The sequence below is a fragment of the Pelagibacterium montanilacus genome, assembly GCF_003992665.1.
GTDB classification, from domain to species: Bacteria; Pseudomonadota; Alphaproteobacteria; order Rhizobiales; family Devosiaceae; genus Pelagibacterium; species Pelagibacterium montanilacus.
This window is the reverse complement of record NZ_RZMX01000047.1, coordinates 1-50,549: the sequence shown is the minus strand read 5'-3', so window position 1 is coordinate 50,549 and position 50,549 is coordinate 1. Positions and strand designations below refer to the sequence as shown.

Annotated in this window: 52 protein-coding genes, 1 pseudogene and 1 other annotated feature; of the genes and pseudogenes, 31 read left to right on the top strand and 22 right to left on the bottom strand. The window is 64.8% G+C overall.

The window, feature by feature from the left end:
• Window positions 1-1,106: helix-turn-helix transcriptional regulator (locus EO136_RS13470; protein WP_164730601.1), on the bottom strand; the 1,106-nt coding region annotated here is incomplete at its 3' end.
• Window positions 1,107-1,416: 310 nt separating this feature from the next.
• Between EO136_RS13470 and EO136_RS13465 the strand changes: the two genes are divergently transcribed.
• From EO136_RS13465 to EO136_RS13450, 4 genes are all read left to right on the top strand, one after another.
• On the top strand, window positions 1,417-2,343 hold the full coding sequence (locus EO136_RS13465) for a transferrin-binding protein-like solute binding protein (protein WP_127144930.1): 927 nt from the start codon (window positions 1,417-1,419) through the stop codon (window positions 2,341-2,343).
• Window positions 2,344-2,345: 2 nt separating this feature from the next.
• Complete coding sequence (locus EO136_RS13460; protein ID WP_127144929.1) at window positions 2,346-3,680, top strand: surface lipoprotein assembly modifier; 1,335 nt, start codon at window positions 2,346-2,348, stop codon at window positions 3,678-3,680.
• A 198-nt stretch (window positions 3,681-3,878) separates the two neighbouring features.
• Entirely contained in the window at window positions 3,879-4,313 is a 435-nt protein-coding gene (locus EO136_RS13455; protein WP_127144928.1) for an FKBP-type peptidyl-prolyl cis-trans isomerase, read from the top strand.
• A gap of 299 nt (window positions 4,314-4,612) precedes the next feature.
• Window positions 4,613-5,818, top strand: a complete 1,206-nt coding sequence (locus tag EO136_RS13450) for a GNAT family N-acetyltransferase (RefSeq protein ID WP_164730600.1) — start codon at window positions 4,613-4,615, stop codon at window positions 5,816-5,818.
• A 28-nt stretch (window positions 5,819-5,846) separates the two neighbouring features.
• On the opposite strand, the gene EO136_RS13445 is transcribed toward EO136_RS13450, so the two are convergent.
• Together EO136_RS13445 and EO136_RS13440 are read right to left on the bottom strand one after the other, a co-directional pair.
• A complete protein-coding gene (locus EO136_RS13445) occupies window positions 5,847-6,113 on the bottom strand; it encodes a hypothetical protein (RefSeq protein WP_127144926.1) in 267 nt (88 codons plus the stop codon).
• A gap of 199 nt (window positions 6,114-6,312) precedes the next feature.
• The gene (locus tag EO136_RS13440; protein WP_127144925.1) at window positions 6,313-7,938 is read right to left on the bottom strand and encodes a lysine--tRNA ligase; all 1,626 of its coding nucleotides are present in this window, start codon (window positions 7,936-7,938) and stop codon (window positions 6,313-6,315) included.
• Window positions 7,939-8,101: 163 nt separating this feature from the next.
• On the opposite strand from EO136_RS13440, the gene EO136_RS13435 reads away from it, so the two are divergent.
• A complete protein-coding gene (locus tag EO136_RS13435) occupies window positions 8,102-8,506 on the top strand; it encodes a tellurite resistance TerB family protein (protein WP_127144924.1) in 405 nt (134 codons plus the stop codon).
• A gap of 15 nt (window positions 8,507-8,521) precedes the next feature.
• Here EO136_RS13435 and EO136_RS13430 read toward each other — a convergent pair whose 3' ends face one another.
• Window positions 8,522-9,340, bottom strand: a complete 819-nt coding sequence (locus EO136_RS13430) for a transporter substrate-binding domain-containing protein (RefSeq protein ID WP_127144923.1) — start codon at window positions 9,338-9,340, stop codon at window positions 8,522-8,524.
• A 119-nt stretch (window positions 9,341-9,459) separates the two neighbouring features.
• Here EO136_RS13430 and EO136_RS13425 point away from each other — a divergent pair, with 119 nt between their 5' ends.
• The 4 genes from EO136_RS13425 to EO136_RS13410 all read left to right on the top strand — a co-directional run bounded on the left by EO136_RS13425 (window position 9,460) and on the right by EO136_RS13410 (window position 11,671).
• Window positions 9,460-10,302, top strand: a complete 843-nt coding sequence (locus tag EO136_RS13425; protein WP_127144922.1) for a hypothetical protein — start codon at window positions 9,460-9,462, stop codon at window positions 10,300-10,302.
• Window positions 10,303-10,317: 15 nt separating this feature from the next.
• Complete coding sequence (locus EO136_RS13420) at window positions 10,318-10,755, top strand: hypothetical protein (RefSeq protein WP_127144921.1); 438 nt, start codon at window positions 10,318-10,320, stop codon at window positions 10,753-10,755.
• A 179-nt stretch (window positions 10,756-10,934) separates the two neighbouring features.
• Window positions 10,935-11,126: a hypothetical protein gene (locus EO136_RS13415; RefSeq protein ID WP_127144920.1), complete on the top strand. Its 192-nt coding sequence runs from the start codon at window positions 10,935-10,937 to the stop codon at window positions 11,124-11,126.
• A 5-nt stretch (window positions 11,127-11,131) separates the two neighbouring features.
• On the top strand, window positions 11,132-11,671 hold the full coding sequence (locus tag EO136_RS13410; RefSeq protein ID WP_164730599.1) for a GNAT family N-acetyltransferase: 540 nt from the start codon (window positions 11,132-11,134) through the stop codon (window positions 11,669-11,671).
• Between the two features lie 9 nt (window positions 11,672-11,680).
• Here EO136_RS13410 and EO136_RS13405 read toward each other — a convergent pair whose 3' ends face one another.
• Complete coding sequence (locus EO136_RS13405; protein WP_127144918.1) at window positions 11,681-12,637, bottom strand: IS1595 family transposase; 957 nt, start codon at window positions 12,635-12,637, stop codon at window positions 11,681-11,683.
• 104 nt (window positions 12,638-12,741) lie between these two features.
• Between EO136_RS13405 and EO136_RS13400 the strand changes: the two genes are divergently transcribed.
• From EO136_RS13400 to EO136_RS13390, 3 genes are read left to right on the top strand one after another with little or no spacing between them, the layout of a single operon-like run.
• Window positions 12,742-12,969 carry a DUF6471 domain-containing protein gene (locus tag EO136_RS13400; protein WP_127144917.1) on the top strand — a complete coding sequence of 76 codons (228 nt, stop codon included), beginning with the start codon at window positions 12,742-12,744 and terminating at the stop codon, window positions 12,967-12,969.
• Window positions 12,970-13,028: 59 nt separating this feature from the next.
• Window positions 13,029-13,472, top strand: coding sequence for a Panacea domain-containing protein (locus EO136_RS13395; RefSeq protein ID WP_127144916.1), 444 nt, complete (start codon window positions 13,029-13,031; stop codon window positions 13,470-13,472).
• Window positions 13,453-13,791: a hypothetical protein gene (locus tag EO136_RS13390; RefSeq protein WP_127144915.1), complete on the top strand. Its 339-nt coding sequence runs from the start codon at window positions 13,453-13,455 to the stop codon at window positions 13,789-13,791. The genes EO136_RS13395 and EO136_RS13390 overlap by 20 nt, the downstream gene beginning before the upstream one ends.
• A 4-nt stretch (window positions 13,792-13,795) precedes the next feature.
• On the opposite strand, the gene EO136_RS13385 is transcribed toward EO136_RS13390, so the two are convergent.
• On the bottom strand, window positions 13,796-14,635 hold the full coding sequence (locus EO136_RS13385) for a hypothetical protein (RefSeq protein ID WP_127144914.1): 840 nt from the start codon (window positions 14,633-14,635) through the stop codon (window positions 13,796-13,798).
• 86 nt (window positions 14,636-14,721) lie between these two features.
• Between EO136_RS13385 and EO136_RS13380 the strand changes: the two are divergent.
• Window positions 14,722-15,834: pseudogene (locus EO136_RS13380) on the top strand (glycosyltransferase family 2 protein); the annotation flags it as partial.
• On the opposite strand, the gene EO136_RS13375 reads toward EO136_RS13380, so the two are convergent.
• Complete coding sequence (locus tag EO136_RS13375) at window positions 15,765-16,406, bottom strand: S24 family peptidase (protein ID WP_127144912.1); 642 nt, start codon at window positions 16,404-16,406, stop codon at window positions 15,765-15,767. The pseudogene EO136_RS13380 and the gene EO136_RS13375 overlap by 70 nt on opposite strands.
• Before the next feature lie 145 nt (window positions 16,407-16,551).
• Here EO136_RS13375 and EO136_RS13370 point away from each other — a divergent pair, with 145 nt between their 5' ends.
• Window positions 16,552-16,899, top strand: a complete 348-nt coding sequence (locus EO136_RS13370) for a DUF952 domain-containing protein (RefSeq protein ID WP_127144911.1) — start codon at window positions 16,552-16,554, stop codon at window positions 16,897-16,899.
• On the top strand, window positions 16,896-17,993 hold the full coding sequence (locus EO136_RS13365; RefSeq protein ID WP_127144910.1) for a quinone-dependent dihydroorotate dehydrogenase: 1,098 nt from the start codon (window positions 16,896-16,898) through the stop codon (window positions 17,991-17,993). Before EO136_RS13370 ends, EO136_RS13365 begins: the two co-directional genes overlap by 4 nt.
• Here the strand turns inward: EO136_RS13365 and EO136_RS13360 are convergent.
• Genes EO136_RS13360 through EO136_RS13350 form a run of 3 tightly spaced genes read right to left on the bottom strand, consistent with a single transcriptional unit; the run spans window position 17,983 to window position 20,434 of the window.
• Window positions 17,983-19,323: an MATE family efflux transporter gene (locus EO136_RS13360; RefSeq protein ID WP_164730598.1), complete on the bottom strand. Its 1,341-nt coding sequence runs from the start codon at window positions 19,321-19,323 to the stop codon at window positions 17,983-17,985. The genes EO136_RS13365 and EO136_RS13360 overlap by 11 nt on opposite strands.
• Before the next feature lie 9 nt (window positions 19,324-19,332).
• Window positions 19,333-20,100: an SDR family NAD(P)-dependent oxidoreductase gene (locus EO136_RS13355; RefSeq protein WP_127144908.1), complete on the bottom strand. Its 768-nt coding sequence runs from the start codon at window positions 20,098-20,100 to the stop codon at window positions 19,333-19,335.
• A gap of 28 nt (window positions 20,101-20,128) precedes the next feature.
• Window positions 20,129-20,434 carry a DUF6460 domain-containing protein gene (locus EO136_RS13350; RefSeq protein ID WP_246018376.1) on the bottom strand — a complete coding sequence of 102 codons (306 nt, stop codon included), beginning with the start codon at window positions 20,432-20,434 and terminating at the stop codon, window positions 20,129-20,131.
• A gap of 63 nt (window positions 20,435-20,497) precedes the next feature.
• Between EO136_RS13350 and EO136_RS13345 the strand changes: the two genes are divergently transcribed.
• Together EO136_RS13345 and pdeM are read left to right on the top strand one after the other, a co-directional pair.
• Window positions 20,498-23,023 carry a ligase-associated DNA damage response DEXH box helicase gene (locus EO136_RS13345; protein ID WP_127144907.1) on the top strand — a complete coding sequence of 842 codons (2,526 nt, stop codon included), beginning with the start codon at window positions 20,498-20,500 and terminating at the stop codon, window positions 23,021-23,023.
• Window positions 23,020-23,724, top strand: a complete 705-nt coding sequence (pdeM, locus tag EO136_RS13340; protein ID WP_127144906.1) for a ligase-associated DNA damage response endonuclease PdeM — start codon at window positions 23,020-23,022, stop codon at window positions 23,722-23,724. Before EO136_RS13345 ends, pdeM begins: the two co-directional genes overlap by 4 nt.
• On the opposite strand, the gene EO136_RS13335 is transcribed toward pdeM, so the two are convergent.
• The 4 genes from EO136_RS13335 to EO136_RS13320 all read right to left on the bottom strand — a co-directional run bounded on the left by EO136_RS13335 (window position 23,714) and on the right by EO136_RS13320 (window position 29,406).
• Window positions 23,714-24,169 carry a DUF3429 domain-containing protein gene (locus tag EO136_RS13335; RefSeq protein WP_164730597.1) on the bottom strand — a complete coding sequence of 152 codons (456 nt, stop codon included), beginning with the start codon at window positions 24,167-24,169 and terminating at the stop codon, window positions 23,714-23,716. The two genes, pdeM and EO136_RS13335, sit on opposite strands and share 11 nt — an antisense overlap.
• Window positions 24,170-24,179: 10 nt before the next feature.
• On the bottom strand, window positions 24,180-24,944 hold the full coding sequence (locus EO136_RS13330; RefSeq protein WP_127144904.1) for a TIGR02186 family protein: 765 nt from the start codon (window positions 24,942-24,944) through the stop codon (window positions 24,180-24,182).
• Window positions 24,944-25,876: a sulfite exporter TauE/SafE family protein gene (locus EO136_RS13325; RefSeq protein WP_127144903.1), complete on the bottom strand. Its 933-nt coding sequence runs from the start codon at window positions 25,874-25,876 to the stop codon at window positions 24,944-24,946. The genes EO136_RS13330 and EO136_RS13325 overlap by 1 nt, the downstream gene beginning before the upstream one ends.
• 95 nt (window positions 25,877-25,971) lie before the next feature.
• Window positions 25,972-29,406, bottom strand: coding sequence for a peptidoglycan-binding protein (locus EO136_RS13320; protein WP_127144902.1), 3,435 nt, complete (start codon window positions 29,404-29,406; stop codon window positions 25,972-25,974).
• A 224-nt stretch (window positions 29,407-29,630) separates the two neighbouring features.
• Between EO136_RS13320 and EO136_RS13315 the strand changes: the two genes are divergently transcribed.
• Window positions 29,631-30,077 carry a MerR family transcriptional regulator gene (locus tag EO136_RS13315; protein WP_127144901.1) on the top strand — a complete coding sequence of 149 codons (447 nt, stop codon included), beginning with the start codon at window positions 29,631-29,633 and terminating at the stop codon, window positions 30,075-30,077.
• 75 nt (window positions 30,078-30,152) lie between these two features.
• Complete coding sequence (locus EO136_RS13310; protein ID WP_127144900.1) at window positions 30,153-30,809, top strand: response regulator; 657 nt, start codon at window positions 30,153-30,155, stop codon at window positions 30,807-30,809.
• A gap of 28 nt (window positions 30,810-30,837) precedes the next feature.
• Here the strand turns inward: EO136_RS13310 and EO136_RS13305 are convergent, their stop codons facing one another.
• Window positions 30,838-32,451 (bottom strand): ATP-binding response regulator, encoded by a 1,614-nt coding sequence (locus EO136_RS13305; RefSeq protein ID WP_127144899.1) that lies wholly within the window; start codon window positions 32,449-32,451, stop codon window positions 30,838-30,840.
• A gap of 145 nt (window positions 32,452-32,596) precedes the next feature.
• Here EO136_RS13305 and mscL point away from each other — a divergent pair, with 145 nt between their 5' ends.
• Both mscL and EO136_RS13295 read left to right on the top strand, forming a co-directional pair.
• Entirely contained in the window at window positions 32,597-33,037 is a 441-nt protein-coding gene (gene mscL / locus EO136_RS13300; protein WP_127144898.1) for a large conductance mechanosensitive channel protein MscL, read from the top strand.
• Between the two features lie 435 nt (window positions 33,038-33,472).
• Complete coding sequence (locus EO136_RS13295; RefSeq protein WP_127144897.1) at window positions 33,473-34,108, top strand: response regulator transcription factor; 636 nt, start codon at window positions 33,473-33,475, stop codon at window positions 34,106-34,108.
• Window positions 34,109-34,245: 137 nt separating this feature from the next.
• Here EO136_RS13295 and EO136_RS13290 read toward each other — a convergent pair whose 3' ends face one another.
• The 4 genes from EO136_RS13290 to hemA form a co-directional block, all read right to left on the bottom strand.
• Window positions 34,246-34,548, bottom strand: a complete 303-nt coding sequence (locus tag EO136_RS13290; RefSeq protein WP_127144896.1) for a hypothetical protein — start codon at window positions 34,546-34,548, stop codon at window positions 34,246-34,248.
• 103 nt (window positions 34,549-34,651) lie between these two features.
• Entirely contained in the window at window positions 34,652-35,023 is a 372-nt protein-coding gene (locus EO136_RS13285; protein WP_127144895.1) for a hypothetical protein, read from the bottom strand.
• Window positions 35,020-35,841: a class D beta-lactamase gene (locus EO136_RS13280; RefSeq protein ID WP_127144894.1), complete on the bottom strand. Its 822-nt coding sequence runs from the start codon at window positions 35,839-35,841 to the stop codon at window positions 35,020-35,022. Before EO136_RS13280 ends, EO136_RS13285 begins: the two co-directional genes overlap by 4 nt.
• Window positions 35,842-35,865: 24 nt before the next feature.
• The gene (hemA, locus tag EO136_RS13275; RefSeq protein WP_127144893.1) at window positions 35,866-37,146 is read right to left on the bottom strand and encodes a 5-aminolevulinate synthase; all 1,281 of its coding nucleotides are present in this window, start codon (window positions 37,144-37,146) and stop codon (window positions 35,866-35,868) included.
• A gap of 472 nt (window positions 37,147-37,618) precedes the next feature.
• On the opposite strand from hemA, the gene EO136_RS13270 reads away from it, so the two are divergent.
• The 9 genes from EO136_RS13270 to EO136_RS13230 all read left to right on the top strand — a co-directional run bounded on the left by EO136_RS13270 (window position 37,619) and on the right by EO136_RS13230 (window position 46,537).
• Window positions 37,619-38,287, top strand: a complete 669-nt coding sequence (locus EO136_RS13270; RefSeq protein ID WP_127144892.1) for a YiaD family glycine zipper/OmpA-like lipoprotein — start codon at window positions 37,619-37,621, stop codon at window positions 38,285-38,287.
• Window positions 38,288-38,538: 251 nt separating this feature from the next.
• Entirely contained in the window at window positions 38,539-39,729 is a 1,191-nt protein-coding gene (locus EO136_RS13265; RefSeq protein WP_127144891.1) for a carbohydrate kinase family protein, read from the top strand.
• Window positions 39,730-39,764: 35 nt separating this feature from the next.
• On the top strand, window positions 39,765-40,517 hold the full coding sequence (locus tag EO136_RS13260; RefSeq protein WP_127144890.1) for an ATP-binding cassette domain-containing protein: 753 nt from the start codon (window positions 39,765-39,767) through the stop codon (window positions 40,515-40,517).
• Between the two features lie 56 nt (window positions 40,518-40,573).
• Window positions 40,574-41,560, top strand: coding sequence for an autoinducer 2 ABC transporter substrate-binding protein (locus EO136_RS13255; RefSeq protein WP_164730596.1), 987 nt, complete (start codon window positions 40,574-40,576; stop codon window positions 41,558-41,560).
• Window positions 41,561-41,634: 74 nt separating this feature from the next.
• On the top strand, window positions 41,635-42,615 hold the full coding sequence (locus EO136_RS13250) for an ABC transporter permease (protein WP_164730595.1): 981 nt from the start codon (window positions 41,635-41,637) through the stop codon (window positions 42,613-42,615).
• Window positions 42,612-43,595: an ABC transporter permease gene (locus EO136_RS13245; protein ID WP_127144887.1), complete on the top strand. Its 984-nt coding sequence runs from the start codon at window positions 42,612-42,614 to the stop codon at window positions 43,593-43,595. The genes EO136_RS13250 and EO136_RS13245 overlap by 4 nt, the downstream gene beginning before the upstream one ends.
• A gap of 5 nt (window positions 43,596-43,600) precedes the next feature.
• Window positions 43,601-44,551 carry a carbohydrate kinase family protein gene (locus EO136_RS13240; protein ID WP_127144886.1) on the top strand — a complete coding sequence of 317 codons (951 nt, stop codon included), beginning with the start codon at window positions 43,601-43,603 and terminating at the stop codon, window positions 44,549-44,551.
• Window positions 44,544-45,524: an eIF2B alpha/beta/delta subunit family protein gene (locus tag EO136_RS13235; RefSeq protein WP_127144885.1), complete on the top strand. Its 981-nt coding sequence runs from the start codon at window positions 44,544-44,546 to the stop codon at window positions 45,522-45,524. Before EO136_RS13240 ends, EO136_RS13235 begins: the two co-directional genes overlap by 8 nt.
• Window positions 45,521-46,537, top strand: a complete 1,017-nt coding sequence (locus tag EO136_RS13230; RefSeq protein WP_127144884.1) for an SIS domain-containing protein — start codon at window positions 45,521-45,523, stop codon at window positions 46,535-46,537. The genes EO136_RS13235 and EO136_RS13230 overlap by 4 nt, the downstream gene beginning before the upstream one ends.
• A 29-nt stretch (window positions 46,538-46,566) precedes the next feature.
• Here the strand turns inward: EO136_RS13230 and EO136_RS13225 are convergent, their stop codons facing one another.
• The 3 genes from EO136_RS13225 to EO136_RS13215 form a co-directional block, all read right to left on the bottom strand.
• Window positions 46,567-47,223 carry a polyamine aminopropyltransferase gene (locus EO136_RS13225; protein ID WP_127144883.1) on the bottom strand — a complete coding sequence of 219 codons (657 nt, stop codon included), beginning with the start codon at window positions 47,221-47,223 and terminating at the stop codon, window positions 46,567-46,569.
• Between the two features lie 82 nt (window positions 47,224-47,305).
• Complete coding sequence (locus EO136_RS13220; RefSeq protein WP_127144882.1) at window positions 47,306-48,622, bottom strand: MFS transporter; 1,317 nt, start codon at window positions 48,620-48,622, stop codon at window positions 47,306-47,308.
• Between the two features lie 8 nt (window positions 48,623-48,630).
• On the bottom strand, window positions 48,631-48,909 hold the full coding sequence (locus tag EO136_RS13215; protein ID WP_127144881.1) for a metal-sensing transcriptional repressor: 279 nt from the start codon (window positions 48,907-48,909) through the stop codon (window positions 48,631-48,633).
• A gap of 121 nt (window positions 48,910-49,030) precedes the next feature.
• Window positions 49,031-49,087, top strand: a sequence feature (sul1 is cis-regulatory element that is thought to sense ions involved in sulfur or methionine metabolism; They are found in Alphaproteobacteria).
• Window positions 49,088-49,152: 65 nt separating this feature from the next.
• Between EO136_RS13215 and EO136_RS13210 the strand changes: the two genes are divergently transcribed.
• A partial coding sequence (locus EO136_RS13210) for a SulP family inorganic anion transporter (RefSeq protein ID WP_164730594.1) occupies window positions 49,153-50,549 on the top strand: 1,397 nt, incomplete at its 3' end.

The following is a 50,549-nucleotide window of genomic DNA, read 5'->3' as shown; positions in this document are numbered from 1 at the left end:
GGTTGCGACCGGTAGCGCCGGGCGACGGTGTGCAGAAGCGAGATCAACTCGCTCTGGCGGTGGGTGCCGGTCTTGTAGAACAGGGCCTTGAGCTGGGTGCGCACGGTCTCGCTCGAGACCCCGTGCCGCTCTGCCGATTCCGTAAGGGTCATGCCCGAGGCCAGATCGAGGCCCAGTTGAGCCTCGCGCGGGCTCAGGCCGAATATTGCCGCGAGCACATCGCGGGCCGGCAGCGGCCTGTCGTCGAGATCGATGACCAGCACGATCAGCCGGGCGAACAGAAGCGGGCGATCGAACTCGCCGGGCACGGGCAGCATATCGACGAGCAGGGGCCGCTTGCCCTTGCGCGGAATGCGGAGCGGTGCGCCCGACTGCGGGCCTTCGGCCAGAGCCCGGGCAATCAGTTCGGTGAGAGCGGTTTGGATCTGTGGCCGGGTGGCGACCAGCCGGCGATCGAGCACCGAGAGGCCAGATCCCATAAGCGCCTCGGCGCGCCCGGTCATCTCGATCACCCGGCCGCCTCCATCGAGAAAGATCGCCGCCTCTCCCAGGGCCTCCAGCGTTTCGAAGCTGACCCGCCCGTGCGAGGAGCCGAGCCGCTCCGCGATGGTGACCGCGCGCGAAAGATGGGGCGCCAGGTGCCCGAACAGCGCCCGGTCATCCTCAGAAAACATCACCCCGCTCTCCCCCCGGAAAACCGACAACACGAAGGTCCTGTCGGCGGTGTCGAAGGTGATGCCGGCCCACCATTTCAGATCGTAGTGCCTGCAAAGATCATTCTGCATGGGAAGGCGTTCATGCTCGCCGGGCACGACGATGTCCTGCTCGAGGACGATGTTCTGGCCCTGATCGGTCAGGCCCCATCCCCGATCGGCACGGTAGTCGCGCATGTACCAGCCCTCGGCGACGAACCTGCTGGCGAACTCGTGCAGGTCGGCCGAAAACGGCAGGTGGATCGTATCCTCTGCGGCGACCCTTGGCACCGTGATGCCGGCCCGTGCACCGATGGAGGCGCAGAAGGTTTCGAGCGCGCTCTCCCAGCGGCTGCGGTCGTACCCGGCCATGTAAATGGCGTCGAGCGCGGACTGGACCTTGTCTGGAAGCATGCGCCCCTCCCCCTGCAATGCCGTTTCCCGGTCTTTGTCCCGAGACTGGCCATGCCAATATGGCCCGGGATAGTCGATGCGACAATCAAAATGGTAAATCTTCTATTTAACTGGGGAGGAAACCGTGATCGTGAAAATGGAGAGAAGGAGGAAGTTCGGTGAAGACTCAGGAAATCGGTTCACCCGTTCGGGTGATTGTTTTCGAGACTTCCTGACGTCTTGATGTTTACGGGCGCCCCTCCGGGCAAGGTTCGGCGAAGGCCGGTGAGTCGGGGCATGGCCACAGGGATCAAATGAAAGAGGGCAAGAGATGATGGGATTTGGACAGGCGCGCGCGCGATTGCTGGCGGGTGCGGGATTGGCGGCGCTGATGCTGTCGGGCTGCGCCACCACGGGCACGGGAAGCGGCGGGGGAGACGAGGAGCCTCCCGTCGCGCAGGCCGGCGGACTGGCAGCGACGGGGACGTCGGATGGCTCGAACGTGGAGTTCGTGGCCGGGGCCGGGAGTTCTGCGACGATATCTCTGGATGACGAGAATGACACCGTGACCATGGCTTTCTCTGATGGCGGTCTCGATGGCCGGACGATCATCTTTGAAGGTATTGACGGGAACAACGGCAAGGTCACCGCCGGACTCGACGGTCAAACCGGTCTGCAGGGCGATGAGAACTTTGGAACCGTGACGGCGCTGTTCGATGAGGCAAATGCATCCTTCGCCGGGGTCGTGGAACTGTACCGTGAGGAAGAGGGCGACATTTTCCCCGGCGATGCAGGCACAGCGATCGATGTCTACGCGCTCTATGGGGCCAGTCCTGTTTACACAGGCGAGCATACGGTCCCGCAGGATGACCAAGCGACATACGCAGGCTCCTTCCAGGGTTACGGCACCAACGGGACAGAGACCGGCAGTACGCCCGCCAGCATAGAAATCGTCGCCGACTTTGGTTCTGGCGGCGTGACCGGCAGCCTCACAAATATCGAGACCTATTACTGGGATGCTCAGGAGCAGGGAATTGTGAAGGGGCAGAATATAGACGATGTCGCGTTCGAAGGCACGATGAGCCAAGACAAACGGACATACGCCGGCACCAACGTGACCATTGGTGGTGAGGGTTCGGGGAGCTTTGAGGGTGCGTTCTACGGGTTGGATGCCGCGGAAACCGCGGGGGCATTGTTTGCCACCGATGGCACCAGCTCGGTTATCGGTGGCTTCCAGGCCGACAGGAACGATCCCTGACCGTGGCCACGCAGGAAGTCGACCGTACGATCAACAGGCGGGGGCGCTTGCGCTCCCGTCTCGTTGCGGCGGTGATCGGGCTCTGGGCGCTGGTCATGGCCGGAGCCCTGCCCGTCCGGGCGCAGTCCGAATTCGATGCCATACTGGCCCACATCAATGCGGGTCAGTATGGCGCCGCCCAGGCGGTTGCAGAAGAGGTCGCGGGCAACGAGACCGCCCGGGCGACCAATCTCGCGATGATCGCGGCGTTGATCGACAAGCGCGAGCGGCGGTTTGATCTGGCCGCGCGGCGCATGTCGGCCCTGCTCGACCTCTATCCGCACCATGTGCGCATCCGCCACGAATTGGCTCATACGCTTTTCCTGGCCGGCGACGACGAGCGCGCCCATCATCATTTCGAGATTCTCAAGGCCACGGTCCAGTCCGAGCGCCTGCGCGCGGTCTATGACCGCTTCATCGACGCGATCAGGGCCCGCCGGCCCTGGACGTTCGATGCTTCGTTCGGGCTCGCCCCGAGCAGCAACATCAACAACGGCACGCCTGGCGAGACCGTCATCATTGCCGGCATCCCGTTCCAGACCGAGAACAGCGCGCAGAGCGGGCTCGGGCTATCCTATGGGGTCTCGGGCACCTACAGGCACGATCTTGCGCCTCGTCTCGTTGCCAATCTGGGCGTGTCCCTGTCCGGCCAGAGCTACATCCAGTCCCATTACGATCAGCTCAACCTGCGCGGTCACGCCGAAATCGCCCGCGAGATCGCCGACTGGACCTTTGCCGTGGGGCTGGCCGGCGAGCGGGCCTTTTCGGGATGGGAAGGCTATTCCACCGGCGTGGGGCCCTATGTTTCGGCCAGCCAGCGCATGGGCCCGGGGGGTGCGTGGAGCGCCAGGGCATCGTGGATGGATCGTCGTCACGACACCGCCATAGCCTATGACGGCTGGGAGGCTCGGGCGTCGGTCGATTATCGCAGGATTCTGGACGCGCGCGTGTCGGTCTCGGTGGGCGCTTCGGTGGATCTGGTGCGCACCACGCGCGATTTCACCTCGTATGCGAGCATCAGCCCCAGGATATCGGCGGATTATCTCGTTTCCCCCGATCTGGTGCTCCATGGCCGGGCGAGCTATGAGCGCCGCGCCTATGATGGCAATTTCCCCCTCATGGGCACGCCGCGCGAGGACCACACTTTCGCGCTCGGGGCCGGCGCGACGCTGCGGGGACTGACGCTTGGCGATCTGGTGCCGCGTGTGAGTTACGACTTTCGCCACACCACCTCCAATGTCGGGCTCTACGAGCGCTCCAGCCATGATCTGGGCCTGACCTTCACCAGGCGTTTCTGACTCGGCACATCTTTTCGGCCCCGCGCGGTTTACATCGGCGAACGAGTCCCTAGATTAAGGGCACGAGGATCGTGTGCCGGACCAGTTCGTTATCGTGCGCGATCCATGAGTTGTGATCGGTCCAGAAATGGAAGGCCGTGCCACCGAAGGAGCGGGCCGCGGCGGTCACAAGGAAAACTCCAGAGAAAAGGACACAGCATGACCCAGGCAAAGCAAGGGGATACTGTGCGTATTCACTATACGGGCAGGCTGACCGACGGCACCCAGTTCGACACGTCCTCGGGGCGCGATCCCCTCGAGTTCACGCTCGGATCGGGCCAGATCATCCCCGGCCTCGACAATCAGGTTCAGGGCATGGCCGAAGGCGACAGCGCCACGGTGACCATTCCCGCAGATGACGCCTACGGCCAGCACCGGCCCGAAGGCGTTCAGTCCGTGCCCCGCGACCGGATCCCCGAAGGGGTCGATCTGAGCCCGGGCGCGCGCCTGCAGGCAACGGGCGGCGATGGCCGTGCCATGACGCTGACGGTCGTGGGCATCGACGAAGAGAACGTCACCGTCGACGCCAACCACCCCCTTGCGGGCAAGGATCTGGTCTTTGACGTCGAACTCGTCGAGGTCGTGCAGGCCTGACGATCCGTTAACATAGGATCGGTATCAAGATGCGAGGCGCTGCGGAGCCCCTGACGGGGTCCGTGGCGCTTTTTTTCGGGCAGAACGCCCCAAGGGGGGCGCTGGAGCGCGTCACGGCCTTCAGGGTCCCATATGCATCGCATGCACCAGTGATTAACCCATTTTGAAAAAGGCCGTGGGCTGGCGCGACTTTTTTGGCTGCCATTTGGTTTTCGTGAGGGTCATCGATGCCAGACTGGCAGTGCGGGGCCCATTTTTTGTGAATTGCTGGCATCGGGAACACATCAATGACCTTGACCATGGCATCGAGTCCTGGCTTTGCGCCTCGGGTGGCGGTTGCAGGGGCCGCGACGGCCAAGTGGGTGATCTACGACACGCTCGGAGCGGTCGAGCCGATCTGGCGCGAGCTGGAATCCCGTGCGGTCATGACGCCCTATCAGCGGTTCGACTGGATCGCTGCGTGCGTCGATGCCGGTCTGGCCAAGGGTGAAACGCTGGCCTTTCTCGTCATGAGCACAGCCGGGCGCCCCATCGCCATTCTGCCTTTGCAGATCGGAAGGGCGTTCGGCGGGCGCGTAGCCCGCGTTGTGGGCTGGTCGGTCAGCAATGGAGACGGGTTGATCTATGATCCGGCCCATGCCGCGTGCATCACGCCCGCCGCGATGGCCGAAGCGACACGGGCGCTTGCTGCCCATGGCCGGCATGCCGACATGCTCAGGTTTCACCACGTGGCCGCGGTCTGGGAAGGCCATGCCAATCCGCTGATGGCGCTGCCCCACACCGACGCGCCCAATTCGCTCTATGTGCGCTGCTTTGAAACCTCGGACGGCCCCTTCATCGAGCGGGAGTTGCCCCACAAACGCCGCACCAATATCCGCCGCTCCCAGCGCCGGCTCGAGGAGAGGTTCGGTATGCTCAGCCTGTGCCGGGCGAGGACCCCGGACGATGTCGAAGAAATCTACCGCAGATTCTCCGACCAGAGGGCGAAGCGATTTCATAAGATGGGGGTCGAGAACATTTTTGCCCGGCCCCATTTCGACAGACTCCTGCGCGGGGGGGCGCTCGAGGCGCTTGGGGGCAAGGATGCCGTGGTCACGCTCCACGCCCTTTACGGCGGAGACACGGTTCTGGCCACATCGGTGGGCGTGCGCACCCCGACACACTACTCCCAGTACATCAATTCCACCGCCGAAGGGGATGCGGCGAAATATTCGCTCATGGGCGTGCTGATGTCGCTTCTGATGGACGAGTTGCGCGCAGATGGCGTGGAGTGCGTGGACATGGGGCTGGGCGATTTCGACTACAAGACCGACTGGACCGAGGCGGTAGGGACCCACGATATCGTGCTGCCGGTCTCGGCACGCGGCCGCGTTCTCGCGCCCACGGTCTCCGCACTGCGCGCCGCCAAGCGCACCATAAAGGGCAATGCCCGTCTTTGGCGCGCGACGCGGGGCCTGCTCGCGGTCCGGACCCGTCTGCGTGCGCTGGCGGGTCGGTCGCGCTAAAGCGTGCATCCGAACGCGGCGTGATGGGTCAGAGGCCGATCACCGTCAGGATCACCCAGACCGCGACGGCGCCACCGAGCGGGGCGGCCAGCCGCAGCGTCCAGAGGTCGCCGGGGCGCGCCCGCGCTCCTGCCGTCAGCGCCAGCATGCTCACCACGCCGGCAACATAGATCGGCACGGCGACGGCCAGAGGGAAACCGATCACCGCAGAGGCGCCGATCACGGCAAAGGCAAAGCCGGCCAGAACCCCGGCCACTGCCAGCGCCACGAGGGCCGTGAATGGCAATTTGCTCACATGGCTACGCTCAGCCGGAACCGTTTCATGCGCACGAAACCCGTCCCGGGCGCCTCATGGGCGGGGATACCTTGGATGCCCGCACGGCCGGAAGGACGGCTTCTCCCCGCATATATCGAAGCCGGGCCGGGTCCGGCGGACCGGTGCACGCCGATCACCTCATTTCAGGGCCGTCGCGTCAAGCGCAATTCGCGCCGATCTATCGCGGTGCTGCCAGCGCGCCGGAAAGGCCCTGAGCGATGAGCGCGCGTGTTTCGTCCACGCCGTAAAGCGCAATGAACGAGCCGAAGCGCGGCCCCTGGTCCTGGCCCAGCAGCACCTGATAGAGCGCCTTGAACCAGTCGCGCAGATTGGGGAACGCAAAGCTCTTGCCGACCTCGTAAACGATGGTCTGGAGCGCCTCGGCATCGGTGGACCCCGAATGGGGCGCCAGCGCCTCATCGAGCGCGCGCAATGCATCAGCCTCCATGGGCTCGGGCGCCCGGAAAACCTTGGTGGGCTTGACGAAATCGGCAAAGTACCGGATTGCGAAGCCCACGAGCCGAGCCAGTTCGGGGTGGGTTTGAGGCGTCGCCCCGGGCACGTAGCGCTCGATAAAGCCCCAAAGGACGGACGCATCCTCGGCGTTGGCGGCGGAGACGAGGTTCAAAAGCAACGCGAAGGAGATCGGCAGATCATAGGCCGCGGGCCGTGCCGAATGGATGTGGAAGGCCGGGTTCTCCAGAAGCGCTGCGGCGTCCTGGTCCTGGGCTGCGGCCGCAAAGGCGTAATACTCGTCCACCGCCTTGGGGATGACGTCGAAATGCAGGCGCTTGGCCGCCCGCGGCTTCTGGAACATGAACAGCGACAGGCTTTCGGGATTGGCATAGGTCAGCCATTCCTCAATGGAAATCCCGTTGCCCTTGGACTTGGAGATCTTGGCGCCTTCCTTGTCCAGGAACAGCTCGTAGTTGAACCCCTCGGGCGGGTTGCCGCCGAGCGCCTTGACGATCCGGCTCGAGAGCTTGACGGAATCGATGAGGTCCTTGCCCGCCATTTCGTAGTCGACCCCAAGCGCATACCAGCGCAGGGCCCAGTCGGCCTTCCACTGGCACTTGACGTTCCCGCCGGTGACCGTGGTCTCGATCCGCTCGCCGGTTTCGGGATCGAGATACGCGATCCGGCCCGATGCAATGTCGCGTTCGATGAGCGGGACCTGCAGCACCTTGCCGGTGCGCGGGCAGATCGGCAGGAAGGGGGAATAGGTCGCGCGCCGCTCCTCGCCCAAGGTGGGCAGGATGATCTCCATGACATCGTCATAGACCTCGAGCATGCGCAACAGCGCCGCGTCGAACCGGCCCGAGCTGTAATAGTCCGAGGACGAAGCGAAGTCGTAATCAAAGCCGAAATCGTCCAGGAACGCCCTAAGCCGGGCATTGTTGTGCGCCGCAAAGCTCGCATGGGCACTGCCGAAGGGATTGGGTACCCGCGAGACCGGCAGGCCGATCGCCTTGGCCAGTTCTTCCTGCATGGGCACGTTGGTGGGCACCTTGCGCAGCCCGTCCATGTCGTCGGAAAACGAGATGAGGCTGGTGGGATAGCGGTCTTCGGTCAAAAGGCGGAACGCGGTGCGCACCATGGTGGTGCGCATGACTTCCCCGAAGGTGCCGATATGGGGAAGGCCCGAGGGGCCGTATCCGGTCTCGAACACCACGCTCTGCTGGCCTGTTTTCTCGACCCTCGCAACGACCTTGCGCGCCTCTTCGAATGGCCAGGCGCGGGCATCGGGCGCAGCGGCGACGGCTGCTGGATCGAGTGCGGGCAGGGTGCGGGACAAGGGGCCCATCCTTTTGCGATACGGTTATGTCCAAGGGGGATATGGTGGGCAGGTGTTGCACCATCGATGCGAAAAGGTCAATGCTGGCAGCCATCCCCTGCGACGACAGGGTTGTTGCGCGTTGCAGCGCGACTTTCTAGGCTGGCGCCGAACCTTTGCCAGGAATTTGCCAATGACGCTGTCTCCCACCGATGCCCTTGTCCATGTGATGGTCGTCGCCGCTGCATCCGACAAGGAGGTGACCGATCGCGAGATCGACCGGTTCGCCGCGCTGGTCGGCCGGTGGCCGATCTTTGAGAGCTTCGATCTCGAGCGGCTGCCGCTGGTGGCCAGCGAATGCGTGGATGCGCTCAACAAGGGCGGGCTCGATGCCCTGCTCGATGAAGTGGCCGGCGCGCTCGAGCCCCGGCTGCAGGAAACCGCCTACGCGCTGGCGGTCGAGATCGCGACGGTCGATCTCAAGCTCAACCAGGAAGAATTGCGCCTGCTCGAGATGCTTCGCGACGCCTTCTCGATCGACCGGCTGACCACGGCGGCCATCGAAACCTCCGCGCGTATCCGGCACCGCAGGCTCTGATTTCCCATTGATCGCTCAGTAAAACCCGACGGGGAACCACCGCAGGTAAAGCTCGTCCATGCGCCCCTCGCGCGCCAGCCGCTCGAGCGCCCAGTCGAGCGCGCGGCGCACATTGTCGAGCCCTGCGGGCACGGCGATCGAGAGCCCTGAGCCAAAAAGGTCGGGCCGGAAATAGGGCTCGCCCGCAAAGGCGCAGCAATCGGGGTTCTCGTTGAGCCAGAAGCTCGCGCGCATGCCGTCGGCAAAGACAGCATCGACGTCTCCGGAAGCGAGCGCATCTAGGGCCGCGAATTCGCTTTCGAACCGCTCGAGCTCGGCTGCGGGCAGGATGCGGGTGATCAGCGTATCGTGCACCGAGGCGCGCCGCACTCCGATCGGGCCGTCGGTCTGCGCGGGATCGAACGGCTCGGTGGCCTCCTCGGTCCGGGTCACAAACCGCGCGGGCAGTTGCAGATATACGCGCGAGAAATCGAACCGTTCGCCGGCCTGCCCGGTCATGGCAAGTCCCGCGATCAGCGCGTCTCCCTGATTGTCGGCGAGCGCATCCTGGACCTGGTCCCAGCTCCAGCTCTGGATGGTGCAGCGCGCAGATAGCCGCTGGCAGATCGCATTGGCCAGGTCGATATTGTAGCCCACCAGCTCGCCTTCGGCGTCCAGATAGTTGAAGGGCGGGAAATCGGCCGTGGTCAGGAACCGCAGGGCCGGCACCGAGGCGGGATCGAAGATCTCCTCGCGCCCGGAGGGGTCGACATGGGTGGGCAGGGCCTGTGCCGCAGCCAGCGCGGGAGAAAGCCCCGCGCAGACGATCAGCAGCAAACGAAGCGCCAGAGTCATCGCACGATATCCACAGTCAGCACTCGATGGTGAGGTCCTTATGGCCCAAGAGCCGGACAATTGATAGGCTCGGCGCCCTGGGGCCGCGAGGTGGGACGCGCACGGCGCGCTGGAGGCACATGGGGGATGCCGACGATATAGCTCTTTTGCGTGCGCTGACCGGCCACGGCCGGCTGAGCGCTGCCGACGCGCAGGCCGTGCTCGATCGGGCCCGGCGGATCGGGGTCGATCCCATAACCAGCCTTTCGCATCGCCTTGGCGCTGAACGCGTCCATCGCGGGATCGCCCATTACCTGGGCTGCGCCTATGGGGAGGCCCCGCTCCGGGACATAAAGGCACTGGCCGTGGGCCGGCCTGCCGAACTGCTGGGCGGCGTGCAGACCGCGCGCATGGATATGGCTGGAATCGAAGTGGTCGTGACCGCGCCCGGTCTGGCGCAGGTGAGAGCGCTCGCCCAACGCTTCGCCGCGCGGCGAGAGCTTGGCGCCATGACCTGCATCGCAACGCCCTCGGCCCTCAGCGCCGGGCTGGCTGCGGCCAACAGCGAAGCCATGCTCGAGCAGGGCGTTCACAGGCTGGCGCGGACCGTGCCGCTTCTGACCGCACATCTGGAACTCACGCTCGGCGCCCGCGCGACCCTTGTGGGCGCCATCGGGCTCGTTCTCGCAATCGTGTTTCTTTCCCCGCTCTGGCTGCAGGCCCTGCTTCTGCCCGCCGTGACCGCGATCCTCGCGGCGCCTTCGGCCTTCCGGATCTGGGCGCTGATCCGCTCGCAATTCGTGCGCCCGCTGGCCCCGGCTCAAGTCCTCGCGGATGCGGACCTGCCGGTCTATTCGGTGATGATTCCGCTGCGCGACGAGGCCAACATGGTCCCCCAGATCGCTCGCGCGATGCGCAGGCTCGATTATCCGGCCTTATGTATCAAACGCACCAAGGATATGGCTGTTTGTAACTGCTCGTGATGCTATTGTCACGCCATGACAAACGATCCCCAAGTTATCAACACCCTGCGCACCAAGGCATCCGAACTGGAGCGCCATATAGGCAAGCTGGAAAAGGCTCTGGCCCGCGCCAAAGCCGACCTGTCGCACATCAACGCCAGCATAACGCTGTTCAACGCACCAGCAGCCGGTGAGCAATTCCCGCTGCATTTCAACCTTGGCAGATTGTTCAAGGGGCGCGAGCTAGGCGCTCTATGCCGCGAAGCCCTCTCCGATGGCCCCAAGGACACGAGAGAGCTTGCTGCCTACGTGATCGCAGCGAAGGGACTTGATGCCGACGACAGGCTCCTGCGCAATTCCATACAGCTACGCATCGTCAACGCCATGAGGATGGCGGAGAAGCGCAGGACAGGGGTTGTCAGGCACGGCAAACGGGGGGCTGCTGTGGTGTGGGGGCTGGGAGGTTGCAATTAATTGCAAGCATACGGGGTATGACGTAGCCAGGAATATTTTTCTAGTTTTGAGTTATCCTGCCGACTCGCGCATATCGCTTGCCAGCGATATGCGTTGATCCCCGGGGAGTCAACTGCTATTTTGTGAACTAACCGGCTAGCCAGCCGTTCAGCATCATACCCACTCAAAGGAGGTTGCCAATGGCTATTAAGTCACATGCGTTTGGCCGTGTAACCCTCACTGAAAAAGACGCCAAAAAATTTGAAGCTCAGGTGACATATGGTCGGCCGAAAGCTGCGGCGCACGAAAGCGCCAAAAGAGGGGTTGAGTTGGCGAGGCGGCTTAAAGACTCTGGCGGCAAACTAACGTTCAGCATCCAGCCCGCTGAGTAGCGCTGTTGGGTGAAGTTGTTATACGGCATATCGAGCCCAGTGACCGCGTCACTGGGCTTTCTCTTGGGCACCCAGAGTTCGCTCCGCTGAAAGCCTATTTGAAGAAAGAGGCGAGGCGTCACCACGAACAGAGCCTAGCGCGGACATACGGCGTATATACGCCGCAAGATGATGGGAAAGTTAGAGCCTACATCACCCTGGTCGCAGGCGAAGTCGCGATAAAGGATGGCGACGAAGAACTCGTGGATGGTTTCAATTACAAGCACTATCCAGCGATAAAGATTGCCCGGCTGGCGGTAGATTCCGAGTTGCGAGGGATGGAATTGGGGCGGACGCTAGTGCGGCTTGCCATCGGCATAGCGAAGGATACCATCTGCCCAGCGATTGGATGCAGGTTCGTGGTTGTAGACGCGAAAAGGCTCTCGATTGGATTTTATGAGCGTTGCGGCTTTACGGCCATCGACACACAAGACAATCTGGCCAGATCGGAGCCGGTGATGTTCCTTGACCTCCACAAGCTAGAGGTAAATGGCGCCGCAGGTTGACTGCGTAAATCAAGCGGCCCGCTGCCAGTACCCCTTCCATGCGCGGCTAACCGGGTGTGCCATTGCGTTGGTGACAACCGCCATTGCGTTTGCGCCATTGTCGCGGCGGCGGTGATCCTCAAGCCATGCGGCATGGGCGCTGTACTGGTGCAGGTACTTGGGCGATACGCCATGGTGCTGGCCGGTGACCATGCGGCGGAGGCGCGAAAAGTAGCTTTCAACCGCGTTCGTGTTTGCGCCATCGGCTGAATATGCTTCGCTATGGTTGATGCGCCCGACAATCCAGCCATCGTGCAGGTGATCCCAGTGCGAGCCCTCGTCGGCAAAGACGGTGGTTGCCATGCGGCTTACAACGCGCTTGGCGATGGTGACGCCCTCGGCCTCGTGCATGGCAACGAAAGTGCGGGTGCGGCCCTGGCGCTCGCGGAGGGCGATAACAACGCGGCGGGTGCCGGTCTGGTGCTTGGCGAGGCGGCGGTCGATCCGGTCCTCTGCGAAGTTGGCAGGGCGGATATGGCCACCGAAGTAAGCACCGTCGATTTCGACTTCGCCCTGCAGTTCGCGGTCCTCAACCTCAGCAGCGAGAGCTTCACGCAGCTTGTGGGCCATCACGAATGCAGTCTTGTACTGGCAGTCCAGATCGCGGCTGAGCTGCAAAGCGCTGATGCCCTTCACTGCGTTGACGAAAATGCAGATAGCGGCCAGCAGGTCGACAAAATCCATTTTGCGGCTGGCAAAGATAGTGCCCGAAGTAACCGAGAACTGGGCATAGCAGGCCTTGCACTTGAACTTGCGGCGGGTGGTGATTTCGTAGGCCTCACAGCAACCACACTTAGGGCAAACCGGCTCGCCACCTTCCCAGCGCATTGCCTTGAACGTGTCGTAAGCCTTTTCCTCGCCGCCCTTGTAGATCTCGCGGAGCGAGAGGGTGCGGGCCTGTGCCGAAAGGAGGAAATGCTGTGCCATTTGTAACTATCTCCGATGCCTATGCATCGTATATAGTACGTTGACGTATCGTTGGCAAGGGCGTATGTCATCATTTGCGATACAAAATGCATTGCAGGTGATACATGGCAGAAAAGACCGACTGGGAAGCCAGAGCGGCGAACGTCCTCAAAGCGGAGCTAAAGCGTAAAGGCGTGACCTATGCGCAGCTTGCCGACAGGCTCGGGGATTTAGGCATAGACGAGCGAGAGGCCAATATCAGGAACAAGCTGAGCAGGGGTAAGTTTACCGCGGCGTTTTTGCTGCAATGCCTTGAAGCGATTGATGTTTCCAAGATTGACGTAACTAACTGAGATTCCTTGATTTTTGCCCGCCTGGGCATTATATTCAGTGCAAGGAAAGGAGATTGCGAATGGCCGTTAGTTCGTTTTCCGCTGCTCGTTCTCTCTGCGAAATGCGCGATTGGAACGTCACGAATCTTGAGCTCCAGAAAGTCCTGTACATTGCCCACATGATCCATCTGGGGGAAACAGGTACGCCTTTGATACGTGAAGGGTTTGAGGCGTGGGATTACGGCCCAGTTGAGCCCAACCTTTATCATCGAGCCAAATCATTCGGCAGCTCGCCAGTCAGGAACGTATTCCACTGGGAAAAGCCAGTTCCTAAGGGATCCACCTATGAGGGCGCCCTAGAAGAAGCTGATGAACTTACCCAAGGGATGAGTGCTAGCAAGTTGATCGCCGTGACCCACTGGGAGGAGGGGGCATGGTATAAGGTTTACGATCCTGAGCAGAGAGGCATCAAGATACCAGACCCGTTCATTATGCAAGAGTACCATGACCGATCAACCGACTGACCCGGAGCCTAAGGCCCCGCGGTTGAAGCTGGGCGCTGAACCGGACAAAAAAGATTGGGCTCTCGCTCAGCTTGAGCGAAGGACCGAAGGGCAGAGCGACAAGCATCTGGAAGAGCGTTTTATCTGGATTCTTGTATGCATCGTCCTGTTCGATGCATTCGTGTTCAGCTACATCGCCAATTGGGCGGGCGCCATCGTGATAGGCATAATTCAATTATTTGGCATTGTGGTGTTGGCTGAACGGTGCGGTGTGAATAGCGTTGTCCCTATTCTAGATCGAATAGGAGGATGGTTTGGAAAGAGCCATAATGGCGAATAGGCTTCTAATCTTCCGAGGGGAGGTCAATAACTTGATGGACGTGCGTCACACTATACGCATGGTTGCGTCCTGCAGATGATTGCTGGACGTTTACGTCCACTACAAAGCCTTTGTAATAGACGCTGTCATGGTCACGGATTTCCTCTTTAATTCTCTGCTCTGCTAGCTCGGAGCCGTACATAAGCGGTAGCGGCTTGCTTTGGATGTCGTTGATTACCACGAGTTCGCCAGACCGCTTGCCGACCTCAGCATTTTCGATATCGGTTCTTTTGAACGTCATCAGAACGCGGCTGTGATCAACGTTTTTTCGAGTATCCAGGGCGCGCTTTTGCCCCTCAATCGTGTTCAGGGCCTCGCGAGCCTGAGGCGCAGTAAACTCAACCTCTAGATGGTTTTCCCATCTACCCTCTTTGTAGACAATCCGGTGAACGCGGGCCGTGCCGTCTCTATCGTGGCCAACGGCACGGATCGTCTCCGCCATGTGCTTGATGTTGCTTTTGGTCGCGTCGGGAACAAATTTCCCAGAGCGCCAAGTTTCCAGCCTATAGCGGAACAGGTCAGTAAAGCCTTTGACGATGATAACGTCATCCATGAGGCCGATGATATCTCGGATTACGGGCACGAGATCAGCAATGATCGACCCGTGCCGAACCTCACGAACATAAAGCTGGGCAGACCCTTTTAGGTCAGGATGGTTTGTCGCGAGATACTCATCGAACTGGCTTCCGAGCCCGGCAAAGAATGCCGCAAAATCACTGATCTCGACAGGGTCGTCGAGATCAAGTGTGACCGTCAGATATGAATCTGTTTCCCCCATCGCCTCAGAATAGCTGACCCATTCCATTTGTCACTCACCTTCCCGACAGGGAGTAAACGGCCCGATGGGCTCTTGGTGCGTTTGATACATAAGGCCGCGATTATCCGGCCGAAAAGCTTGACGTGATGTTCGTGGTGGAAAGCGAAAGCCCGGCAACGATCGAGGCGGTGGAAGCCGAGTTGGGCGATGCGCGCTTCTCGCTGGTGGTGGTGCCGCGCAGGCCGCCGCTGACCAAGCCCAAGGCCCTCAATTTCGCGCTGCCGGTCGCCCGGGGCGAACTGGTGGTGGTGTTCGATGCCGAGGATGTCCCCGATCGCCAGCAATTGCGCAATGCGGCAAGCCTTTTCGCCCAGAGGCCCGATATCGATTGCCTTCAGGCCGAACTGCTGATCGCCAACGCCGACCGAAGCTGGACAGCCGCGCTTTTTGCCTCCGAGTATGCAGGCCATTTCGGTGTGCTGCTCCCCGCTGTGGCCCGCGCCGGACTTCCCGTGCCGCTGGGCGGCACCTCGAACCATCTGCGGCGTTCAGCGCTCGTCGAGGTCGGCGGCTGGGACGGGTTCAACGTCACCGAGGACGCCGATCTCGGGGTGCGGCTGGCCCGGTTCGGCAAGCGCACGGAGTGTTTTGCCGCATGGACGGTCGAGGAGGCGCCCGAGCGCGAGAAAGCCTGGCTCAAGCAGCGCACCCGCTGGATGAAGGGCTGGATGCAGACCTTCATCGTCCACAACCGCAGGCCAAGGCAGTTTCTTGCCGATATCGGCTGGCGCAATTTCCTCGCCTTCCAGATCTTTGTAGGCGGAATGTTCGTCTCGATCGGCATGCACGGGATATTCCTGGTCATGGTGCTGGCGCGCATGATCGCCAACCTCGTCTCGGACGGGATCGTCGATGCCTGGACCTACGCGCACCTCGTGACGCTCGTGCTCAGCTATATGGGGCCGGTGGCCGTCAGCGCCATCGGACTGGCGCGGGTGGGCCGGTCCGATCTCGCCCCATGGCTGGTGCTGATGCCGGTCTATTGGCTGATGGGCTGGGTGGCGGTGGCCCGGGCGGCGTTCGAATTGATCGTGCGGCCGTTCCATTGGGACAAGACGGCCCATTTCGGGCTCACCCTCGGCCCGGCAGACCCGGGCACGGGAAGACCGGCGTGGCGCTACTGGCTGGCCCAGAGTATGCGCGCGATCCAGTCGATTTCGGAGGGCCTGAAAAGACGCGGGGTGTGATCGGGATTGATCGAGCGCAGCTCGATCTGCTTTTCGGTCTTCCGGTGGAGGATTTTGGCCATGACCTCGCCCTCCTGGGTACGCACCACGACCCTGTCCCCCCGGCGGAGCTGCTCGGTGGGCGACACGATCAGCACGTCGCCGTCCCGGTAGAGCGGCTCCATGGACTCGCCCGTCACCTCGAGCGCATAGGCATTGCCGTCCCCCAGCCCGGGAAAGCGGACTTCGTCCCAGCCCTGGCCGACGGGGAAACCCGCTGCATCGAAATAGCCGCCCGATCCCGCCTGCGCAAAGCCCAGAAGCGGCACCGCCGCGCCGGGCGTTGCGGCGCCGGGCTGGGAATAGGCCCCGCCATTCGAGAGAAAACTGTCGAAGCTCTCATTAGTGGCTTCGAGCACTTTGGCGATGGACTCGGTGGAGGGCCAGCGCTCCCGCCCGTCCTTGCTCTTGCGTTTGGATGGGTTGAATGCGGTGGCGTCCAGCCCCGCGAGTCTGGCGAGACCGGAGGCCGACAAATGATGGCGCTCGGCGAGCGCATCGATTGACTGCCATATGGCGCGATGCGAAAGCATGACATCGTCCGTTCAGGAAATTAGTCTCGTCTCTGGAAACAAGTCCTAGACTCCTAGTGCGGACGAGGGCTGTTGTAAAGTGACGAACGCGCTTGGCAGAGGCCGGCCCACGTCCTAAACCCGGACCCGATCAAGGAGAGCATGGATGGCAGAGCCCATATACAAGATCGCCACCCGGACCGAATGGGACAGGGCGCGTGCACACGGAGCGCTCGAGGGCACCGCAGCGGACCGTGCGGACGGCTATATCCATTTCTCGACGCTGGCCCAGCTCAAGCCCACGCTCGACAAGCATTATCGCGGCCAGTCCGATCTCGTACTCGCCGTCGTCGATCCCGGGCGTCTGGGCACGGCGCTGCGCTGGGAGCCCGCGCGGGGCGGGGATCTGTTCCCGCACCTTTATGCGCCCATGCCCATGGGTGCGGTCATCGCGGAACGCACCATCGGCGCGGATGCGGACGGGCAATTCTCACTTCCGGAGGATATGGGATGATCTCGCGCCTCTTGAATCTGCCGGCCTTCAGCGGTCTCGCCCGCGACGCGCTTTCGCGCATGGAGCCCGAGACCGCGCACCGTACCACGATCAATGCCCTCTCGATGGGGCTGGCGCCGAAGGGCGCACCCGATCCCGCCGCGCTTGCGACGTCGCTGTGCGGGCTCAGCCTGTCCAATCCGCTGGGCATGGCCGCAGGCTTTGACAAGGATGCCCAGGTGCCCGAGGCGCTCGGGCGCATCGGCTTCGGCTTCGTCGAGGTCGGTACGCTCACCCCGAGGGCCCAGACCGGAAACCCCAGGCCGCGGGTGTTCCGCATCCCCGAGGCGGGGGGCGTGATCAATCGGCTCGGGTTCAACAATCAGGGCCATGCGGCGGCCATGGCCCGGCTCGCTGGACGGAGGGACGGGACGGTCCTGGGGGTCAATATCGGCGCCAACAAGGACAGCGCCGATTTCGTCGCCGACTATGTGCAGGGTGTCGTCGCTTTCTCCCCGCTGGCCGATTATCTCACCGCCAACATCTCCTCGCCCAACACCCCCGGCCTGCGCGATCTCCAGACCGATGCCGCGCTCGAACGGCTGCTCGGCGCGCTGGTCGAGACGCGGGCCGCCCAGCCCCGCCAGGTCCCGATCCTGCTCAAGATCGCACCCGATCTCGAGGAGGCCCAGATGGACGCGATCGCAAGGGTGGTGGCGCAAAGCGGCATCGACGGGCTGATCGTCTCCAACACCACGCTCTCGCGCGATACGGTCGCCGGGCTCGCAGGGTCCGAAGAGGCAGGGGGATTGTCCGGGCGCCCGCTCTTTGCGCTCTCGACCCAGCGCCTCGCCCAGATGCGCCAGAGGCTCGGGCCCGATTTCCCCATCGTGGGGGTCGGCGGGATCGATTCGGCCCAGACCGCGCTCGCCAAGATCGAAGCGGGCGCCAATGTCATCCAGCTCTATTCGGGCCTCACCTACAAGGGGCTGGGCCTCGTCGGTGAGATCAAGGCCGGGCTGGCCCGTGCCGTTGCCGACCGCGGGGCGGGATCGCTCGCGGAGCTGACCGGGATAGGCAGCGCAGACTGGGCCGAGGGCCGGGCTAGGGCGTGAACAGTCGCGGCAGTTCCCGCCTGATCGCCCAGGCGTAATAGAACGCCCGCCCGATCAAGAGGACATGGAGCGCGATCCACAGGCCCCAGAGCCCGAGGATCGGCTGGAGAATGATCGCGACGGCGAGATAGACGAGCAGCGAGACCACCATGCCGTTGCGCATGGTGCCGTTGAGCGTCGCCCCGATCATCAGCCCGTCATAGACGAAGGCCGGCATGCCCGTGAGCGGGGTGAGCGCCGCCATGACCAGATAGACCCGTGCCATTTCGCGTACGTCGGGGTTGGTGGTCATGATGTCGATGGCCAGCCAGCCCATGGACATCAGCACCGCGCTCAACGCCCCCGCGATCGCCAGCCCCCAGAGCAGCGAAAGCCGGGTCGCCTTCTCGAAGGCCGGCCGCCAGTTGGCCCCCACGGCCCGGCCGCACAATTGCTCGGTGGCCGTGGCCAGCCCGTCCAGAAAGAACGCCGAAATGGAAAAAAGCTGCAAGAGGACGGCATTGGCCGCCAGTTCGACCTCGCCCATGCGCGCGCCCTGCGCCGAGAAATAGGCAAACGCGCTCATGAGCGCCGCCGACCGGATGATCAGGTCCCGGCTGATCGAGAACATGCGCACCAGGGCACTGGCGTCCAGAAGCGCGGGAAGAGGGGTGCGGTCCAGAATCGGCCCCAGCCCGCCATAATGGCGCAGCACCAGCCAGAGCCCGGCGAGACACGCCACGACCTGCCCGGCGACCGTCGCCGCCGCCACGCCCACAACGCCCCAGTCGAGCACGAGCACCAGAAGGATGCTCAGGGCGATGTTGATCGCATTGATGATGATCTGGAGCGCCATGCCGACAAGGGCGCGGGCCCGGCCGTAAAACCAGCCCAGCAGAACGAAATTGATGAGAACGAACGGGGTCGACCACATGCGGACCAGAAAATAGTCGGTAAACGCGGCTCGCGACGCCGGGGGCGGGGCGAGCACCAGCGAAAAGAAGGCGTGCAGCGGCCCTGAGAGCGCCACGAGAAGCACCCCGAGTATGACGGCCACGAGAAGGGCACGCACGAGATGGAGCAGTCCCTCGTCCGGATCGCGCGCGCCCACGGCCTGGGACACCAGCCCCACGGTGCCGAACCGCAGGAAGAAGGAAAGCGCAAAGAGCACCGAGAACGAGACCGCGCCCAGCGCCAGCCCGCCCAAAAGCCCCGCGTCACCGAGCTGGCCGATGACCGCGGTATCGATCAGCCCGGCGAGCGGTTCGGTGATGAAGGCGAGCGATGCGGGCACCGCGATGGCCCACACGTCCCTGTGGCCCACGGTGAAGGGGTGCTGGGGCCGGTCCAAGGCGGATATCTACCCCTCGAACGCGTCGCGCTTGAGAACGACCGGGCGCGAGGGCACCTGACAGACCGGCATGATCTCGATCAGATTCACGTTCACATGGGCCGGAAGGGTCGCAAGCCACCAGACCGTGCCCGCGATGTCCTCGGGCAGGAGCGGGTCGTTGTCCGCATACATGGTCTCATTGGCCTCGAAATCCCCGCCCGTGCGCACGGCGGTGAACTCGGATTTCGCGTGGCCCGGCTCGAGCGAGGTGATGCGGATGCCCGTGCCGGCGAGATCGGTGCGCAAATTCATGGAGAACTGGTGCACGAAGGCCTTGGTGCCGCCATAGACATTGCCCCCCACATAGGCGAAGCGCTGGGCGATCGAGCCCACATTGATGATCGAGGCGCCCTTGCCCACCTCGCGCAGCAGCGGCAGCACCGCGAGCGTGGTGTGCAAAAGCCCCATGACATTGGTCTCGATCATGGTGCGCCACTGGTCGGTGTCGATCTCGGGGATCGCACCGGTTCCTAGCGCCAGCCCGCCATTGTTGAAAAGGCAGGTTATGGGCCGGAACGCCTCGGGAAGTCCGGCGACGGCGGCCTCGATGCTCTCGCGGACGGTGAGGTCCATGGTCACGGGATGCACCTGTCCGGGAAATTCGGCGGCGAGCTTTTCGAGCCGTTCGGTCCGCCGGCCCGTCGCCACCACGTTCCAGCCATTGGAGGCGAACAGTCGTGCGGTGGCCGCGCCAAAGCCGGATGTCGCGCCGGTGATGAAGATGACAGGTGCCATTGAGTCCAGTCCGGTGGTCTTGAGGAAATCAGCGGCGGCCGGAGGCGAGGATGCGCGCCACCAGCCAGATGGGAATGACGATGATCGCGCCGGCCAGAACATAGCCAAACAGGTTATCGAACACTTCAAAGCCGTTCTCGAAGATGTCGCGGAACAGCCTCTCGGCGGAAGCGACAATGTCGCGCGGGCTTATTCCGAAAATCGACATCAGGAAGCCGACGAGCAGGCTCATGACGATCAGCCTGACCGCCACTCCGCCGGGTGAGCCGCCCAGAAACGCGCGCATGGTGCTGCCTCTTTCCCTTGGCTCACGGTTGTCGATAGTGTCAGGCATGACGTTTCCTTTCGCAGCGATTCCGCGCCCCGTGCCCAATGCTATGCCACATCCTAGCGTTCCATGGCCAGCCCGCAGGGCGCGGGCGTGACGGCGCTTCCCACGCCGGTCTCAGACTGGTTCGGCGCGCGCGGGTGGCAGGTGCGCGCCCATCAGCGCGACGTGCTCGACGCCGACCGCATGGGCCGCTCGGTGCTGCTGATCGCGCCCACCGGTGCGGGCAAGACCCTCGCGGGGTTCCTGCCCTCGCTGGTCGATCTGATCGAGACCCCTCATGAGGGGCTGCACACCCTTTACATTTCGCCGCTCAAGGCCCTGGCGGTCGACGTGGCGCGCAATCTCTCCGATCCGATTGCCGAAATGGGGCTCAGGATCAAGGTGGAAACCCGGACCGGCGACACGCCCTCCTCGCGGCGCCAGCGCCAGCGGACCGATCCGCCCCATATCCTGATGACCACGCCCGAGCAGCTTGCGCTGCTGCTCAGCCACACCGACAGCGCGCATCTGTTTGCCAATCTGCGCCGGATCGTGCTCGACGAGTTGCACGCGCTCGTCACCTCCAAGCGCGGCGACCTGCTCTCGCTGGGGCTGGCCCGGCTGGCGCGGCTTGCGCCCGACGTGCGTATCACCGCGCTTTCGGCGACGGTCGCGAGCCCGGAGATCCTGCGCGACTGGATCGCCGCCCCGATGGGCGAACGCGAGACGGTGCTGCTCAACGCCCCGGGGGGCGCCAGGCCCGAGCTCTCGATCCTTGCCAGCCGCGAGCGGGTGCCCTGGGCGGGCCATTCTGCGGCCTATGCGGTGCCCGATCTCTACGAGACCATCAAGGCGAACGGGACGACGCTTTTGTTCGTCAACACCCGCAGCCAGGCCGAAATGCTGTTCCAGAACCTGTGGGCGATCAACGAGGAGAGCCTTGCCATTGCGCTCCATCACGGTTCGCTCTCGGTCGAGCAGCGCCGCAAGGTGGAAAGTGCCATGGTCGCGGGCCGCCTGCGGGCGGTGGTCTGCACCTCGACGCTCGATCTTGGCATCGACTGGGGCGATGTGGACATGGTGGTCCAGGTCGGGGCGCCCAAGGGCGCCTCGCGCATGCTCCAGCGCATCGGACGGGCCAACCACAGGCTGGACGATCCCTCGCGGGCCATGTTCGTTCCGGCCAACCGCTTCGAGGTGCTCGAATGCGAAGCCGCGCTCGAGGCGGTGGCCGAAGGCGCCCAGGACAGCGAGACCCCGCTGCCCGGCGGGCTGGACGTGCTCGCCCAGCATCTTCTGGGGCTGGCCTGCGCCGCCCCGCTCGATGCCGACGCGACGTTCGCCGAAATCACCTCCGCATGGCCCTATCGCGATCTGGACCGAGACAAGTTCGATCGGGTGCTCGATTTCGTGGCCACCGGAGGCTACGCGCTGCGCGCCTATGAGCGGTTCGCCAAGCTGCGCCGCACCCCCGAGGGCCATTGGCGCATCGCCAATCCGGGCATCGCCCAGCAATACCGGCTCAATATCGGCACCATCGTCGAGGAGCCCATGCTCAAGGTGCGGCTGGTCCGGGCGCGGGGGGTAAAGAAAGGCGCGACCACCGGGCCGATCGGGCGGGGCGGGCGCTTTCTGGGCGAGATCGAGGAATATTTCATCGACCAGCTCGTGCGCGGGGATACCTTCATGTTCGGCGGCGAGATCGTCGCCTTCGAAGGCGTAGTGGAAACCGAGGCTTATGTGAGCCGGGCTTTCTCGGACAATCCCAAGATCCCCTCCTATATGGGCGGGCGGTTCCCGCTCTCGACCTATCTCGCCGACCGGGTCCGCGGGCTGATCGCCGAGCCGGCGAGCTGGGACGCGCTGCCCGCCCAGGTACGCGAATGGCTCGAGCTCCAGCGTCACGCCTCGGTACTGCCCCGGCGCGACAGCCTTCTGGTCGAGACCTTCCCGCGGGCCGACAAGCATTACCTCGTGTGCTATCCCTTCGAGGGTCGGCTGGCGCACCAGACTCTGGGCATGCTGCTCACCCGCAGGCTCGAGCGCGAGCGCGCCCAGCCGCTGGGGTTCGTCGCGTCGGATTATTCCCTCGCCATCTGGTGCGGGACCGACCTCTCCGCGCTGATTGCGACCGACCGACTCTCGCTCGACCAGCTGTTCGACGAGGACATGCTGGGCGACGATCTCGAAACCTGGCTGGACGAATCCGCGCTCATGCGCCGGACCTTCCGCAATTGCGCGATCATCTCGGGCCTGATCGAGCGCCGCCATCCGGGCAAGGAGAAAACCGGCCGGCAGATGACCATGAGTTCCGACATCGTCTATGACGTGCTCTACCGCCACGAGCCCGACCACATCCTGATCGAAGCCACCCGGCGCGACGCGGCGCGCGGGCTGCTCGACATCGCCCGGCTCGGGGAATGCCTGAGGCGCATCCGCCGCCACATCATCCACAAGCGACTGGACCGAATCTCGCCGCTTGCGGTACCTGTGATGCTCGACATCGGCAAGGAGCCGATCTTTGGGGACGCGCGCGAAGCGGTGCTGCGCGAAGCGGCCGAGGACCTGATTGCCGAAGCCATGGCCGGAACCAGGGAAGGACCCGATCGATGAGCGCGACGACGGCGCCCCACCCCGGCCACAGCCTGGTGTTCACCTTTCGCGGGCAGAGCTTCCTGCCGCTGATTTCGGGCGCGCTCTACTGGCCAAGCCGGGAGACGCTGATCGTCGCCGATCTGCATCTGGGCAAGTTCGCGAGCTTTGCCCGGGCCGGCCAGTTGCTCCCCCCCTATGACACCACCACGACGCTTCATGCGCTCGAACGCGATCTGGAGGTGACCGGTGCGCGCGCGGTGCTCTCGCTGGGCGACAGCTTCCATCGCGACGAATCGCTCGCCATGCTGACCGAGCGCGATGTGCGCCATCTCGAGAGCCTGGCGCGCCGGGTCCGCTGGACATGGATCGCAGGCAATCACGATCCAAAGCCCCACCGGCTGGGCGGCACATGCTGCGCGGAAATCGGGATCGAGACGCTCTCCTTCCGTCACGAGCCCCGGGCCGGGGCCGACGGGCACGTTGCCGGGCACCTGCACCCTGCCGCGCGGGTGGCGATGAACGGCAAGGCGACGCGCCGGCCGTGCTTTGTCTGGGACGACAATCTGATGGTCCTGCCGGCCTATGGGGCCTCGACGGGAAGCCTCAACATTCTCTCGCCCGCCTTTGCGGGCCTGTTTGATCGCGCGAGCCGCAAGGTGATGGTGATCGGGCGCGACCAGGTCTATCCGGTCGGCGCCAACCGGCTGGTCAACGGATGATCTCGACCACGAGGATGGCGGCAAGGACGGCGCAGACAATCCCGGTCATGATCGCGCGCAGCCGGGCGTAATCGGCGGGCAGAGCGCCGCGGTAGCCCGACCAGATGTCCCAGAACCCGTGAAGCGCAAAGCCCGCGATCAGCATGGCAAGGCCGATGGGCAGGGGCATAAGAAGGGTGAAGAACCCCAGCGCCGAGCCAAGGATACCCGCGATATAGGTGAGCTCGGAGCCCGCGCCACCGCCCAGCCTGATCCCCCAGCGCACGCCGCCGAGAAACGACAGGATCGCCGCGCCATAGCCGAGCATGGCCCGCTCGTAGATCACGCGGTCGATGGGTGAAAGATCGGGAAAGAGTGCCAGCGCCAGACCGGCAAGGAAGGGGAGGAGGCCGCCGAGCGCGGCCAGCCCCGTTATGGTCGAGAAACTTCCCATAGCCCGCAGCATCTGAGCGCTCCTATCGCCTGAACAGCACCCCGCCCAGCCAGCCGGTGACCAGGGCCAGAAGGACTGTCGCCAGACCATAGAGCAACGGCTGGCTGCGCGCCATTTCGCCGGTGAAGCGCTCGAACCCGGTCTTTTGTACAAAGAAGCGCTGGCTGCGCGATGTCACGATGTCGCGATCCTTGATCACGAAGGTCTGCGCCAGAAAGCTGCCATTGGGCACATTGGCGGGCAGGACCACCCGCGTGGCAAAAAAGGTGGGGGACAGGAAGGTGATCCCGCGTTCGTCGGACCGGTAGAGATTGGCGTCCGAGAGCAGGCGCAGGAGTTCGGCGTTGAAGGTCTCGATGTCGCCTGCGTTGCTGGTACTCTGGGAGGCCAGCTCGATCTGGCGCTCGGGCATCAGCATGCGCTCGGCGAGCTCTTCGGGATCGATGATGGTTTCGATAGGGCGGCTGGAGATGACCCGGTAGAAACCGGGCAGGCCCGTATAGAGCGAAGAATCTGCATTGAGCATGATCCCGAACTGGCGGGACTGGCGCCGGATCACGCGGTCCGACACCGGGCCGCGGATCACAACGAGGATGTCGAACGGGCCCTCGGGCGCGGTGCCCTCGACGTCCGGTTCCACATTGCCGAACAGGGTGATGGTTTCGCCGGTAAAGCTCGAATGAATCCAGATCGTGGGGTCCGAGGTCCCGAAGATCAGCCCCTGCGCGCGTGCGGGGCCCGCATGCAGCGCCAAAAGAGCGAGGATGAGCACAAGACGGGCTACCATCACGCTGTCTCCCCGAAGCTCAGCACCGCCATCGAGAACGGGTCGTCCGGCGTCAGGAACAGCGACATGGCGAACCGGATCGCCACCCCCAGAACGATGAGCGCCAGAAGCGCGCGCAACTGGTCGCCGCGCAGATACTGACCGGCCGATGCGCCGAACTGGGCGCCCACCACGCTGCCCACCATCAGGCAGAACGCCAAAAGGATATCCACGCTCTGGTTCTGCACCGCGTGCAGCACGCAGGTCACGGCCATGATCGCGAGCACATGAAGCAGCGAGGTGCCGATGACCACCGAGCCGGGAATGCGCAACAGATAGACGAGCGCAGGCACGAGGATGAAGCCGCCCCCGATTCCGAGCAGAGAGCCGATGATTCCGATCACGAAACCGATGAACATCACCGGCAGCACCGAGATGTAGAGTTTTGAGCGCTTGAACCGCACCCGGAGGGGCAGGCCGTGCACCCAGTTGTGCTGGCCGGGCAGCTTGCGCGGCGGGGTCGCGCCCTTGCGCGAGCGGATCAGCGAGCGCACTGCCTCGATCAGCATCAGCGTGCCGATGGACCCTAAAAAAATCAGATAGCCGAGAGAAATGGCGAGGTCGAGCTGGCCCAGCGCCCTAAGGGCCTGGAATATCCACACTCCCAGCACCGCGCCGAACGACCCGCCGATGACGAGATAGAGCGCGAGCTTGAGATCGATCCCACCCCGGCGCCAGTACGAAAGCGCCCCCGAGGTGGATGCCGCGACCACCTGGCCGGTGACCGATGCCACGGCCACGGGGGCTGGCACGCCCGAAAAGATCAGCAGTGGCGTGAGCAGGAAACCGCCCCCGACCCCGAACAGGCCGGACAGAAAGCCGATCGCCCCGCCGATTCCCACGAGAAAGAACAGGCTCACCGACATCTCAGCAATGGGCAAATAGATCTGCACGGCCGGGGACCAATCGATAGGGCTGGCGCGCGGGGCGGCTGCGCCGTCCCGGGGCAAGGCTTGCTTACAGAATCGCCGGCTCCTCGGGCAAGCGCTTAAACAGGCTGGCTGCCCAGAACGGCCAGGAGGCGCGGATTGACTTCTCCGCTTTCGGTCATGCCGGTTTCACGCTCGAACGCGGCGATCGCCTCGCCGGTGCGCGGTCCGAAGACGCCATCGGGCACGCCCACATCATAGCCGAGTTTGCCCAGCAATTGCTGAACACGCAAAACCACTTCGGAGTTCGCGATCGCCTCGCCGGACTCGAAATCGGGATCCCATGTTCCGATCGGCGCGAAATTGGCGGCCATGTCGATCTGCGCCGGCGTCCAGCCCTCCACTTCGGCATTGAGCCGCTGCAGGGTGTCCGCATCGAGCGACCGCACCACGTCCTCGCGTGCATTTGCCGCGTCCGCATCGTCTGAGCGGGCTGCAAGAGAGAACCAGACATAGGAGTCCTCGAAGTCCTGCTCGACCCCCAGGCCGCGCGCATGGAGCATTCCCAGATTGAACTGGCTGTCTGTGAGCCCGCGTGCGGCGGCCTGCTCGAACCAGTAGGCCGCAGCCTCGAAATCCTGGCCTTCGAGCTCGCCGCCCGCATGGAGCGAGGCCAGATTGTGCATGGACATGCGGTTGCCTGCCTCGGCAGCGCGTTGGTACCATAGGCGCGCCTGCTCGAGATCGCGGTCCACGCCCTGGCCGCTCTCGTAGAGATTGCCGAGCCGATATTGGGCGGGGGCGAAGCCCTGGGCCGCCGAGCGCTCGTACCAGGCAGCCGCGGCGGCGAGGTCCTGGGTGACCGCGAGGCCCTCGGTGAGGATCGCGCCTACCTCGAACTGGGCGAAGCGGTCGCCTGCTTCGGCTGCCGTGCGCAGCGCTTCTGGCTGGACGCCCTCTGGCACCTCGATGCTGGGCAGCGTGGCGCTGGTCTGGGGCGCCGGGGTCTGGCTGCGTCCGATCTCGCGAATCGTTGCGGGGCCCAGCGATGCGGTCTGGACCGGATCGATCGTCTGGGCGCCGAGGATCGTCGCGCTGTCGAGATTGCCCGAGGCCAGCCGCGGCGGCTGATCAGTCATGGGCACGCTCGACATCAGATTGCTGCCGCCATCGGATGGCGCATCGGCGGGCTCGATCACGCTCGTTTCGGGCGCATTCTGCTCTGCGGGCTCGGAGGGCGCGGGCGCGGGCTCGGCCGGCGCGCTCTCAGTCCCGGCGGACGCGGGAGCAAGGGCCTGCGGGCTCGGCGTGCGGTTGATCAAAAGGTGCGCGCCAAGAGCGATCGCGATGATCAGGGCCGTGCCGAGCAGGAGCGGCCGGCGGTTCCGGGCGAGGAACCCGGGCCCGGAGGCCACCTCGGTCTCCTGGGTGGTATAGTCCTCGTGCTTGTGCTGGCTGGCGAAGGCGGCCATGCCGGGCTCGGGGCGCGAGGCCACGGGGTCGTCCCGGCGCTCGGGCTGCGGCGACGGGGTCCGGGCGGGCTCGGCCGCCGGTTCCGCGTCATCGAGTTCCTGTTCGGCACGCTGGAAGCGGGCCATGGCCTTGGCGATCAGCGATTGAGGCGCTGCCGCGTCGTCTCCTGCAGGATGACGCGCAGACCGCCGCGCCGCTTCGATGAAGCTCGACCGGCTGGCCTCCTGCCGGCGTTCCACCTCGGGCGCCGATGCGGGTGCCGGAGCCGGGTTTGCAGCAATCGCGGCCTTGGCGGGTTCGGGCCGCGACGCGCGGGCCTTGGCCCCATCCCTGGCCGGTTCCTGCGCGAAGCTCGGTTCGGGCTTGGAGGGACGCTCGATCAGCGAGGGATCGATCTTGAACTGGGGCGTGCGGGCGGCCCTATCTGGTGCCTCGGGCCCAAACGGCGCCGCCGCGGGCTCGCCCGAGACGGGATCCGCGGGCATGGCGTCGCGCGGTTTGCGGCGCGGCGGATAGGGCGCGGCCATCGGCGCGGCGTCCTGTGCCGGCACGGCGATCATCCTCTCAGGCGTGTCGCTGCCGTTGAGCATCGATTCGAGCCGGGCCAGACGGCTGTCGACCTGAGCGATGCTGTCGCGCACTCCGTCCAGCCGTTCGCCCGACTGCTGGGCCGAGGCACGCGCCGAGATCAGGCCCGAAAGCCGCTCTTCGACGGCGGCGAGGTCGGATTTCTCGATTCCCTCTGCTGGCGTCTCGGGGGCGCTGGGGGCGGTGCGCGCTGCGATGAGGTCGGCCAGCCTGTCGAGGTCGAACGGTTCGTCGGCCTGGGCTTCGGCCTGTCGCGCGGCGGCGAGATCGGCGATCTGGCGGCCTGATTCCTCGATCCGCTGCGCCAGATGGCGCAACTGGGATTCGACCCCGGCCATGCCCTCGACGAGTTCCGGTGCGGCGGCTGCATGCTCGATCTGCGAACCCAGGGCCCCCAGGCGATCCTCGAGCGCATCAAAGCGTGGATCGAGCGCCTGTTGCACGGCGCCGCGCAGCGAGCCGATCGAGCGCTCGAGCTGCTGAGCGGTGCCGTCCTGTGTCTCTTCCATGGAGGCCATGCGCGCATTGAGCGTGTCCATGCGCTCGACCAGCGTGCCGAGGTCGGTGCGGTCCTCGATCATCATCACGAGGCTGGCGATGTCCCGGCTCATGGCCTCGAGGCTATGGAGCGGCGCATCGCCCGAGGCTTCGATGGCGTCGAGCCGGTCATAGATGCTGCGCACGCCCTTCTCGATCAGGACCAGCGCCTGATCCTGCCGGTCGGTTGCCCGGACCATGGCGTCATGGGTGCGTCCTGCCTGGCCTTCCTGTTCGGCGGCGAGCCGCTCGATCGCGACGGTCATCTCCTCGATCCGCTCAGGGGTGAGCGTATCGGTCTGGCCCGAGGTCTCGAGAATGGTCTGGGCCAGCCGTTCGATCTGGCCTTCGATGCGCTTGACCTGCCCGGTTTCTCCAACCGCACCCGCCAGAAGCTCAATCACTTCGCTGAGCTGACCGACCTGTGCGGCGATGTCCTCGCGGTTTTCCAGCGTGTCGAACCGGGCGCCGATCGAAGCCTCGAAGCGCTCGATGCGCTGGCCGAGCGACTCCAGGCGCCGTGCGAAGCCTTCCAACTCGTCGTTTGTGCGCGGGGCGGCAGGGGCAGGCGAAGCGGCAGGAGCGGGTTTGGGCGCGGACGCACTCTGTGCCCGGCGTGCGCGAATCTGGGAAATGGCGCGGGCCACGTGGTCCTCGCTCGACGCGGGGGCGGTCCGGGTCTCGGAGCGATCCGTCATGCGCTCGACCGCGCGCTGCACTGAGCGCAGGGCCTGGCTCTGGCGATCGGCAGGGCGTTCGGTTGCCGGCTCGGGATAGGAGGCGCGTGCCCGGGGCGCCGGCGCGGGCTGGGGCGGACGCATCTGGTCTTCCACATGATCGAGCAGCGCGACGAGTTCGTTGCGCAGGCTGTCCCACTCCGCATTCGCCGGCGCGCGCTCGGGCGTGCGGCGGCGCACGGGCTCGTCCCAGTCGTGATGTGGATTTGTACGCGCCATGTCAGGTCCCAAAAAGGCGTCGACGACACGCGGATCGCGCCGTCCTAGGAGGGAATCGCCTCTCTCGACTGTTGTAAAGTTATGGTAAATATCGCGTTAACCTTCGCCAAACATCCTCTGCCCATGGCAAAAGAGCGAAAACGCGAACCTGCCGAGGCGCTTGCGCGGGCTGGCGTGGCGTGGTGTTTTGGGGACCATTCAATTGCGATGACGAATATTGGACCATGACCACCTCCCGCAAGGACCGTCCGCCCCCCCGGGGCGAAGGACCTGCCATCTACACCATTGCCGAACTCGCCGAGGCCTTTTCCATAACGCATCGCACGCTTCGCTTTTACGAAGACAAGGGCATGCTCAAGCCGCGCCGGGTGGGCAACCGGCGCCTTTACACCAATCGCGACCGGCGGCGGCTGCGCATCATTCTCGATGGCAAGCAGGTGGGCCTGACCCTGCGCGAGATCCAGGAATTCCTCGATACCTACGATCTGCGGGACGGCTCGTACGACCATCTCAGGCGCGCGCTCGACAAGGTGCATCACCAGCGCCACCTGCTCCAGCAGCGCCGGGCGGCCATCGAGACCTCGCTCAACGAACTGGCGCGGGTCGAGCAGATCATCGAGGGCATGCTGGCCGAGCCGCAGGATCCGGACGGACAGGGAGACAAGATCTGAGCGGGCTGTGCCTTGTCTGGACACGGTCAATGGTCTAAACGCCACATAACGGCGCCAGAACAGGCTTTTCCGGGCATGACCCACCGCATCATCATCGTGGACGACCATCCGTTGTTCCGCTCGGCCCTGCGTCAGATCCTCGAGACCGGCGCGGCCGGCTATACCGTTGGCGAAGCCGGGGAGATCGAGGGCCTGACCGCCGCGCTCGAAGCGGACCGGGACTGTGATCTGGTACTCCTGGATCTCAACATGCCCGGCGTGCGCGGTTTTTCGGGCCTGCTGCTGTTGCGCGCCCAGTTCCCCGAAGTGCCGGTCATGATCGTTTCGGCGGTCGAGGATACCCTCGTGATCAGCCGCTGCCTCGAGCTCGGCGCTTCGGGCTATCTCTCGAAATCGGAGCCCGTGGACCGGATCCGCGCGGCGATCGAGACCGTGCTCGAGGGCGGGCGCTGGATCCCCGAGGGCATGACGCCCGGTGCCGAGGACGATCAGTCCGCGGTTCTCGAGCGGCTCGCGACCTTGACCCCTCAGCAGATCCGCGTGCTCATGATGCTGTCGGACGGGCTGATGAACAAGCAGATCGCCTACGCCCTCGACATTTCCGAGGCAACCGTCAAGGCCCACGTCTCGGCCATTCTCCAGAAGCTGGGCGTGGACAGCAGGACCCAGGCCGTGATCGCGGCCTCCAAGATCGAGCAGGGCCAGTTCTCCCAGCTCGTGGACGCGAGCTGAGCGTCAACCCTCATCGAACCGCTGCGCGTCAATTCCGCCTGGTGGTCTGGGCGATCAGCGCCCGCAGGGCCCCGGGTTTGACCGGCTTGCTCAGAACGGCGGTCCCGCGCGCCTCGGCGAGCTGACGGACCGCCTGGGTGCGGTCGGCCGTGACCAGGATCGCCGGCAGATGCCCGCCCACGATCTGCTTGAGCCATTCGATGGCATCGAGCCCGGAGGTCTGGTCGAGGTGATAATCCATCAGCACCAGATCGGGCACCCAGCCCTCGAGCATGGAGGCCTGCGAGATTTCCTTGAGCGAGACGGCGACCCGCACCTCGCAGCCCCAGTTCTCGAGCAGGCCGGCCATGGCATCGAGAATGGAGCGCTCGTTGTCGATGCAAAGGACGTTCAGCCCCGTGAACTGGGCCAGGGTCTGCGCAGGGGCGGTGGCCGGACCGGCGACGGGTTCCTCGGCCCGCCCGATCAGCGGCATGGTCAGCGAGAAGCGCGATCCGCGCCCCACCACGCTCTCGATTTCGAGCGGGTGATCGATGGCCTTGAGAATGCGCTGGACGATCGAGAGCCCCAGACCCAGCCCCTGGGCGATTCGGGCCCCCTGTTCGAGGCGCGAGAACTCGGCGAAGATCAGCTGGTGCTGGTGCCGGTCGATGCCGATGCCCGTGTCGAGCACATCGAGTCGGACCTCCTTGCCGCGTCTGCGGCAGCCCACCAGCACGCGTCCACCCGGGCGCGTGTACTTTATGGCGTTGGAAACGAGGTTCTGGACCACCCGTGCGAGCAGCATGCGATCCGAGCGCACGATGAACGAGGCGCCCACCACCCGGAGCTCGATATCCTTTTCGCGCGCCAGCGGCTGGAACTCGATATCGATCTTGCGCAACAGGTCCATGACATTGAACCGGGCGAACGAGACCTTGAGCCCGCCGCTGTCCATGCGCGAGATGTCGAGCAGGGTGGACATGATCTCCTCGACCGCATTGAGCGAGGCGTCGATCGCCGTGGCCAGCTCGGCCATCGAGGTGCCGCGCGCGCGCTCCTGCAGGGTGGAGGTATAGAGCCGCGCGGCATTGAGCGGCTGCAGAAGGTCGTGGCTGGCGGCGGCGAGAAACCGGGTCTTTTCGTGATTGGCCGCGTCGGCCTTGGCGCGCGCCTTTTCCAGTTCGGCATTGACCAGAGTCAGCGCCCGCGTGCGGTCCGCCACGCGTTCCTCGAGCGTATGGTTGATCTGGGCGAGCGCGCTTTCGGCCCGGATGCGGTCGGTGATGTCGGAAAAGCTGATCACAAGCCCCTCGTCGGGGCCTCGGCTGGTGTGGATTTCGAGATGGCTGCCCATCACCGAAAGGCGCCGGGTGAGGGTGCGCGACTGGCTGGTGATCAGCCGTTTGCGCTGCTGGGCGAGAACCTCGGCCGTGCCGGGCCCCAGATCGCCGCGCCGGGCGATGAACAGGAGAATATCATCAAGGCTGGTGCCCGAGGCCATCAGGCGCTCGGGCAGGGCCAGCCCCTTGCGATAGGTGGCATTGCCCACCACCAGCCGGAGCGCGGGATCGAACAGGGCCATGCCATAGGGCAGGTGATCGACCGCGTCGCGCACGCTCGCGTCCAGCCTGTCCGTCCAATGCGCCGAAGGCTCGTCCATTCCGATCCGTCCCTGGTGTTGCTCCCGTTAGGTCGCGCCCGGGGCCGGTCAAGTCAAGTAATCCCAATGGACAATGTCCCGTCCCAGCCCTAGCCTTGGCTACCGGTCCACCGTGCGGCCGGGATGGGACAAGCTGGAGAGCAAGATGTCGTTCTTGAAGGAATTCAAAGAGTTCGCCGTTCGCGGCAACATGGTGGATATGGCGGTCGGGATCGTGATCGGTGGCGCGTTCGGCACCATCGTTTCCTCTCTGGTCAATGATGTGTTCACGCCCATACTCGGGCTGATGATCGGCGGCATCGACTTCGCCAATCTCTTCATCGTCCTGTCCAACCCTTCGGACACGCCGGTGACCACCCTGCTCGAGGCCCAGGAAGCGGGTGCCGCCACGCTCAATGTGGGCCTGTTCCTCAACGCGATCATCCAGTTCACCATCGTCGCCTTCGCGCTGTTCCTGCTGGTGAAAGGAATAAATACCTTGAGGCGCCAGGAGGCAGCCAAACCCGAGGCGGCCAAGGAAATCCCCGCACCCCCGCGCGAAGAGGTTCTGCTGACCGAAATCCGGGACCTTCTCAAGACGCGCTGAAGCCAGTTTTACGGGAATTTACCTACCCGCCGACGGGGCGCCGTCGGCGGGATTTCGTTTGTGTCGGTCAGCGATACATCAGCCCGAATACGTAGGCTCCGACAAAACGCTTGCATCGCTTCGTAATCTAGGATTATCGTCCTAGTCAGTAGTTTCCTTTGTGGGACTCCTACTGATCGGCAGGATCGTCTGCCGGGTGCAGACTGCGTGTGTGAGTCTTTCGAGAGCGGCGCAGTTCTGGACATTCACAAGCCAACCCCCGGAATACGGGCGCCTGCTGGCGCGCGCGGGGCGGAGCTGTGCCCGAAGCTTGCGGCGGGGCGGATGGGCCCGAGGCCACCAGTGCCTGCCGGGCAGCACGACTGCGCATAGCTTTCGGGCACGGGGGAGGGGCTACGACCGTATCGTTGTCCCGATACAGCCTGGAGGGAGCATATGAGCACAGACGTTTATTACAGAGCCTTTCTCAATCGGGATCGGATGATCCACATCCTTGAGTCCGATCCTGCCATCGGCGACGCGCTGGCCGCGGTTTTTCGGCTCGACGGGTTTCAGGTGCGCACGGCGCATGCGGTAACGCCCCTGCTCGACTCGTTCGAGGCACGGCGCCCGGACGTGGTCATTCTCAATTTCCGGGTGCATGGAGAGTCCATGCTGCCCCTGCTCGAGCGGATCAAGGATCTGCGCGCCGGCATCGCCGTGTTCATGATCGCCGACAGCCACAATGTCGATCTCACCGTCGCGGCCATGCGCCAGGGCGCGGCCGACGTGTTCGTCAAACCCGTCGACAAGGAGCGCTGTCTTCAGGCGGTGCGCGATACCCTCAAAAGGGATGTCCATGTCAGCGCCGCCGTTCACGGCCAGCGGGAAGTCGAGATCCGCGGCTTCCAGCAATTGACCCCGCGCGAGCGCGAGGTCCTGCAACTGATCACCAATGGTCAATCAAACAAGGAAGCGGGGCGCGAACTGGGCATCTCCCCACGCACCATCGAAGTGCATCGGGCGCGGGTCATGGAAAAGCTGGGCGCGCGCAACACCGCCGATCTGATCCGGATCGTCCTGACGAGCTAGAGCATATCCTGTTCTGATCCAATCAGAACAGGATCAGTTCCTGCAGTCCCGAGCCACAGGTTCTGGCCACGGACGGGCAAGCTGCCCGAAGCCGCGCCGCTGCCTGATCGATATCGGGCAGCGGCAACGGGCGGTGGTCAGTTGGCGACGCTGGCCTCGACTTCGATGCATCGGATAAAGATCGCCCAGGTCATGGCCGCGCAGGGCACTGCGAAGATCAGGCCCAGCGCCCAGCCCAGGATATCTGGCATGTGCAGGCCGGTGAAGATCACCGCGGCGAAGGCGAAGGCGAGCACCCAGACGTTGATGCTGAGAAAGCTTGCAACCGGCAGGGCGCACAATGTGGCCTTCACCGGCGGTTTCTTGTCTTCGGGCGTAAACCGGGGTGTACGAAGATAGGACCGGAAAGCGGTCCAGAGGGGAACGTCCTGTTCGTCCATGATGCAAGTCCTGATCGGTGCCCGCACGCGCGCCCCGCGCTCTGGCGGGCGGCCAAGGGGCTATAAATGCTGAGAGGGTGAAGCCGGTCCACGCCGGCGCCGATCAGGAAGCGGGGGGTGCGCGGGCCCAGAGCCCGGGCTCAGCTGCCGCGCCCGCGAGCGCAGGCGGGACATGGTCGCCGGTCCGGCGCGTGGCCGGGAGGGGCGAGTGGGTGGCGCTGGAAAGCGTGGCAGGCGGCGCGTCGGTATCGTCCGGGCCAATGGCCACCATCCGCGTGCCGATGGATCCGCCATGGTCGGGGAGCACAGCATCGGGCCGATCATGGACCGTGGTCAGCGACGGCGCACCGGCCGGGCCGCCGATGCCCTGGGGATAGCCCGAGGCCAACGCGGTGCCGACCCCGGCAAGCAGAACCAGCAGGACGACCCATGCGCGCAGGTGCAGGCGTATCGCGGCGGCGATGTGCGGGCTCATTGAGCGCCACCACCCGCCAGCCGGGCCGCGATGGCGGGCCAGTCTGCAAAGACGGTATCGCGCACATGCTGGCCGCCCGAGGGAAGTCCGGCGCCGGCAGCCTGTGCGAGGCGGACCACGATATAGCGCGGCGCGCCGTCCTGTTCTGCCCAGCCCGCATACCAGCCCCAGCCATGATCGCGGTCAAAGCTCGTGTCGGCCCGCCGCGGGTAGGCCGAGCCGGTCTTGCCCGCAAGCGTCCAGCCTTCGGCCTGGGGGTGCCGGGTGATGATCGAGACGGTGTGGGCATGGGCCTCGGCACTGGCGGGCAGTGCGCGTCCGAGAAGCGCGTGGAGAAAGGCGGCCTGCTCTTTTGGCGACACGAGCAGCGAGGAGGCGATCCAGGCACGATCGAGCCCGTTATCCTCGCCTCGATCTCCGGAAAAATCGCCATTGCCAAAGCCGTAGGCCAGGGCATGTCCGCTCAGCCGTTCGGCGCCGAGCGCTTCGGCAATGCGGCGCGAATACCAGACCACCGAATGGGCCATCCAGTGCGCGGGGTCGGCTTCCGCCCGCCACGGCGCGCCGCCCCAGTCGGGATCGCCGGGGCGCGGGGAGAGAGCCGGAGCGTCGGGGCTGGAGAGAACGCCCGAATCGAACCCCATCACCGCGAGCGGCACCTTGAAGGTGGACGCGGGGGTGACCCGCATGGCGCAGGCGCCCTCCTCGATCACCACCGCACCTGTGCGTGCATCGGTAACCAGCGTGCAAAGCGTCTCCGCCCGCGCAGCGTTTGCGCAGGTGATGGCCAGGATCAACAGGAGCACTGCACGCATCATGGCGCGCCCCCCGGGGGCTGATCTTTATCCGCCGACCGTGGGCAGGGTGAGATCGCCCGCGATCAGCTTGTTCTCGAGCAGGCGCGACATGTCGAAATCGCGCGGCAGGTCGAGAACCTGCCAGACCGAGATCAGCGCATCGCAGAGTTCGGCCACCATGTCGTCGGTGTGGTAGGGCGTGGGGGTGATGCGCAACCGCTCGGTGCCCTTGGGCACCGTGGGATAGTTGATGGGCTGGATATAGATGTTGTGGCGGTCCATCAGCATGTCCGATGCCGCCTTGCACAGGCGCGCATCGCCCACGATCAGCGGCACGATATGGGTTTCGGTGGGCATGACCGGCAACCCCGCTTCGGCGAGCACGCGCTTGGTGCGCGCTGCCTGGCGCTGATGGGCCTGCCGCTCGCTGATTGAGCCCTTGAGGTGCTCGATCGACGCGCGCGCCGCCGCGCAGAGGGCTGGGGGCAGGGCGGTGGTGAAGATGAACTCGGGTGCATAGGAGCGCACGGCGTCCACGATCGCGGCGTTGGCGGTGATGTAGCCCCCCATTGTGCCAAAGCCCTTGGCGAGAGTGCCCTCTATGATATCGATCCGGTCCATCAGGCCGTCGCGCTCGCAGATTCCGCCGCCGCGCGGACCGTACATGCCGACCGCGTGCACTTCGTCGATATAGGTGAGCGCGTTGAACTCCTCGGCCAGATCGGCGATCGCGGCGACCGGGGCGACGTCGCCATCCATAGAATAGACCGATTCAAAGACGATCATCTTGGGGCGCTGCTTGCCGGCTGCCGACAGCAGCTCGCGCAAATGCTTGAGATCGTTGTGCCGGAAAATCTTCTTTTCCATGCCCGACTGGCGCACGCCGGCGATCATCGAGGCGTGGTTGAGCTGGTCCGACAAAATGAGGCAATCGGGGATCAGCCGGGCCACGGTCGAAATCGTCGCCTCGTTGGAGACGAACCCCGACGTGAAGACAAGCGCGGCTTCCTTGCGGTGCAGATCGGCCAGCGAGCGTTCGAGTTCCACAAGTGGGCGGTTGGTGCCCGAAATGTTGCGGGTGCCCCCGGCGCCCGCGCCGAGCCGGCCGGCGGTCTGCTGCATGGCTTCGATCACGACCGGATGCTGGCCCATGCCCAGATAGTCGTTCGAGCACCATATGGTGATCTCGCGGGCATTGTCGGAGCTGTCGCGGAATACGGCGCGCGGGAAATCGCCCGCCTTGCGCTCGAGATCGGCAAAGACGCGATAGCGCTTTTCCACGCGAAGGGCGTCGATCGCATCCTCGAAGATGCCGCGATAGTCCATGAGGCCAGCTCCTTGAGCGGAAGCTTGAGGAACGGGTCCTCCGGTCCGCCTTAGTATCGTCCATATGCGCCGCCGAAGTCGCCTCTGGCGTGCCGCTTTCTCCTACCGCGCACGCGCGCGCGGTCAATTGATCCAGAACACATGTCGCGCCGGAGCTGCCCTCAAGGCTAAGTGACGGCTGGCATCCGGGCAAGTCCCTGCACGCGCGTTATTTAGCGCCGATCGGCATCGAGTTCCAGAGCGACGCAATGACGCTGGTTCGTCATGGGTGTTCCCGCCCTAACGCAAAGTCCATCCGCTCAGGTGGACGCGAGAAATTTATCACAGGATTGAGGCTGCGTGGCCCTCTTGCAGCGTCGCGGGAGAAAAATGGGGTCTCCCCCGATACGGGGGGGGCGGCAACACTTTTCTGCCGCATTGGGTTCGGATACGATTTTGGAACCGTTCTTTTGCTGTTGAGGCGAGACCCATCATGAAAACCAAGGCCCTGGCCATTCCGTTTGTCGCAGCGCTCGCGCTGGCAGGCTGTACGACCACTGATCCCTTCACCGGCCAGTCCCAGCTGTCCCGCACCGCGGGCGGCGCCCTGATCGGGGCGGGCGGCGGTGCCGTAGGCGGTGCCATCCTTGGTGCCGCGACCGGCGGCGACGCGCGCGTCGGCGCCCTGATCGGCGCCGGTATCGGCGCACTCGCAGGCGGCGCTGTGGGCAATTACATGGACCAGCAGGAAGCCGAGCTGCGCGCGCAGCTCCAGGGCACCGGCGTTTCTGTTACCCGCGTGGGCGACCAGATCCAGCTCAACATGCCGTCGAACGTCACCTTCGGGGTCAACCAGTCCGACATCCAGCCCCAGTTCCAGGGCGTGCTGCGGTCGGTGGCGCTGGTGCTCCAGAACTACAACCAGACCGTTGTCGACATCATCGGCCATACCGATTCCACCGGCAGCCAGGGCTACAACATGACGCTGTCCCAGCAGCGGGCCAATGCCGTTGCCCGCAACCTCGCGCAGAACGGCGTCGATTCCCGCCGCTTCTTTGTGGAAGGCCGTGGGCCCAACCAGCCCATCGCCTCGAACGCCACCGAGGACGGACGCTCCCAGAACCGCCGCGTCGAAATCCAGATCATCCCGATCCGCTCCTGACCTCACGGGTGTCAACACCGCTGCTTCAATGGGCGCGTCCTTCCCGGACGCGCCCTTTTTCATGGTGCGGGGGTGTGGCTGGGCGAGCGGCCCGAATGGTCGGGGCCATGGTCTTAGCCGCGCTGAATTGAAAAAATTTCAATTCGCTCGCCAGAAATTATGACAGATTCTTCGTCTGAACTGCATTTTCACGGTTGAAATACCCAAGTTCCGCCTGCATTAATTGAAGCGCTTCAATTGTGGTGGGTTCGATGACGCGGAAACGACCGACGATTGCCGATGTGGCCGATGCGGCAGGGGTATCCCTGGGCACGGTCTCGAACTATCTCAACGGCACCGCCAATCTGCGCCCAGCCACCAAGCAGAAGATCGACGAGGCCGTGCGTCGCCTCGCTTATCGCCGCAGCACCATCGCCCGCTCGCTCTCGAGCGCCAATGCCCCGGCCATGGCGCAGGACCGCTCCTCGCTGCCGCGCCTCGTGGTCGTGGGCTATGTGAGCGTAGATTACATGTGCAGCATCGACGTGCTGCCCCATCGTGACGATCGCGCGACGGCCAATCACATCGAAAAGGCCCTCGGCGGTCCGGCCGCCAACGTTGCGGTGGCCGCTGCCGGCATCGGCGCGGGCGGAGCCCATGCGCTGGATGTGGAACTGGCCACCGCGCTCGGGGATGACCCGGACAGCGACTGGGCCATAGCCGAACTCGAGCAGAAGTCCGTCCGCGCCATTCCCATCCGGCAGCCGGCCAACAACCGGCTTTCGCGCTGTATCGTCATCATCGAGCCCAATGGCAGCCGCACGATCATCAACGAGCCGTTCGAGCTCTCGGAAATGGACATGGCCGCCCATTACGATATGGGCCCGGTCGGACGTCCCTCCTGCCTGCACATCGAGGGCTATCACCTCGACCAGATGCGCGGATCGATCGAGCGCTTCCGCAGCGCCGGCTGGAAAGTGACGCTCCATGCCGCGGGCCTGCCGCGCAGCGCCCGGACCGAGGACGGGTTCGTCTCGATGCTCGGGCAGCTCGACCTGATCTTTGCCAACGACCTGATCGTTCGCGAGGTCTTCGACATCCGGGAATCGGGCGGTGACCTGATCGGCGCGGTGGCCGACCGGCTCGCCAGGCTCGAGCGCCGGGGCACCTTCGTTCTCACCCTCGGCGCCCAGGGGGCCGTGGTGTTTCCCGGGGATGGCGCGGCGCCGTTGCGGGTGCCCGCCCTTCCCGTGATGCCGGTCGATGCGACCGGGGCCGGTGACACCTTCGCAGGTGTCTTTCTCGCCTACTGGCTCAACGGGGCAGGCCTGCACGAGGCCGCATCCTACGCCGCGGCGGCCGGCAGTCTCACCGTAACCGTCGAAGGCGCGCAGGGGTTGACGGCCTCCCACGAGGATCTCGTCGCCGCGCTCTCGCCATCACATTTGCAACGGGTGTCCTGAATGCACACGCCCAAGGCCCCGAGGAGGATCTGACCATGATGTTCAAGATGACCGGTATCGTTAAGCGCTTCGGTGGACTGACCGCGCTCGACACGGTCGACTTCGCGGTCGAGCACGGCGAAGTCATGGCGCTGGTCGGCGACAACGGCGCGGGCAAGTCCACGCTGATCAAGACCATGTCGGGCGCCCATGCCCCCGACGAGGGCACCATCGAGATGATGGGCAAGACGGTGCAGTTCCGCTCCCCCCAGGAGGCCTGGGAAAGCGGGATCGCAACGATCTACCAGGAGCTTGCGCTCGCCGGCAAGATGACGGTCGTGGACAACATTTTTCTGGGCCGCGAGATCAAAAAGCCGTTTCTCGGCATCCCGTTTCTTGACCGCCAGTCCATGCGCGCCAAGACCGGCAAGCTCCTCAAGGAGCTCGACGTCCACGTGCCCAGCATCGATTCCTGGGTCGAATCGATGTCGGGCGGCCAGCGCCAGGGCATCGCGATCGCACGCGCGCTCAATATGGACGCCAATCTCATCATCATGGACGAGCCCACCGCCGCTCTCGCGGTCGCCGAAGTGCGCAAGGTGCTCTCGTTCATCAAGGCGCTTCGCGAGCAGGGCAAATCGGTGGTCCTGATCTCGCACAACATTCAGGACGTCTTCGAGGTCTCCGACCGTATCTCGGTCATGCGCCACGGGCGCTGCATCACGGTGCGCGAGACCGCCAAGACCGATCCCCAGGAAATCATCGGGCTGATTACCGGAGCCCATGAGGTGCGCGCCGCCGCATCGTGACGGCGCAGGGTTCGCGGATGACCCGACCCATCCGCAAAAAGGAGAAGGGAACACTCATGAACAAGATCACAATTACCGCCAGTGCCATCGCGCTGGTCGCCGCCGGGTTCGGCACCGCCATCCAGGCTCAGGACCAGACCCGCGTGGCCTTCGTGCCGCAGATCCAGGGCATCCCCTATTATGTGGCCATGGAAGAAGGCGCCAACCGCGCTGCCGAGGCGTTCGACGTCGACTACATCCAGCAGGGTCCCACGAGCACCAACGCCGCCGACCAGCTTCGCATCTTCGAGAGCTTCGTAAGCCAGGGCGTCGATGTCGTCGGTGTCTCGCCGGTCGATGTGGAAACGCTCCGGCCCGCCATCGCCAGTGCCCGCGAAGCCGGCGTCAACGTGATCACGTCCGACGCCGATGCGGCCGGCAGCGAGCGCCAGTTCTACGTCGCCCAGGCCATGGACCAGGATCTCGGCTACACGATCCTCGACGAAATGGTCGAGCGCACCAGCGAGGACGCGAAGATCGCGATCATCTCCGACGCCCCGACGATCGCGAGCCTCAATGCCTGGATCGCGGCGATCCAGGAGCGCGCGGAATCGACCTATCCCGATCTCGAGATCGTCTCGGTCGACCACACCGACGGCACCGCGGCGCGCGCCTTCCAGTTCGCCACCGATGCCATGACCCGCAACCCCGATCTCGACGGCATCATCGGGATTGCCTCGACCACCTGCCCGGGCATCGGACAGGCCGTCGAAGCGGCCGGCCGTCAGGGACAGATCGTGACCACGGGCTTTTGCTCGCCCAACACGGTCAAGGACTACGTCATGACCGACGCCATGACCTATTCGGTGCTCTGGAATCCCGCCGATCTGGGCTACCTCACCGTCTGGGCCGCCAAGCAGGTCGCCGAAGGCGTGCCCTTCGAGGCCGAGCCTGAAGTCGAGGGCCTCGAGGCCAATGTCCGCTGGCTCGAGGACGAGCAGATCCTCCTTCTCGGCGATCCGATGGTCTTCACCAAGGAGAACATCGAGCAGTTCGACTTCTGATCGTCCTGCCGCGTTCAAACATCCCGGCTCGCCCCCATATGCGGGCGAGCCGGCCCAAATCCCGAGGATCCTTGATGGCAACACAAGCAGATACACGGCCGGCGCTCCGATTTGTATCGCCGACCGGCTCGCGCGAACTCGCGCTGCTCGCGGCGATCCTCGTGGCCGGCGCCTATTTCACCCTCGCTTCCCCCTACTTCCTGTCGGTCAACAATCTTGTTCAGACGATGCGGGCGGGCCTGGAGCTGGGTATCGTTTCCGCCGGGATGACGCTCGTGATCATCATGGGCGGGATCGACGTCAGCGTGGGCGGTATCCTGGCCGTGTCGGCCATCGTCATCGGCAAGGCCTATCAGGCGGGCCTGCCGGTCTATATCGTCTCGCCGCTGGGGCTGATGGCCGGAACCGCGCTCGGCGCGGTGAACGGGTTCGTCACCACCAAGCTCAAGGTTCCCCCGATCATCGCGACGCTGGGCTCGATGTACATCTTCTCTGCCGTAATGTTCCTCGTCATCGGCGGCTCGTGGATCGCGGGCCTGCCCGCCACGCTCTCGCCGCTGGTGAATGGCTGGGTGGGGTTCGTGCCCGCCGCCGCGATCGTGCTGTTCTTCGTCTACGGGCTGATGTGGATCATCCTGCGCAAGCTGGCCTTCGGCAACCACATCTACGCCATCGGCTGCGACGAACAGGCCGCCAGGCTGGTGGGCATCAATGTCGACCGCACCAAGATCGCGACCTACGCCATGCTGGGCTTTCTCGCAGGGCTCGCCGCGCTGCTCTATGTAGCACGCATGCGCAATGTCGAGATCAACATCGGCACCACCATCGCGCTCGAAGCCATCGCCGCGACCATTCTGGGCGGCACCAACATCAGGGGCGGCGTCGGCAGCCTCCTGGGCACGCTGCTGGGCGTGGTGTTCATCCGCATCATGCAGAACGGTCTGGTGCTCACGGGGGTCTCCTCGCTGTGGGAAACCGTCATCATCGGCTCGCTGCTGATCGTGGTCCTGACCGTGGATGCGGTCCGCAACCGCAACAATCCGAGGGCAATATGAGTACGCCAGAACCTCGCCAGTTTCGCGCCAGCGACCCCTTGCGGATGCGCGTCTTCGTGCTCCTGGGGCTCTGGATCCTCGCGATCGTCATCATGAGCCTGCTCTCGCCCTATTTCCTGCAGGCGAGCACCGTGCCCTTCATCCTGCAATACCTGCCCATTCTGGGGTTGCTCGGGCTGGGCCAGACCCTCGTCATTCTCGCTGGAGGACCGGGGATCGATCTCTCGGTCGGCTCGATCGTCTCGCTGGTCGGGGTGGCCGTGGGTGCGCTCTTTTCCATCGGGGTCGATATCTGGCTCGCCTGCGGCGCGGGCATCGTGTTCGGCGCCCTCCTGGGTCTGGTCAACGGCGTGCTCGTCAATGTGCTGCGCATTCCCTCGCTTATGGCGACGCTCGCGACCATGTTCGCCTTTGGCGGGCTGGCGATCGCGACCACGGGCGGGCGTCCCATCGGCGGGTTCCCGCCCGAGTTCGCCTGGCTGGGGCAGGGGCGCACCCTCGGGATGCCCAATTCGGTACTCTTCGTGCTCGTGCCCGTGGCCATCGTGCTTCACGTCATGCTCACCCGCACGACGGTGGGCCGGCACATCGTGGCGTGCGGCAATGACGATCGCGCCGCCCACCTCACTGGCCTGCCGGTGGTCAGGATCAGGGTCGGGCTCTATGTCCTTTCCGGTATCCTCTCGGCGCTCGGCAGCGTCATCGCGCTCTCCTGGTTCCTTGCGGCCCGCCCCGATGCCGGGGACGGCATGGAGCTTCTCGCCGTCACCATCGCGGTGTTGGGCGGAACCTACATCTTCGGGGGCACAGGCGGCATTCCGGGCACGATCCTTGCCATCCTGATCATCACCACGCTCCAGATCGGGCTGCAACTGGCCAACATTTCGGCCGCCTGGCAGCTCGGGGTGATCGGCGTGCTGCTCATCGCCTCGGTGTCCCAGGTCCGGGACTGGCGTAAACTCCTCTCGTTTAAGGCCTGAGCGCGATGATCGACGTTCTGTGTATCGGCGACCTCGACGTCGACATGTTCATCTCCGTGTCCTCCGTGCCCGGCTTCGACCAGAAGGTCAGCGGCCAGGACCACGGGCTGATGCCCGGCGGCATGTCGGCCAATTCAGCGGTTGCCGTTGCGCGGCTGGGGCTCTCGAGCCGCCTGCTCGCGGCGGTCGGCGGGGATGACGCGGGCCGGTTCGCGGTCGGGGCCATCGAGCGCGAGGGCGTGGATTGCGATCACCTCGTCCACCGCGAGGACGCCAAGACCTTCATGTGCGTGGTCCTGCTATCGCCTTCGGGCGAGAAATCGCTGATCAAGCTTGAGACCGGGGCCTATCTGCCCGAGCCCGAGGACCTTTCCGACGCCGCCTTTGCCGATGTGGGACATCTGCACACGACCTTCGGACGCCCCACGCTGGCCCACAAGGCGCTCGCCATGGCCACGGCGAACGGCATGTCCACCTCGCTCGATCTCGAGCCGCCCGACATCATCCGCGCACCCAGTGCGCTGCGGGGCGTGCTCGAACAGGTCGATACGCTGTTTCTCAACCGTGAAGCCTACAGAAGCGCGGGGCAGGCGCTGGGCGAACCGCTGGGCACAGGTCATCTGCGCGCGAACGGGGAAATCATCGTGACGCTGGGGGCCGAGGGCGCGCGGCGCCATCACGACGGGCGCATCGAGGACGCACCGGGCTTTGCCGTGCCGTCGGTGGACACCACCGGGGCGGGAGATTGCTTTGCCGCGGCCTATCTCGTGGGGCGGAAGACGGGCCTCGACCCGGTCGACGCGATGACCTTCGCCAACGCCGCTGCCGCGCTGACCACGCTCGAAGTGGGGTCACAGACCGCCATGCCCGGGCGCGAGGCCGTCGAGGCCTTCATCGCCAGAAACCGTCCAAGGGTGGCCGCACCCGCCCGAGCTGCCGGAGAATACCATGCCTGAACGCCGCCATGAGCACGCCGCCGAATTGCAGGAGCTGGGGCTTGCGGCACCCGACGATACGACGATGCACTATCTCTGGCAGATCGTGGACGAGGGCGTCCTTGGCGCAAGCCGGCACGTCAAGCTCTCCAACGAGTTGATGGCGCACCTGATCGAAACCCATGAGGACGGGGTCGAGCGCGCCCGTCTGGTCGCCGGGTTCATCGCCCGGACCCGCGGACACGACACCCCGGTGATCGGCAACAATCTCCAATTGCTGCTCGCCGGGCTCGATGCGGTCCCCGCGGCCGAGCAGGCCCGGGAGTTGCGCGAGAGGATCGCCCGCTGGGACGCCAGCGCTGCCGAACGCAAGCAGCGCCTTGTGGCGTCCGCCGTCAGCCATCTTTCGGGCGCGCGCGGCATCCTCGCCTTCGACTATTCGAGCACGGTGGCCGCCATCGTCATCGCCATGGCCAAAGACGGCCAGGCCTTTGAACTCGTCGTGCCCGAAAGCAGGGCCATCGCCGGGGGCGCGCGCTATCTCGAGGATTTCCTGCCCGCGGGGCTTTCGGTGTCCTTCATCCCCGATGCTGCCATCGAGCATGGCATGCAGGCCTGCGACGCGGCGCTGTTCGGGATCGAGACCCTGCGCGCGGACGGCAGCTTTCTCAACACCATCGGCAGCCGCATGATCGCCCGGCTGGCCGGTCCGATGGGCGTGGAGATATACGGCGCCACAGACATGCTCAAGCTCGATCGCCGCAGCTATGGCGGGCACCGGCCATCCCCTGCCATTCGGACCTATGATGGGGTCCTCAAGACTGGCATCGATATGCCGGGCATCGAGACCGTCACCACCCGGGCCCCCGAACTCGAGGTGATCCCGGCCAATCTCGTCACCTCGATCCTGACCGAGCACGGCCCGGTTCCCCCGGCGGCGATCTGGGCGCTGGGGCGCGAGATGTTTGATATGGACAAGGGAGAGCCCGCATGACCAGCACCATGGAACGGGAAATCACCGCCCAGGCGGTGGTGCTGCCTGACCTCCAGAACACACTGGCCGCGGCCTGTGCCGCCATCGGCGCTGCCCAGGGCCGTGTCTTTGCTGGGGGCTGCGGGGATTCCGCCTTCGCGCCGCTCGCTTTGGCCGATGTGTCGAGGGCGCTCGGCCTTGAGGTGGACGTGCGCACGGCGATGGAGATCGCGTGTTTCACACCCCTCTCTGCCGGTGACACTGTGGTCCTCTCCTCGATATCGGGGGGCACGAGGCGCACGGTCGAGGCTGCCCGGGTCGCGCGCGAGACGGGCGCGCGGGTGATTTCCGTCACCTGCAAGGGGGAAAGCGCGCTCGCCCAGACTTCCGACCAGACCATCGTGCTGCCCTATACCCCCATCTCCCGCAAGACGCCCCATACGCTCGATTATGGCGTCACCCTCGTTGCGCTGGCCGAAGTGGCGCGGGCCCTTTCGGGGCGCGAGGGCGCCGGGTTCTGCGACGTGGCCGCGCAACTGCCCGACATGCTCCGGGTCGCCGAAGCGGCTGTCGCGCCCGCCGCCCGGACCTGGAAGGCCGATGGCAAGGCGATTTTCCTCGGCGCCGGGGCCGATCTGGGCTCCGCGAAGTTCGCCGCCGCCAAGTTCCACGAAGCGGGCGGGCTGACGGCGATGGCCGAGGAAACCGAGAATTTCATCCACGGGATGAATTTCATGCTCGAGCCCGATGACGCGCTTTTCGTGCTAGCCTCCACGCCCGCCGGGCACAAGCGCGGCCAGGAAATTGCCCGCGCCTTTGCACCCCTGTGCGCCACCTCGGTCATCGCGCCCGAAACGCTGGTGACCGGCACGCCGGAAAGCGCTTATGGCGGGCTGTTCGACATGACGTTCCGGGTCCAGCACCTGTGCTTTAAGGTGTTCGGCGCGCTCGGGCTCGAACTCGAAGAGCCGCGTGCCGGGCGGGCGAACGGCCCCGCGCATCTCGAGGCCCAATCGGCCGCCATGGCAAACTGAGCGGGGCCGGCCCGTGGCCCGCTCGGCGTTTACCGCCTGCTGGCCAGCCAGACGATATGGCGGGCGCCGCCGGCCCGGACGCGGACTTCCTCGACGGCGAGCCTGGCCTGGTCGAGGCGTTTGACGAAAGCCCGGTCAGGCGCAGCCGACCATATGGCGAGAACCCCGCCCGGCGTCAGCGCGGCGCGGGCTGCGGCCAGGCCTTTCGCGTCGTAGAGCCGGTCATTGGCCTGCCGGGAGAGCCCGTCGGGACCGTTGTCGACATCGAGCAGGATCGCGTCGAACGGCCCGCTCTGCCCGATCTCGTTGGCGACGTCTGCCTGCCGGAGCGAAACGCCCGGCGCATCGAGGCTCTCCCCATGCACGCCCGCCAGCGGCCCACGTGCCCAGGCGATCACCTCCGGCACCAGTTCAGCGACGATGACCTCCGAGCGTGGCGGAAAATGGCCTAGCGCCGCGCGCAGTGTAAATCCCATGCCGAGCCCGCCGATCAGGATCCGGGCTGGCTGGATTTTTTCAATCCGATCCGCCGCGAGGATCGCCAACTGCTCCTCGGACCGACCCCGGCGGCTGTTCATCAGTTCGATCGCGCCGGCGAAGATCGAGAATTCCTCGCCCCTTTGCATGAGCCGCAATTCATCCCCCTCGGGGACGCGGGCGCGGTCCAGTTCGTTCCAGGCCAGCATTGTGCTTCTCGTATCAAGGGCATCTGTCAGGCTTCCGCTTAACGGGTCGGCCAGCGCTTGTCAGCCTGCGATCGGCTGAAGATCACGCGGGCCATGACACGTGATGGGCATCGATCACATAGGCATGGCTGTGGCGATGCCCGTGGGCCGTGGCGCGCGCTCCGGCAATATGGGGGTGGTCGGGGTCGAGGTCGTCATGGGTGTGGGCGAGCACTTCCGGATCCTCGCGCGGCCAGACCCGCAGCGCTGTGGCCACGCCCAGGGCCCCAACCAGCGCCATGACGAAAAAGGCTGCGCCAAGCCCCGCGCTCGCGCCCAGCCAGCCGACCAGTGGGTAGGTCACGAGCCAGCACGCATGGGAGAGCGCGAACTGCGCGGCAAACACCGCCGGCCGGTCTTCGGGGTGCGCGGAGCGGCGCAAAAGCCGTCCCGAGGGCGTCAGCGCCGCCGAATAGGCTGCGCCCACCGCGAGCCAGAGGGCAAGGAGGGCAGGGAAGTCGGGCATGAGCGCGCCCGCCGCCATCAGCGTGGCCGCAATGGTGGCCGCCCAGAGCATCACCGGCCGCTCGGGGAAGCGGTCGAGCAGCGATGGGAGCGCGAAGGCCGCGAGCATCGATCCCGCGCCGAACGCAGTCAGCGCCAGGGCCGTATCCTGCTGGCCAAGGCCAAAGCGCCCCTGCACCAGCACCACGGTATTGACGATCACCATGGCTCCGGCTGCGGCTGCCGCGAGGTTGATCGCCAGCAGCCCGCGCAGACGCGGGGTCTTGAGGTAGATGCGGATGCCTCTGGTGGTGCGGTCATAAATGCCGCGCGGCTCGGAGGGGCGGGGGCTGGGCAGGCGCACCGAGAGCACGAGGAGCGCGGAGGCCAGAAAGCCGAGCGCGGTTCCGGCAAACAGGCTGTTGAAGGTGATGACGGTCAGGAGCGCCGCAGCCAGAAGCGGGCTCACCACGCTCTCGAGGTCATAGGCCAGCCGGGAGAGCGAGAGCGCGCGGGTGTACTCGCGCTCGTCGGGAAGAATATCGGGAATCGTGGCCTGGAAGGTGGGCGTGAAGCTCGCCGATGCCGATTGCAGAACGAAGATCAGGACATAGACCTGCCAGATCTCGGTCACGAAAGGCAGAAAGACCGCGACGCCGGCACGCACCACGTCCAGGGTCACCAGCATGGCCCTGCGGGGCACGCGCTCCGCGAACGCCGCGGCGACCGGCGCTATGGCCACGTTGGCGATCATCTTGATCGCAAGGGCAGTGCCCAGAACGATACCCGCGTTCTCGCCGGCAAGTGCGAAGGCCAGAAGCCCGAGAGCGACCGTGGCAAGGCCGGTGCCGATCAGGGCGACGATCTGGGCGCCAAAGAGGTGCCGATAGGTGCGATTGGCCAGAATGGCGAACATGGTCGGCCTCAAAGGTATTTGGCGATGGAACGGAATTGTTCGATCTCGTCTCGGTGTGCCGGATCGAGCCCCTCTGTGGCATCGACGAGGCAGTGGTCGAGGTGATCGTGGATCAATGTCTTCTTGGCCTGCCCGATGGCCTTTTCCACCGCGTGCAGTTGCTGGGCGATCTCAAGGCACGACCGGCCCTCTTCGATCATCTGCACGACCGAGTTGAGATGCCCGCCGGCCCGCTTGAGGCGTTTGACGATGGCAGGGTGGGACTGGTGGGGTGTCGATGTGCTCATGGCGCATTCATATCCCCCGGGGGAGGATAAGGAAAGATGTAATATTTACCTGCCATGAGCCTGGTGCATGGCAAGTATGACTTGCGCGCCGGGAATTCTGCAGGCAAAGACTGTGGCGTAAATTGGACTTGGCGGAAACGCCGGGTGGCTTCTCCGGGCGCCTATCCCTCGGCAACCAGCACACAGAACACAGCACCGCGCTCAAACAGCGCCGTCCTCCTGCCTGTTGGAACCATAAAAATCATGACATCTCTCACCGCGTACAAGCGCGAGTGGTTTGGCAATATCCGCGGCGATGCCATCTCCGGCCTCGTCGTGGCGCTGGCCCTCATTCCCGAAGCGATCGCTTTTTCCATCATTGCCGGCGTCGACCCGCGTGTCGGGCTCTACGCTTCGTTTTCCATTGCCGTATTGATCGCCTTCGTGGGCGGCCGCCCGGGCATGATCTCGGCGGCGACCGCTGCAACGGCGGTTCTCATGGTCACGCTGGTGCGCGATCACGGGCTCGAGTATCTGCTGGCCACCACGGTTATGGCGGGCGTTCTCCAGATCGCCGCCGGGTTTCTCAAGCTCGGCATGGTGATGCGGTTCGTGTCCCGTTCGGTGATGACGGGCTTTGTGAACGCGCTGGCCATCCTGATCTTCATGGCCCAGTTGCCAGAGCTGACCAATGTGTCGATGCTGACCTATGTGATGGTCGCCGCCGGCCTCGCGATCATCTACCTCTTCCCCTACGTCACCAAGGCCATTCCCTCGCCGCTGGTCTGCATCGTGGTTCTGACCGCGCTGGCCATGGCGCTGGGCATGGATCTGCGCACGGTGGGCGACATGGGTGCGCTGCCCGACACGCTGCCCATGTTCCTGATCCCGCAGATCCCGCTGACCTTCGAGACGCTGATGATCATCCTGCCCTATGCGGCAGCGGTTGCGGTGGTGGGCCTGCTCGAGTCGCTGATGACGGCCCAGATCGTGGACGATCTGACCGACACCAAGTCCGACAAGAACCAGGAGTGCATCGGCCAGGGCATCGCCAATACCGCAACCGGCTTTATCGGCGGCATGGCCGGCTGCGCGATGATCGGACAGTCGATCATCAACGTCAAATCCGGCGGTCGTGGGCGGCTCTCGAGCCTGCTTGCGGGAATTTATCTGCTTTTCATGGTGCTGGTGCTCGGGGACCTCGTGACCCAGATACCCATGGCAGCGCTGGTCGCTATCATGATCATGGTTTCAATCGGCACCTTCTCCTGGAGTTCGATCAAGAACCTCACATCCCACCCCAAAAGCTCTTCGATCGTGATGCTCGCGACGGTGGTCACCGTGGTCTACACCCACAACCTCGCCATCGGGGTTCTGGCTGGCGTCATGCTCTCGGGGGTCTTTTTTGCCTGGAAGATCTCGCAGATCTTCAGGATCACCTCGGTTCTCTCAGACGATGGCCAGCACCGGACCTATCGCGTCGAAGGGCAGATATTCTTCGCTTCCGCCGAGGAGTTCACCAACGCCTTCGACTTCAAGGAAGTGCTCGACACCGTTACAATCGACGTCAGCCGCGCCCATATCTGGGATATCTCCAGCGTGCAGGCGCTCGACATGATCATCCTCAAGTTCCGCCGCGAAGGTGCGCAAGTGGAAATTCT

Excerpts from the sequence above, each read along its gene's own strand:
- EO136_RS13465 (WP_127144930.1), top strand. The coding sequence starts at position 1,417 with ATGATGGGATTTGGACAGGCGCGCGCGCGATTGCTGGCGGGTGCGGGA.
- EO136_RS13455 (WP_127144928.1), top strand. The coding sequence starts at position 3,879 with ATGACCCAGGCAAAGCAAGGGGATACTGTGCGTATTCACTATACGGGC.
- EO136_RS13450 (WP_164730600.1), top strand. The coding sequence starts at position 4,613 with ATGGCATCGAGTCCTGGCTTTGCGCCTCGGGTGGCGGTTGCAGGGGCC.
- EO136_RS13440 (WP_127144925.1), bottom strand. The coding sequence starts at position 7,938 with ATGGGCCCCTTGTCCCGCACCCTGCCCGCACTCGATCCAGCAGCCGTC.
- EO136_RS13435 (WP_127144924.1), top strand. The coding sequence starts at position 8,102 with ATGACGCTGTCTCCCACCGATGCCCTTGTCCATGTGATGGTCGTCGCC.
- EO136_RS13430 (WP_127144923.1), bottom strand. The coding sequence starts at position 9,340 with ATGACTCTGGCGCTTCGTTTGCTGCTGATCGTCTGCGCGGGGCTTTCT.
- EO136_RS13425 (WP_127144922.1), top strand. The coding sequence starts at position 9,460 with ATGGGGGATGCCGACGATATAGCTCTTTTGCGTGCGCTGACCGGCCAC.
- EO136_RS13420 (WP_127144921.1), top strand. The coding sequence starts at position 10,318 with ATGACAAACGATCCCCAAGTTATCAACACCCTGCGCACCAAGGCATCC.
- EO136_RS13415 (WP_127144920.1), top strand. The coding sequence starts at position 10,935 with ATGGCTATTAAGTCACATGCGTTTGGCCGTGTAACCCTCACTGAAAAA.
- EO136_RS13405 (WP_127144918.1), bottom strand. The coding sequence starts at position 12,637 with ATGGCACAGCATTTCCTCCTTTCGGCACAGGCCCGCACCCTCTCGCTC.
- EO136_RS13400 (WP_127144917.1), top strand. The coding sequence starts at position 12,742 with ATGGCAGAAAAGACCGACTGGGAAGCCAGAGCGGCGAACGTCCTCAAA.
- EO136_RS13395 (WP_127144916.1), top strand. The coding sequence starts at position 13,029 with ATGGCCGTTAGTTCGTTTTCCGCTGCTCGTTCTCTCTGCGAAATGCGC.
- EO136_RS13390 (WP_127144915.1), top strand. The coding sequence starts at position 13,453 with ATGACCGATCAACCGACTGACCCGGAGCCTAAGGCCCCGCGGTTGAAG.
- EO136_RS13385 (WP_127144914.1), bottom strand. The coding sequence starts at position 14,635 with ATGGAATGGGTCAGCTATTCTGAGGCGATGGGGGAAACAGATTCATAT.
- EO136_RS13375 (WP_127144912.1), bottom strand. The coding sequence starts at position 16,406 with ATGCTTTCGCATCGCGCCATATGGCAGTCAATCGATGCGCTCGCCGAG.
- EO136_RS13370 (WP_127144911.1), top strand. The coding sequence starts at position 16,552 with ATGGCAGAGCCCATATACAAGATCGCCACCCGGACCGAATGGGACAGG.
- EO136_RS13365 (WP_127144910.1), top strand. The coding sequence starts at position 16,896 with ATGATCTCGCGCCTCTTGAATCTGCCGGCCTTCAGCGGTCTCGCCCGC.
- EO136_RS13355 (WP_127144908.1), bottom strand. The coding sequence starts at position 20,100 with ATGGCACCTGTCATCTTCATCACCGGCGCGACATCCGGCTTTGGCGCG.
- EO136_RS13350 (WP_246018376.1), bottom strand. The coding sequence starts at position 20,434 with ATGCCTGACACTATCGACAACCGTGAGCCAAGGGAAAGAGGCAGCACC.
- EO136_RS13345 (WP_127144907.1), top strand. The coding sequence starts at position 20,498 with ATGGCCAGCCCGCAGGGCGCGGGCGTGACGGCGCTTCCCACGCCGGTC.
- pdeM (WP_127144906.1), top strand. The coding sequence starts at position 23,020 with ATGAGCGCGACGACGGCGCCCCACCCCGGCCACAGCCTGGTGTTCACC.
- EO136_RS13335 (WP_164730597.1), bottom strand. The coding sequence starts at position 24,169 with ATGCTGCGGGCTATGGGAAGTTTCTCGACCATAACGGGGCTGGCCGCG.
- EO136_RS13330 (WP_127144904.1), bottom strand. The coding sequence starts at position 24,944 with ATGGTAGCCCGTCTTGTGCTCATCCTCGCTCTTTTGGCGCTGCATGCG.
- EO136_RS13320 (WP_127144902.1), bottom strand. The coding sequence starts at position 29,406 with ATGGCGCGTACAAATCCACATCACGACTGGGACGAGCCCGTGCGCCGC.
- EO136_RS13315 (WP_127144901.1), top strand. The coding sequence starts at position 29,631 with ATGACCACCTCCCGCAAGGACCGTCCGCCCCCCCGGGGCGAAGGACCT.
- EO136_RS13310 (WP_127144900.1), top strand. The coding sequence starts at position 30,153 with ATGACCCACCGCATCATCATCGTGGACGACCATCCGTTGTTCCGCTCG.
- EO136_RS13305 (WP_127144899.1), bottom strand. The coding sequence starts at position 32,451 with ATGGACGAGCCTTCGGCGCATTGGACGGACAGGCTGGACGCGAGCGTG.
- mscL (WP_127144898.1), top strand. The coding sequence starts at position 32,597 with ATGTCGTTCTTGAAGGAATTCAAAGAGTTCGCCGTTCGCGGCAACATG.
- EO136_RS13295 (WP_127144897.1), top strand. The coding sequence starts at position 33,473 with ATGAGCACAGACGTTTATTACAGAGCCTTTCTCAATCGGGATCGGATG.
- EO136_RS13290 (WP_127144896.1), bottom strand. The coding sequence starts at position 34,548 with ATGGACGAACAGGACGTTCCCCTCTGGACCGCTTTCCGGTCCTATCTT.
- EO136_RS13285 (WP_127144895.1), bottom strand. The coding sequence starts at position 35,023 with ATGAGCCCGCACATCGCCGCCGCGATACGCCTGCACCTGCGCGCATGG.
- EO136_RS13280 (WP_127144894.1), bottom strand. The coding sequence starts at position 35,841 with ATGATGCGTGCAGTGCTCCTGTTGATCCTGGCCATCACCTGCGCAAAC.
- hemA (WP_127144893.1), bottom strand. The coding sequence starts at position 37,146 with ATGGACTATCGCGGCATCTTCGAGGATGCGATCGACGCCCTTCGCGTG.
- EO136_RS13270 (WP_127144892.1), top strand. The coding sequence starts at position 37,619 with ATGAAAACCAAGGCCCTGGCCATTCCGTTTGTCGCAGCGCTCGCGCTG.
- EO136_RS13265 (WP_127144891.1), top strand. The coding sequence starts at position 38,539 with ATGACGCGGAAACGACCGACGATTGCCGATGTGGCCGATGCGGCAGGG.
- EO136_RS13260 (WP_127144890.1), top strand. The coding sequence starts at position 39,765 with ATGATGTTCAAGATGACCGGTATCGTTAAGCGCTTCGGTGGACTGACC.
- EO136_RS13255 (WP_164730596.1), top strand. The coding sequence starts at position 40,574 with ATGAACAAGATCACAATTACCGCCAGTGCCATCGCGCTGGTCGCCGCC.
- EO136_RS13250 (WP_164730595.1), top strand. The coding sequence starts at position 41,635 with ATGGCAACACAAGCAGATACACGGCCGGCGCTCCGATTTGTATCGCCG.
- EO136_RS13245 (WP_127144887.1), top strand. The coding sequence starts at position 42,612 with ATGAGTACGCCAGAACCTCGCCAGTTTCGCGCCAGCGACCCCTTGCGG.
- EO136_RS13240 (WP_127144886.1), top strand. The coding sequence starts at position 43,601 with ATGATCGACGTTCTGTGTATCGGCGACCTCGACGTCGACATGTTCATC.
- EO136_RS13235 (WP_127144885.1), top strand. The coding sequence starts at position 44,544 with ATGCCTGAACGCCGCCATGAGCACGCCGCCGAATTGCAGGAGCTGGGG.
- EO136_RS13230 (WP_127144884.1), top strand. The coding sequence starts at position 45,521 with ATGACCAGCACCATGGAACGGGAAATCACCGCCCAGGCGGTGGTGCTG.
- EO136_RS13225 (WP_127144883.1), bottom strand. The coding sequence starts at position 47,223 with ATGCTGGCCTGGAACGAACTGGACCGCGCCCGCGTCCCCGAGGGGGAT.
- EO136_RS13220 (WP_127144882.1), bottom strand. The coding sequence starts at position 48,622 with ATGTTCGCCATTCTGGCCAATCGCACCTATCGGCACCTCTTTGGCGCC.
- EO136_RS13215 (WP_127144881.1), bottom strand. The coding sequence starts at position 48,909 with ATGAGCACATCGACACCCCACCAGTCCCACCCTGCCATCGTCAAACGC.